A 46605-nucleotide genomic window follows, 5' to 3' on the forward strand; every position below is an offset into this window, starting at 1 on the left:
AGTGATGCAGCCAGTCGTAGTGCCGCCCTCGCCCGTGCCTATGATGAGGTTGGGTACGATCAGGCGGTGCTTTTAGAGGGCTGGAAAGCACTCCGGCAGGATCCGGCCAGCCCTGACGGCCACCGCCTGTTGGCAGATCGCTATGCAACTCTACCCAACCATGAAGCGGCACGTGCTTCCGAACTTCTCCAGGCACAATTATGGCAACCGCTGTCGGTCTATCCATTTCAACCCCAACTCAGCGAAACCGGGTTGTCCGTCATTGAAGGATTGGGTCCATCCCTTCCGGGACACAATGAATATCACTCTCTGTTTTCCCAAAACGGACTATACGCTTGGGTAAACGGCATTGCCGGAAGCGACGACACCTGGGGTAACGATGCTGTAATTTCAGCACTGGAAGGCCCGCTGGCCATCAGCTTAGGTCAATACCACTATCAGACAGACGGGTTCAGGGGCCAGGACACAGAACAGGAGCAGGACATCTACAATGGGCTGCTGCAATGGCAGGTTTTGCCTTCGACCAGCATTCAGCTGGAAGCAAGAAAGCTCGATTCCGAGGACCAGATTTACACGCTGAAATCCATTGCGCCGGATGCCGATATCAAGCCCAGGGAAATCAACGAGGAAACTTACCGGCTTGGATTCAGAAGCCGACTCAATCAACAACATAGCATCATATTTTCCGCAATTAGCCAGAACCGGGATGATAACCAGTCTGCCAGCAGTACGGTAACCAACCGGACCCAAAAAACCATTGAAGTGCAACACCTATACAATCAAGAAGATTTTTACCTGCAAACCGGATTGGGTAATTCTGAAATCGAGGGCGATGCCAAAATTGGAAATCCGGGAGATTATTTCCAGCTCGAAGAGACGGAGGATCTCACACACAAACACTTCTATACCTACCTGGGTTATCGGTTTTCTGAACAATTATTTCTGTTATTGGGAGCGGCCTACGACAACCAGGAAACCACACCACAACAGACGATAAAGTTTTACGATATCCCCTTACCCACCGAGAATGCCCCAGATAAACTATCTGAATGGTCGCCCAAATTTGGCTTGGAGTATTCCCCGGTAAATGAGATCACCATGCGTCTGGCAGCCTTTAAAACGATCAAAAGGGATATTGCTGCTGACCAAACGATCGAGCCGGTGCAAGTGGTCGGGTTCAATCAGGTTTACGATGACATTAACAGTGCAGAAGTAAAAGTGTATGCGGTGGGATTGGATTATGTCCCCGACTCCGGAAATCACCTGGGGCTGGAATCCATCTTCCGAAAAGTCAACACCCCTATAGAAGCCTTCCAGGAAGAGCCGGATCAGAACCAAAGGGAATTCAACTACCACCGAATATACTTTTATCACAGTTTTTCTGATCGGATGACCATGGATCTGGGCCACGAGTTCGAAGATATCGATCTGGTCGACAAACAGTTCACTGCCAATGGAAATATTTACCGGACCAAGACATTCATCACCCCGGTAGGAGTCAACTACTACCTACATCAAACCCTGTACGGCCGAATTGAATCCATCTATGCCGACCAGACGGTCGACGCATCATTTTTCTCTGATGATCAACGAGAGTTCAGGGAGCATCTGTGGAATCTGAATTTACAGATCGGATTCAGATTTCCAAAGCGGCTTGGAGAATTGCAGCTGGGCATCAACAATTTGACTGATGAGGATAATGAAATCATCAACAGTGAATTGGACTACCCACGCTTCTACCCCAAAAGGTTCCTCTACAGCCGTATTCAGTTGTCGTTCTAATACCACACACAGCCCTAGCAGGAGGCACCATGAAATCAATAAAAATATTATGCTGTACGGCTCTGATATCAGTATCGCTGAGCGGATGTATGAACTATCACAACAAATACGGTCCGGGAGATCCCAACGACGAATACTTCGGCCCTAACCATCCTGATACCGGTGAAACCCATTACAAACAATCCAAGGACCGGGTAGCACCATACCGGATCACCATGACCAGTGACGGGGACATCGTGGTGCTGGATGCACAAGGCAGAGAGATTCCGGCGAACGCCGATTATCCGGTTAAAGTGCGCGCCCACTATATTGAAGCTATCGAGACCGTGACCATCGTCAGATACCGCGGATCACCTGAATACGACGTCGTGGAAGCCAACGGAAAGACCTACCATATTCCCGTTGCACATACTCACTAGTTCAGGCGAGATAGCTGTTCAGACGAATAGAAGGTCAGACGAAACGGTGATTTAATCCAGATGATACAGCGACAATTGCGACCCGGGCCGGGAGTAGTTGTCGCCTCCTTCTGGATCTGACAGAAGTTACCTGATAACCCCACGCAATATTGCCAGCCAACGCCACAGCTGGAGAACATTGACTAATGCCCCGGCAAAATAAGTCAGTGCAGCGGCAGTCAGAATCTGTTTCACAATCGGTTGGTGTTGAGGTGGCAGGTATTCACCCTGGAACAGAATCGGCATGGCCTTATTAAAGCTTGCATCCCACTCCATGGGCAGGATGATCAGTTGCATTAGAGCAGATGCCAGCATAGCCAGCACTCCGGCCAGGGCCGTCAGCAGAGCAAGTTGCGGTATGTGAACAATGGCCAGCACCAAAGGCGACGCCATCAATATCACCGTGCCCAGTCTCTGCACCATGGAAGCCATCGGGGTGTAGTGTTCACGCAAATGGGTAATGGTTTCCTTACGTCCATACTGAATTGCATGACCTACCTCATGAGCCGCCACCGCAACAGCGGTGAGCGAACGGCCGTCATAGACTTCCGGACTTAACCGGACACATTTCTCACCCGGCGAAAAATGATCATTGCCTGACTCGGTTCGCTCTACTTTGGTTTCCTCCAGCCCAAATCGCTTCAGTAAGTGGTCAGCCAGCTCGGCCCCCGTTCCGGGAATCGAGTCCAGATTGGCACTGTGCTTATTCAAAACATGCCTGACCCAGAGGCTGGGTCCTGCAATAATCAATAGCAATAAGATCAAAGCGATAAAATAGATCAAACCAATTTCCTGATGTCAGTTCACAATTCTGCCGAGTATACCTTAACGGGTTTGCGCGACACATAGAGCTGACAGCTCTTCAAACATCAGCACTACCGCCCGGATAAGCCAAACGACCTAGCCAGATCAGACCGACTCCCTACCTTTCCTACCGATATCCCGCAACAGCGGTTTCCATTACTCTGCGGACCATTATCACAAAAACAGCTAACTCTATAATTTTAAAGACTTTTAGTAACACACTATCACCAATTCATCAGGAAAACTTGGAATGAAAATGAACGCGACAACGACTATCGTGGCTGTCGTCGGAGCCTGCGCACTGGTTGGCTACCAGTTATGGCAGTCTCCCAAACCTGTGAAATCAGATGTTGAAATGGTCAGCCAGAGTAGTACGCCAACCGGAACTTCCGGAGGGCATTCAACCGCCAGCCCTACATCATCTTCGCAAGCGCCCCATGCAGCTGCCGGACAATTCCGCTCAGCTCCGGGTGCTTCAGCCGCCTCGATTTCACGCCGGCCACACGATGAAATGCCTATTCCCGACCCGATTCCCCGCCAACTGGGATCAAACACATCTGCTCCCGTACAGCTATGGGAACTGGATCCGGTGAACAACAACAGAATTGAGGTCGACGGTATCTCCGCCACCCCATTGCATGTTGAAACCACCAAGCTGGACGGCATCACCGTCGGGCAGACCCTGGAGCTTCCGATTCCCGCCCTCAACAAGGTGCTCTCTGCCGAAATAGAAAGTACTCACAACCAGCTGGGACAGGTGAAAGTCTGGAAAGGACCTATCAGTGGTGGAGACATCACCGACAACCTGATCATCACTCAGGGGGAAATCAATACGGTCGTCGTGGTGTCGACCATTCAGGGGACCTACACGGTCACCATCGATAACACCACAGGTCAGGCAACCCTGGTAGACGAAGCTGACGTCAATGCCGGAATCATACCGCACGATGACTCGCGCACGGTTCCGCCTATTGAGCTTACTCCGCCAAATGCAACCGCAAGCTGATTGGGCTTGCACTTAACAACCCAATTGAAGGGATACCTATAATGAAGAAAAAACTTTCTTGTGCACTAGGCGCCTTCATCATGAGTGCCGGCATCGCCCATGCAGAAAATGTTGTCGATGTCCTGGTACTTTACACCGATGAAGCCCTGCAGACCCAGAATGGTCGGGATATCGCCGCTCGTGCCGCCGCCTATATTGAATTCAGTAATCAAGCCTATGCCAACAGCAACGTTGACATGAAGCTGCGGTTAGTCGGACTGGAAAACCTGGATGCGGGTTACACTCGTGTCAACGGTTCCAATCTGGACGCCTTCCGCAATAACCGCGAAGTTGCCAGCCTGCGTCAGCGTTATGGCGCCGACCTGGTGACTTTGCTGAACCTGCGCCAACCCATGTCCGGCGGATACGTTTGCGGTATCGGCTACGTGCCTCCCGGAAACAGCTCCAGCGGTACCCTGTACAGCAATGCCCCTTCCCTCGCCTTCAGCCTGGTAGGAGTGGATTGTGGTCTTAACACCTTCTCCCACGAACTTGGGCACAACATGAGCCTTGGTCATTCCTACGCCCAGAACACTGAGGGCGGTACTTGGTCATGGGCCCGTGGCCATGGGGTATACGGCACGTTCAGCACCATCATGGCTTATCCGCAAAGCTATGGAACCTATAATCAGTTGCAACAGTTCTCCAACCCTCGCCAGGTAAAATGTGAAGGACAGGCCTGTGGCGTTGACATGAACCGTTCTGACGGCGCCGATGCTGCCACCAACCTGGTACGCCTGGGCAGCCAGATCGCCAGCTTTGTGCCGACTGTCGTGGATAACGGCGACGATGGTGATGATGGAGACAACGGCGGTGATGACGGTGGTGATGGTAATCTGCCGGTGTGCAATAAGCCGAATCTGGAGAATAACCTGGTAGAGGACGGTGACTTTAACGATCTCAGCAGTTGGGAAAACTTCTCCCAGGCCGGTCAGTTGAGTCAGGACACCAAAACCAAAGAGTGTAAAGACAACATTCTGAAGGTGACCAATCGCTCTGCATTCTACTCAGGCCCATTCCAGTCCCTGACCGGAAAACTGCAAGCCGGCAAACAGTACCGGGTCACCGCGAAGATCGGACTGGGCAGCAACGGCAGCCGTGATAATGCCCGCATGGCTCTGCAGGTTAAGGATGGTGCCGGTTTCCGTTACCAGTATCTGCCGAAGGTCTCTGTTACCTCTTCTGAAATGACAGACTATGACCAGACATTTACGGTTGAGGCGGATGACTCGCTAAGCTCCATCGGTCTGCTCGTTTACGGCCCACAAGCAGGTCTGGACCTGTTGGTCGATGAGGTCAAAATTGAAGAAGTCGGAAGCGGCACAACGGCCCCTGGCTCCAAAGAAATATACCGCAATGGCTTTGAACAAAGCACTCAGGGTTGGGGCCGCTACTTCGGTGGATCTCTGGCACTGTCCCGCACGGCCAAAGACGGCAACTACAGTCTGGCCAGCTACAACCGCTACTACTGGTACACCGGCCCGGCTCTGGACGTTAACGGCCTGATGGACAGCGGCAATACCTATAAGGTCAATGCTGATGTTTACCTGAAGAGCAACAACCTGAGCAGCGATGATGTTGAGTTCTGGCTCTACATGGTGGATGACAATGGTCCACGCTGGAAGAAACTGAGCAGCGATTCCATTCCGGTATCCAGCTGGCAGAATCTGCAGACCGAGATCAATGTAGAAGCGAATGGAGCTATTACACAGATGCGTCTGCATGTTATCGGCCCGGATCCTTACACAAGAATCTACATCGATAATCTGGTAATCACCAAATAAGGCCTGCCTTATTCGGATGCATACACATCAAGCGCCTCGGCTAATGCCCGGGCGCTTTTTTGTTTTAAATTGAGCCCCCGGATGAGTAAGCGTATATTGATGGCTATCCACCAAGCGCTTTGTATACATGTGAAGTGTAGACATACGAAGACAGGCAGTTATTTACAGACCTGACCAGGAGGATAGACATCATGTTATTGAAAGAAAGCAATGGCGGACACATCGTCGAGATCGAGCGATATCATGATCTGTGTGACCCGATCAAATCCCATGTGGAAGGTTGCCTGGAATACGGTGAAGAATTGCAGGATGCTGAGCTGTTTGAAAAGTCCGGATTAACATTCCTTTCCGGTGAGCCCCTGCCAAGATGCTGGACCGATCCTCACTATCGGGATCACGAAATCAGATCAAGAGCGAGATCATAAAATCAATAAGGTCAGCAAACCGGTTGAGTGGTAACTGCAGTACAAAACTCAATCACCCCTTGGGAAAAGTGTTACAAAATGTAGCACAGAGTATTCCCACAGGAAACATTTGCACCCTGATGACGCGCACATGTAAATGACTAATTATCACTTACATGTAACAAACCCGATGAAACCGCCATTCTCTCACATCGGGAATAAATATTGCAGAATCAACGGCCTGTCTGACATTTAGAGTTGCTCCCATCGAGGTCAGGCGCCGGCAGCCAGTGGGCCACAAGCCGATGCGGCTTGCCAACTGCCAGACCCGCAACTCAGAGAGGACAGAAATCGCAATTCACTGGAGTGAATTTCAGGCTAAATCATTGACGTCTTTGAATTCATTGCTGTCAGCCGGCATTGGACAGATATAACGTGATAACTTAACACTGTTCAATTTCGGTGGGTGGATGCTGTTGTGAGAAGGACGCTTCTCTATAGGAAGCAAAAAATATACAACGATAAGGAAATACCATTCATGAAACGTAACATTTCAACCAGCCTGGCAATGGCGGGGGCACTCTTCTGCTCCACGCTGTCTTGGGGGCATAGCGCGATGTTCCCTGATTCGTTCAAGTTTGACTCCTCCAACGAGAACGAAATCCCTGCCGCCATGTCGATGATGCTGGACAGTGCCATGAGCACCTCCACCACCTGCACAAACGGGAGTGCAAGCGGTTATCCATGTAAAAACGTGGATCTCCGGGCCTTTATACCCAAGGCAGATCTGGGCGGTGGATCATCAGACCTTAGTGATATCTGGGGCTATACGGATCCACAGACGGGCAAGGAAATTGCGCTGGTAGGTAAAACCAACGGTACCTCATTCGTCGATGTCACCGATCCGGACAACCCGGTAGTACTGGGCTTTCTGCCTTCGCACAATAACGGTGACGACAGCTGGCGTGACCTGAAAGTCTATGGCGATTATGTGTTTATCGTCGGTGACGGTTCAGGCAACAGCACTCACGGTTTGCAGGTATTCGATCTGACTGAACTGCGCAACGTACCCAATCCTCCAGCCACATTTTCCGAAACGGCTCACCTGGATGGCTTTGGTAACGCTCACAACATCGTGATCAACGAAGATACCGGCTTTGCCTATTCTGTCGGTAGTAACCGCTGCAGCGGCGGGCTTTATATGGTGGATATCTCCAATCCATTACAGCCCTCCTATGAAGGATGTTTCTCTGCTGACGGTTATACCCATGATGCCCAATGTGTCGTTTACAACGGACCTGACAGCCGTTATTTCGGCAAGGAAATCTGCGTAGGTTACAACGAAGACACCATCACTATTGTGGATGTCTCCAACAAAGCTAACCCACAGCAAATTTCCCGCACCCCCTATCAGGGCGCGCAGTACACCCACCAGGGTTGGTTCCTTGACGACAACCACAGCATTCTGATTATGAATGATGAGCTGGATGAACAGCGTAACGGGATCAACACCACCTCCTACATCTGGGATGTGAGCAACCTGGAGTCGCCCGTTGAGCTTGGACGTTACGTCGGCCCCACCCAGGCGATCGACCATAACCTGTACACCCGTGAAGGTTATATCTTTGAAACCAACTACCGTGCAGGTCTGCGCATTCTGGATTCCGAGAATATCGCTCAGGGCCAACTTTCAGAAGTGGCTTATTTCGATACCATTCCCGGCTCCAACTCTGCTCAGTTCTCCGGTACCTGGAGTAACTATCCTTACTTCGCAAGTGGCAATATCGTGATGAGCGACATTGGTAACGGTCTGTTCGTCGTCACACCTGACTGGGATGCGATTAACAACCCAGGTCCTGGTGGTGATGAAGTAACCGAAACCTACAGCGATAGCGTCAGCCGCAACCAGGAAAAAGCGTATGGCCCATTCAAAGTGCTACCTGGCTCGACCTTCAAGGCGAGCATGACAGGCACCAATGATGCGGATCTTTACGTGAAAGTGGGCACTCCTCCTACGACCAATTCCTACGATTGCCGCCCATATAAAAACGGCTCGAATGAGGAATGTACTGTCAGCGTCGCCAGCGACCAGACTGAAGTTTATGTCATGGTTCGTGGCTACAGCAGCTCGGCTTCAGACTTCACGCTGACCGTCACCTACACCAAAGGTGATGATGACGGCAATCCTCCTGGAGGCGGTGAAGAAACCTTCGAAGGCAGCGTCAGCCGTAATGCTGAAGACAACTATGGTCCGTTCAAGGTAACTGCAGGCCAAGCCTTCAAAGCCGTGATGACCGGTGATAACGACGCAGATCTGTACGTGCGTTTTGGTGCCGCTCCCACTACCTCAAGCTGGGATTGCCGTCCTTATCGTAACGGCAGTGCCGAAAGCTGCGAGCTGACCGTACCAACCGGACAATCAGAAGCTTACGTTATGGTAAGAGGCTATAGCTCCACTGCCTCCAACTACTCGGTCACTGTGACTTATAAATAAGCATCGCTAAAACCTTCCGAACCATCGGGCACCCAGACAGGCCACCCGATGGTTCGGCGTTTTATCGAATTGCCGTGATTGGAAATGATAACGAATTAAGGATAACCATCGTGAGTACCGGTCTTCCCACGCACTTTTTTTCTGAAAGCGGACAGCATCTGCGTTGTCTGATCAATCGTATACTTTTTGGAACACTGATGGTGTCGGGACTGGCAGTGATGTCACCCGTCGCCTCTGCCGATCATACGTCTTCTGGTGATCATGCATCCTCGGGCGAAGGACATCACCATCACTCAGATATGCCGGACACTACACCACCGAAAGGCAGCCTGCTGATGCAGCATGCGAAAGCTATCTGGGAACAGGCCGTCGCCCTGGAAGAGCAGTCAGGCGAGGCAATCAAGTACGCCACCACGCTTCGTAAGGAAGTGGCCAACCTGAGAACCCAGGCCCGCAAAACGAAAACACCCGCAGGCGGTGAAAAAACCGATGCACTGCTTCAATCCACTCTGACCCAGCTGGCCTCCCAGGTCACACCATGGCAAACACTGGCCGGCAGTCTCAGGGCCGAAGCGGAAAAACTGAAAGGGCAAAGCCAGGCGATCATGCAACAGGGCTTCGTCGCATTATGGGCTCCCTGGATAAAACATGAAGGTAAACTGACACTGACCTCCATGTCCGGCGCCGGCATGGCCATGGCACACAATGTCCAGGTACGGAGCATCAGCCCGAGTGTTCCCAATCCGACGATGGAAAAAATGAAGCAGGAAGATGGCTCTACCATGAGCCTCAACCGCATGGCCATGTCGAGCCAGAGTATTCCCCCCGGACTGGAAACCGACACATTCAAGGTATCCCGAAACCAGGACCTGTTCGGACATATCGAGGCAATAGCCGACGATAAAACACATCCCGGAGAATTGCCGCTGAATGAAATTCACCAATGGTATTTAATCCTGAGCAATACCGAGGGGAATCCTATTCATAAGGCACAGATCAGAGTTGAAGGACACATGCCCGGGCATGTGCACGGCCTGCCCACCCAACCGGAAATTGTGGAAGAAGTTTCACCAGGAGTTTACCGGGTGGACGGAGTCAAGTTCCAAATGGCCGGATGGTGGGTCATGAAATTCGTGATCGAGCACGAAAATGAAGAAGACTCCATAACCTTCAACCTGGTTCTTTAATCTTCATGCTGATTCGATACCAATAAATATAACCCGCAAGGAGAAGTATGTTGCGCCGCGCTGTTCTTCTATACATAGGGGTACTGTCGTTACTGTGTCAGAGCGCTTTTGCTCTGACCGACGATGAGTTGTACCAGTTCACACCTGCAGACAAAGAGTTCCTGTCGCAATTTAACATCACGGACCTCGGTGCGCTTCCGGAAGCACCGGATAACAAATGGGCTGATAACGAAGATGCCGCCAATCTGGGAAAAGCGCTGTTCTTTGACAACCGCCTGAGCAAGAACCAGCAGGTGTCCTGTAGTCACTGTCACCAGCCCGACAAGTACTTTACTGATGGTTTGGCCCACTCGAACGGTATCGGCCAAACCCGTCGCAGTGCTCCTTCCATCCTTGGCATCGCCTACAGCCCCTGGATGTTCTGGGATGGCCGCAGAGACAGCCTGTGGGCTCAGGCATTGGGCCCCATGGAACACCCGGATGAACAAGGGCTGTCCCGGGGCGAGCTGGCCAGGAATGTGCTTGAGTACTACCCTGCGGAGTATGAGGCAATCTTCGGCAAACCAAAGCAGCCATCGCTGGATTTAAACGATATATCCCTGCCGGCTTCTCCCGCCGGTTCTGCTGAAGCCCAGTCAAACTGGAACAAACTGGACAGTGACGAACAGGATGCCGTTAACCGCATATTTACCAATGTGGGTAAGGCCCTCATGGCTTATCAGAGAAAACTGAAACTGCCACCGGCTCCCTTCGATCAATTTATCGATGCTCTGAACGATAATAATATCGAACAGGCTAAAAGCCTCCTGACCCCATCTCAAGTTCGGGGACTACGCCTGTTCATGGGACAAGCCAACTGCTCCAGCTGCCACAACGGGCCACTGTTTACCAACCACGAGTTCCACAATATCGGCGCTCCCGAAGCCAATGTCGAACATGTAGACCTGGGACGTTTTGAAGGTGTCAGCCTGCTCCGGGAAGACGAATTTACCTGCCTGTCGAGCTATAGCGACGCCAGCAGTGATCAATGCAAGGAAATGCGTTTCCTGAAAGTACAGGGGCCAGAGCTGGTAGGGGCAATCAAAACCCCGACTCTGCGCAATGTTGCGGCAACCGCCCCATACATGCAGGCAGGCCAGTTTGAAACGCTGCAACAGGTGTTGGCGCACTATAATAAACCGACGCCTCCCTATTATGACCGTAAGCAGCATCCAAGCCGCCCTCACTTTGACGTACTTCCCCTTAACCTGCAGGAGACCGATCTGCAGGACATCGAAGATTTTCTGCACTCGTTGACCTCACCGCTACCAGCAGGCGATCACTGGTGGCCGGTGGGGGAAACGGGTAGTCAGGAAATAACCCCCTAACTCCTTAAGTTAGCCGGTTTGGTAGTCGGACTGAAAAGTCCGGCTACCGTTTTTTAAATTTCTCCCAGCACCATTTTGGCGGCAACAAACAGACCGATTCCCAGCCCCACAACCACGATGGTTTTTCGGGTTACCAGGGATAGTGCGATGGTGCCGATTCCGGCCAGCAGGAAAGGGTCATCAAGTCCAGAAGTCAGCTGCCCTTCATCAGACATGAATACGATGGGTACCCACATGGCCGTCAGCACAGAAGGCGCTGCGAACTGGAGCATTCTCTTTATCGGGCCACCTAGCTTAAATGTCAGGGCGTTGGCCAGAAACAAATAGCGGCAGTAAAAGGTAATACCTGCCATCAGGACAATGGTCAGCCATATTATGTCCATGTGTCTTCTCCCTTCAAGGATACCAGGAATCCACTGACCATCCCCACCGCCGTGGCGATTACCAACCCGTTATTAATATTGAAATACTGACAGGCCAGCGCCGTTACTGCGCTGGCAATCACTGCGCCCAGTACAGGAAAGGAACGAATTTGGGGTACGACGATAGCAATAAATGTGGCGGCTATAGCAAACTCAAGACCCAGTTGCTGCAGGTCGGGCAAGAGTTTCCCTGCCATGATTCCTGCAAAGGTCGCCAAATTCCATACCAGGTAGAACAGGAAGCCGGTTAGCAGTGAATACAGGGGGCTGAATACCTTGTATCTAGCTTTGAACGCCATGGTGACAGCAAACATTTCGTCCGTCAGAAAAAAGGCCAGGGCAACACGCCAAGCCAATGAAAGCGGCCGTATATCATCTCGCAGCACGGCGGAATATAACAAATGTCTGGCACTGATAACTCCCGTGGACATCAAAATCGACGACAGGGAACCGGCGGCTCCGATGATGGAAATTCCAGCCAACTGTGCTGCACCGGCAAATACCAGCAACGACATAAACTGAGCCTGTAGTGGTGTTAATCCTGCTTCAACGGCCAAAGAGCCACACAAAACTCCCCAGGGTACGACCGCCAGCGCTAGCGGAAGTATGTCCATGGCAGCCTGGATAACCAGCCGATGGTTATCAAAGGAGTGGGATGTTTCAAATACACCCGTCTCATTGGAAGTACTGGGATCAGACACGATATCTACCTTAGCAATGGCGAACTCTTTGGCTTTAAGACCAGATAGCTTATCGTTGCTCAGGTTGAGCTTATAGTAAGATCTTGCTCTGTTGCTGATAGCGCCCGGGAGTGGTCCCCAAAGCACGCTTGAAATGCAGGCTGAAATGGCTTTGGTCGTGGAAACCACATTCCACTGCCACTTGAGCGGGCTTATGCCCCAATTTCAACATATTTTTTGCCAGCTTCAATCTGGCCTGTATCTGGTAACCATGAGGGGCCAGGCCAAACTGCTTCTTGAATTGACGAACCAGGTGATAGGGGCTCAAACCTGCCAGGCCGGACAACTCCCGCAGTGAAATATCCATCGCTGGCTGACTATCGATAAAGTCTTTGACCAAATATAAGGCTCTCTGTGCCGGAGGAACCTCTTTGGGAGTCTGTCGTGTCCGGGAGTGCCGGAGCACCAGCCCCGTCATGACCGCATAAAGAATCGTTTCAGTCAGTAGTTTGCTGCCGCCGCTATCCATGTGAGAAAAGAGAAGACGCAGCTGACCTGCCATAAACGGATCATTAACTACTGCTTCTGGAAAGTACGGAACACCGTTGCTATCCCTGAACAGGTCCTTACATACTTCCGCAAACTGTTCCGGTCGCGGATAAAAAGCCCGATACGCCCAGCCACCAGATGAGGCAGACTCGCCGGTGTGAACATCATCTGCATTCACCAGAATTAGGCTGTCCTCTCCTGCCACATGATTATCGCCGGTGCGAAAAAAACGCTGCGCTCCGCGATCAATGACACCAATGGTGTAACCTTCATGCACATGTCTGGCAAAGTTCTGCTTTAGGTATTGGGCGCGCACGAACTCCAGACCATCCAGTACGTCCAAGGTACCAAAGTCTGCTTTCTCTGAAGTACGGTCATTAGCCATGGTTTACGTCCGGCATGTTACAGATTGCCTCAGGATGCTCTCTTGATTCTGAAATTTCTTGTATAAAATTGCGCCCTGGAAGCTGATCAAGTTTCATTTCCCATTAACAGAAACGTTTTAACAGATATATGAAATCACATCCATGCTCACATCCTATACTTGAGTTTTAAAAAGCAAACCACGAAGATCAACCAACTTTTGACAGCACAATAAGGACACTCATGAGAACGCGTTTTTTTAAAACCACCCTCATTACCGGAGGCATCATACTAATCCTGGGGCTGATCTGGTCCGGGTTCTGGTGGTTACTCCTACCTATTGCCGCCGTGCTGGGCATAGGCTTGTATGATGCCAGCCAAACTAAACATACCTTACGCCGTAACTTTCCCTTTATCGGCCGTGGACGTTGGATGATGGAGTTGGCACGGCCTTTCATACAACAATACTTCATTGAATCTGAGGTGAACGGACGCCCGGTCAGCCGTATGTTCCGTTCGATCGTCTACCAACGTGCCAAGGGGGATATTTCCAGCAACCCCTATGGTACTAAAATTCACACCTATGATTCTGGCTATGAGTGGATCACCCACTCAATCTGTGCATTGAACATCGAGGATATCAATACCGATCCACGGGTTCTTATCGGCGGCCCGGATTGCCGCCACCCTTACAATGCCAGCCTCCTGAATATTTCAGCCATGAGCTTCGGGGCATTAAGCAAGAACGCCATCATGGCACTGAACAAAGGTGCCGGGCTAGGCGGCTTTGCCCACAACACCGGCGAAGGCGGCTTGTCCGATTACCATCTGAAACACGGTGGAGACATTATCTGGCAGATCGGAACCGGATACTTCGGTTGCCGTACCCCTGAGGGCGGATTTTCTGAGGACGCGTTCCAGAAAAAGGCCGCCCACGATGCCGTCAAAATGATAGAGATCAAGCTGTCCCAAGGCGCTAAGCCTGGCCATGGTGGAATATTGCCCGCGGACAAAAACTCGCCGGAAATCGCCGGCATCCGATTGGTCTCCCCTCACACAGATGTTATTTCCCCGTCGTCGCACAGCGCATTTTCCACGCCTGTCGGTCTGCTTCATTTTGTCCAAAAGCTAAGGGAGCTGTCCGGCGGTAAGCCTGTAGGTTTCAAACTGTGTATAGGACGTCAGAGTGAATTCATCGCCATCTGCAAGGCCATGATCGAGACCAATATCAAACCGGACTTTATTACCGTTGATGGTGGCGAAGGGGGAACCGGTGCAGCTCCGCTGGAATACAGCAACTCCGTGGGAATGCCTCTGCGGGACGCCATCGCTTTTGTGGCCGACACCTTGACCGGTTTTGGGCTGAAGCAGGACATAAAAATCATCGCCTCGGGCAAAGTGTTTACGGCCTTCCATCTTATTCGCTGTCTGGCTCTGGGTGCCGATCTTTGTAACAGTGCCCGTGGAATGATGTTGGCTCTGGGTTGTGTCCAGTCTCTGGTATGCAACACCAACCGTTGCCCAACCGGTATTGCCACTCAGGATCCTGAGTTGAGTGACGGCCTTCATGTGGAAGACAAAGCCGAACGGGTGGCTCGTTTTCACAAGGAAACTGTCCATGCAGCGGTAGATATCGCCTCATCAGCGGGCCTTAAAAGTCCGTCAGAAGTCACCCGCACCCATCTGTTCCGCAGGATTAACCAGCAGCAGATCAGACGATTGGATGAAATTTTTCCTTATCAGAAACAAGGTTCCTTTCTGGAAGAGCCATACCCGGATACCTATCGGCATTATATTTTGGAGGCTTCTCCCGAGTCCTTTACTCCCTCTGGATACATTGCTCTGGTCAATTGATTTCTGTGACGCGGGATCAATCCGTCATCCAGCGCAGTGCAATGTTATCAAGCCGACCATCTGCTCGCAGATGGTCGAGCGCTGACTGCCACGCCAAAACAGTTTCATCAGGTGTTGCCAGCGAGAAAGCGATATATTTAGGCTGTTTTTTCAACTCATACACTATTTTCAGCTGACTGGGCTTAATACCTTCCTGACGGGCGAGGTAGAACCCCACCACATCAACCGATACCCACAGGTCCAGATATCCCTTGATCAACTTTGTGGGATTGGTTTTATCACTTCCGGCATTGCTGACAAGGTTTTTAAACCCCTCTCCCAGCAGATACTTTTCCGCCGAATAGCCCTGAACCGTGCCGATATGGTCAACCTGTCGGGCATCTGCCAGTGTTTTGATATCAATTCCTGAATCCCGGCGTGAGAAAAAAACCAGATTTGAAATGGTTATTGGGCCTACCCACTTGAATAAAGGCTCGCGCTCCGCTGTCCGGGTAATTGTAAATAACGCTGACGCCCCATCACCCGAGATATTTTTTAATCCGCGCTTCCAAGGAACGGATTGAATAGGGAAATCGACTTGCAGCTCCCCCATAATCTCTCGCACAACGTCCACCGCCAGCCCCTTGGCCTGGCCATCCTCGGTAAAGCAAAAGGGGGGATATTCAGAAATGTACAATTGAAGGCCGGACACAGGGGACGTCGGTGAGTCAGCCATCGAGTCACTGGAGGACAGAGCATAAATAGCCATGCTTATGACAAAGAGCACCGGCACTCGAATACTTAACATCAATCCGGACACCTATCGTTCTAGCGGTTTTTAAATGAAGGCCTCCCTATCCAACACTTCTAGAATTATAGTTACCGCTCACATGTCTGGCTATTTTTTAACCACACCTATCATCCTGAGATCTTTCAGCCGACCCCGGGACAGCTTTCTCCGGGGCCTGTTTTTCTACTTTAAACTCATGGTTTTTGTCCCAAAGTCGTGGATTTCTGTCTTCAGACCATTGCTTCAATCCCACGACTACTGGCCCGATCTCCAGACTACTGACTCAACCTCCAGACTACTGACTCAACCTCCAGACAATGGATTCAGCCTCCAGAGCCCGGCTTTTATCTCCGGACCCTAGAATGACTATTTCCCCCAAATGAGTCCGGCAAATTCGGGATAGTCCACAAATGGGTTTCTATTCCCCTGGAAACCGTATGCAGCTTCGTTTCGGTCCTTCTCCTTCTGACTGACAGGATCCTGCTGATGCCAGGCCAGCAACAAATTCAGAAACCAGGGTTCAAACACCTGATTACTGCTGCCGTTCAGAACCGCATCACTGTAGGTCGTATTGTTTTCCCAACCGGCAATGACATTTTGATATCGGGTGGCCATGTAAAAATATGCCCGGGCAACATCGCCTTTAAACTCATCAATGGGTTCAAATACTGTTCCGGTGTATCCAAGTCCCGAAGCCGCCGCCCCAAGCTTTGATCCGTTAGAGGATATATAGGTGGTCACTCCAACTTCGCCGTAGGGGTAACTCCCACGCTTGGCATTGACGTATCCGTCTGTGGCAAAGATGTGGTGAATGTCAGAGTTCATAGGCTCTCGGGCTCCACCGAACCAGCTCCGTGGGAAAGAGTGCTCCCGGTTATAGCAATCTCCTTCGCTATTGTAGCTACCACACTGATCAGTTGACCTGGCAAAAACATAAGGGTCGCTGCCCTCAGGGTTTTCAGAATAGATATCTAAAATAGAGCCATCATTTTCAAAATAGCTATCCAATTCCTGCTCCCGATAAAAACTCCATAAAGCGCTATATCCCTGTGAAGAATGGTCTTTGATAATGTTATAGAGCGCTGTCTTTAACGCATAACCTGTGGTGCCCTCAGCATCCTTGTAGTATTCACTAAGGTCAGGCAATCCGTCTGAATCTTCAATCGTAAATCCGGCAGTTTCACTGTTTCCGAAACTTCCCCCGCTGACCAGAGCCTTACCATCCACAGAAATAGCATAGGAACCCTGCCCATATTGGCAGCAAATACCATCTCCATAGGTATCAAAAATAGTAAAACTGTAGGAGCCATTGGCCAGACAAAAGTCTTCCGTGTAGACCGTGTTGTCACTGTAATTGGCGCCGCTGTAGAGTGTCTGGAAGTTGCTGTCCGTCAGTTGCCAGCTGGTCTCACTGCCATAATCATCCGTCACGAGGGTTAATCTGGCGACAGTATCCGGGCAGGCACCGGCCGAGGATTCCGCCATTTGTCCCTGCAGACTCACGTCAGCCGCCCACACGACCGCGCTCCCCCACAATCCCACTATCATTCCTGTGACTGCTAATAGCTTATTCATCATCCCACCTTCTCATCATTTATTTGAACAATCCTGTCCGTACGGTCAGATATAAACAGCCAATCTATCTCGGGCAGATGACACCTTATGTGCTTTTGTATTACACCCTGAGAAGCTGAGAAAAAGTATGGAGAACAGCACAAATTATCAAAAAGTCACTCTGTCACGTCGTTAGAGCAACGCGGATTCATATCAATATGAGAACACAGGACTTAAGCAGGACCTGCCCCGGGTCCAGGGAGACTTAGAGAGGGAAGCACGAGAATATCCGGACCGACCAGAGGGGGAAGATCCCGGTTCTATAGCCGGGAAAATTTGTTTCGATAAGGAAGATTTTTAACCGGAACTTCAGGATGGAAGCATCAGGTTATATCGACAGAATCCGTAACTACACGCCATTCGATATCCAGCTCACGCATGGCATTAAGATATTCATCCAGGGTGATTAGTCCAATGCACGGCATTGCTCCTCTTTTTTCGACTTTCCCTCGGGCCAGCTTTATCGCCATGAGTATGGAAGGAATACTGGGGATGTAGAGGCCGTCCCCGTGCCGGGCGACAATTTCAAACAAAAGACGTTTGGCATGACCGCGATCATCCTCGCCCTTCAGATCCATAAAAAACCCCGTGTTGTCCTTCCCGAAAGGATCAAACAGTCGGGCAATTTTCAGCAGATATGGCGTCATGGGCTGCAGAGGAGGAAATAGCTTTATTCTGGCCAGTCCAGACAGGGCAAAGAGCACCAGATGAAGGAATTTCAGTTCCAGACCTGCCTGAAACCTGATGTTCTTCAAGGTTGGGTAGTACTTTGGGAACAAAGCCAGGTCCGGTATGTCACAGTTTCCCAGCATTCGTTTATTCAGCCCCCAGAATCGCCTGTTTCTCAGGCCAAGCCAACCGTAGACCGAGGTTTCTTTGCCATCACGGAGAGTTTTAAAAGGCTTACCGGCATAGCTGAGAACTGCCGCAGTGGTTGCCAGTCCGCGATTGGTCAGCTGGGCCGTGGCGATCCCATAATCAACGGATTCAAGACGCTCAAACTGGGAGATATACGCATCGATAATTGCACTGGTCAATGTCGGAACAGAACTAGCTCCGCTACATACAAGCACATTGCGGGCTTTGGCCGCGTCGTCCAGTTGATTGATGCCGGCCACAAACGCCCTGGCATCAGCCAGATCAATATAATGACATCCCTGTCCGATACACGCCCGGGCGACGTCATAGCCCTGGGATTGGTATGGACCAGACGTGTGAATAACGATATCCGGAACAACCTCCGCTAAGGCCTCTGTCAGGTTTCCATGGATGTCGATACAGACGCTTTCAGCAGGGTGAACCGTATCCAGAGCAGCGGCGTGACTTCTGGCTTTATGAATATCCCGACCGGCAATGATCAGTTGCAGATCCTGTTCACGCGCGAGCATACCTGAAATAAAGCGGCCAAAATTTCCGTAACCACCGATAATCAAAATTCTCTTTGGCATTTCAAGTCATTCATCAGATTAAACAGAGAAGCACCAGGGTCTGTTGAGGTTTCGCCATCATCACTGCTGGAGACCATTTTTGCGATCCGGCTAGCGGTTCGCCGCCCGGGCGGAAGGAGCATAGTGTAGTTACTCTACATAAGCGACTGACAACGACGCTGGGCACAAAAATGGTTCCAGCCCGAAGGGTTGCGCCTGAAAAAGCGCCATTCGTCGTCACTCGTCGCTCATTTGGAATAACCAAACCACACTCCTCGTTCCTAGCCTGACGCTTTTTCAGGCGCAACAGTGGCGATAGCGAAACCTCAACAGACCCTAGAATACTCCTGTGAAGCCACTCTTTTCAAAATCAAATTGAATAACGTCACCAAAAAGAGGCCGGCAAGAAACGCCGGCCTTCTATCCAAGATGGATACTAATCTATTTCCATTCACAGAGCTTAAACCGGGTAATCCGGATAGAGTCTGAAACGTCTCCGTCACTCAAGGTAATATCGAGACTACGCAGAGCCGGGCTGTCATATTGGGAAATATTTTTTGCCAGGAAGGTCCCTATATTAGGCACGACATAGCTCTTGGTCTGTTGATAATCCTCAAAGTAGGTAAAGGTGAAATCAAGATTCAAATACTTGCTCCCATCCAGGTTTGACTTCCAATTGATGCCTAAAGGTTTTTGCAGATCGACACCACAGATAGGATTAATCTCAATCCGTGGACGCTCCAGGATACTGAAGGTTCTGTCGCTGTAACTGACCGTGTTGTCCCTGCCGGTAATCTTAATGCGGTAATCATTGCCCGGCTTAAAGTCATCGGGAATCTGCCAGGACATTCCAAGACCATAAATACCTGAGGCAATACGATAAGGAGATGTTTTGCCATCATCTTTGAGCAGATCGATGGTAATCACGTTATCGGGAAAGTTGAACTCATCCCAATTGATGTCGATCCAGTCTCCCTGATGATAAGTCTCCAAACCATTGGGTGAAGTCAGATGAACGGTCCAGGCTTCAAGTGCTTGAGTCACCGCTTCATCAGCACGTGCCCGTCCATAACCCCGTATAGCGGACAAACCGGGAGAACCGGGAATGGCGTAGTAGTTTATGTCTCCCTGGGCATCAACGTCGTAGCCGTCTTTGATGGCGGTGTCCCGCAGGATATCGGTTATCTGATCTCTGGTGAGACCAGGATTGACCGCCAGCATCAGCGCCACTATCCCGCTGACATGAGGGGCAGCGGCAGAGGTGCCGCTAAAGGATGAAGAATACCTGTTGCCCGGTTCCGTTGTGGGTACATAGGCCGGTGCGGTCAGATCCATCTCCGGACCAGTGGCAATACTGCTGGAATACGTTTTGTTGGTACACCCGGTTTGGGTAACTGCCAATGCCCCCGGAAGCCTTGCAGGAACCCCCACCGGACCGCTGCTGTTGCCGGCCGCACCAACCAATACAGTGTTATAGTTCCGATTTATATATTCCGCGACATCAAGCGTCCACTGGTAAGGCTGATCCGTTTGCCACGCCATACTGACGTTAACCACCTGCGCCCCACTCTGCACCGCGTAACAAATGGACTTGAACATCTGAATCAGGTTGGCACCGGTTCTGACGGGAATCAGAGTACTGCCACTGTATCTTCCCATGCCCCCGGCAACTCCGGCGATACCCTTGCCATTGCTGGTTCGGGCGGCTGCGATGCCGGATACCTGGGTGCCATGCTTATAGGCCGACCAGGTTTCGGGATAAGGGTTATTATCATTCCCGTTGAAATCCCATCCGTATACATCATCGATGAATCCGTTACCGTCATCATCAATGCCGTTTTTCTCCTTGCCATCACCGGATTCCCCTGGATTTCTCCATATCGCTTCGCGCAGATCCTCATGGTTGTAATCCACACCACTGTCCACCACGGCAATAGAAACGTCAGATCCGTAAGAGTACCACCAGGCCTGGGGAGCATTTATATCGGTATCTGCCGCACAATAGGGTCCGGGATCCGACATATCGAGATTCCACTGACTCGGGAACAACGGATCATTCGCCGAAGCAAAATCAACAACGGCATCGAAGTAGACTTTATATCCCAGTTTCTCAAGTTGTCGGGCAACATCCAGCCCCGCTTTGGCAGTCTTGGCAGTCCCCTCTATCAAGCCAAAGCAGAAACTCTCACCCAACTCGATTCCCGCATTCTCCATATCACTTCTGGCTCTCTCGGTATCCTTTGCCTGAATAACAAAATGCTCCGGGAACACCTGTGAGCCCTTAACACCGTTTTCATACCTGAAATGCTTATCGCCAATCTGAATATACTGATTGTCTGATAATGTGTACGGTACCGGTTTTGCCTCTTCCATCACTTCCGTGAATGCCTGTCCGAACGACGCTTGGGCCGAAAGCAACAATGCCAGTGAAGTTAAATAAGGTCGTAATTGCATGGTTCATCCTTGTTTATACTTGGTTCAGTTTATGGAAAGAACTCTGTCCCATACTGCCTTCCTGCGCAGAGCTCCGTTTCAATGCCCCGCCCCATAGGCATACAGACAGGAATACCAAAGGGCCTGGACAACGAAGCTTTTTCATCAAATTGGCGGTTGGAAATCTGAGACTTGGAAGAGAGTGCTCTCAGAGGAACTGACGATCCTTATCATTTTTTTCATGCTGGTCGGTACCGGGGCGAAGATCCCTTCTCCCATGGCAACCGGATGGTGTATTAGGGGGGAACAGAAATAGTCACTGGAGTTTACAGGTGCTATTTCCCCATTAATGTCATGTCCCGATCAGGTAAGCGACGATTTTTATGAAAATCCGTCATCTTTTCTTCACTGATTTGCGGGAAAAATGTTGTCAGAGGGAAGGACTTGGAGGGGGGCTATATCTCATACACAGACACTTCACTGCTAATAGGCCATACCAGCATACCCAACATGGATTAGGCATCCCGAGCATATACAGGTCAGTCAAAGCGACTTTGGCGTCGCTACAGTCGCTAAAGAGGCTTTGCCACCATCAGATAAAAAATCACGGTCAAACCGAAAAAAGCAGGCCACCCCAGCATAAACCAGATACGAAACAGCCGATGGTAACGTTCAGGTAACGGGTCCCCGGTTCTGATACTTTCTTCGATCAGTTTTCTGAGTTGAATCTGGATCCACACCACCGGTAACCAACACAAAGCGGCCAGCAAATACAATATATAAGTAACGGCCAGCCAAGTATCCGTCCAGTTAAAACCTGCATACCAAACCAGCCAAACTCCACTAAGCGACTGAAAAACAGCTGCGGGAAAGGTAAACAAATAGTCTGCCAGAACAGTGCTTCGTGCGGCGTAGTATTTCTGCTGCAGATCATCGGTAAACATCGACCGAAACATAAAGAATGCGATCCCTAAACCGGTTCCGAACAGGACCGTAGCACTGAGGATATGCAGAGTTTTTACGATCAGGTAAAGATTCATTAAAAGTGACGCGCTCTTACATTGGGCTGATAGACTTTTGGGTATCAGACCACTTACCAAAGGCATAGTCCAGCCCTAGGATCTGATGATTTTTATCTAGCCTCTTAGCCATTTTGTTATACCCATCACAGACTATTTTTTTCAAATGTGAATTCCGATTAAATACCGCAGCACGACAAGTTGACGGCATAACATCTAAAACGGCGGTATCCGGCTAGCTGTGTAACAGCGATGAACAGACAACTTTGTAACAGTCATAAACAGACAACTGTGAAACAGCCATAGACAGAAAGTTGCATTACCGCCATGAACAGATAGCTCTATAACCGTGTCCGCCGGACCAGAGTACGGCCGACCGGCATCATGTCAGGCCGCATCTTGCGTATTCGAGCTGTACAAACGACTTCAATCAACATCTCTGTCTTCTAGCGAAAGGATCGTACGCAGTAACACGGTTCATTCCCTGATTAGGGCCTGATATCAGGCCCTAGCGTTTAGATGGACATAACGCTTAATGGGCCAACAATCAGATGAGCAACTACCGAACGGAACCGCACCGGTTGACGTCCGTCCGCAGGTTCGCATGCCTGCTCTTAGGATCTATTCCCCTTCACCTCAGCCAGCCGCTGATGGCGGTTCCCACGATCGATCAACCTGGAGCCGTTGGTCGACAGGAGAACACTGACCAACAGGAGAACGCTGATCAACAGAAGAGCATTGATCGACAGCGGGACATTGACGAACGACGGGAACAACTGGTTGAGACGGCACGACATGGCAATCTGTCCGAAGCCGTTAAAGATATGGGGAAGCTCTATCAGAAGACCGGTAATTCGAGAGTATTGAACGACCTTATCGCTCTTCACAGCTGGAACGGCACTTTAGGGAGTGTTCTCGACCTATGCTACCCATGCGACATGAAGAGCCTGAACGAGAACAGTCTGGAAGCACTCGCCAAGGCTCATCGAAACCGGCAGGACTTCAAGACCGCGGCGGCCTTCTATTCTCAGCTCAGCCAGAGGAATCCCAACAATATTGACGGCTGGCTGGGCTTGGCCCTGACCAGCGCCGAAATGGGTGAAGATATCCATGCGCAAAAAGCGATTGCCCACTACAGAGACCTGGGCAAGCCCGGTATCGAACGATTCGAAAACGAACTGTATGTGATGACCGTACTCCAGGATCGCGTCGGCGAATTGGGCGTTTTGCAAGCCTACTACGATTATGCTCCCAACAGGGACATCGGCTTGCGTTTCTACAAAACCGCCATTGAGCTTGGTGCCAGCTCTGCCGCACAGACGATCGTGAATGAGCATCCGGAATGGTTCACCGGTATCGATCGATACTGGCTTGACTATTACCAGGCCACATTGAATATCCGCAGCGGAATCAGCTCCTATCGTCAAAACGTTCTTGATGAGGGAATCCAGCAGCTACAACAGTTGGCCAAGGTCGTTCCTGCAGATCACTCCCTATATCAGCGAATCCAATTGGATATTTTCTATGGTCTGGTGTCCGCTAAGAGGTACCCGGAAGCCACAGCCAACCTTGCAGTGATCGACACAATAGAAAATGTGCCGCCCTACATTCTGGAAGCTAAAGCTGACTTGTTGATCGCCACCAGAAAGCCTTTTGGGGCCGTGGAAATATATTCCGATCTCTATGCAAAGAACCATGATCCGGAAATCGGTCGCAAGCTTTACTACGCCTACATGGATGCCGAGCAATATGAGGCCGGTACTGATTTGCTAAACCAACTATTGGAAAGCCAACCCCCTACCCGGTGGGATTTCACCGGAAGCTTCCGCCTCAATAATGAGAAGTACCAGCAACTACTGGAGCAAAGCATTCTGCACACGGCCTGGTGTGGAGACCTCGAAACCGCGGGCGTGTCTCTCCGAGCTGCGGTCACAGAGGCACCGGGAAATCCCTGGTTGTGGCTGGACCTGGGCAATGTGGAGCGCTGGCAGGGACGGTTTGCGGATGCAGAGAAGAGCTACCTTCGTGCCGATGCCCTGATGTCAGAGTCTTCACGTGGACCAGCGCAGAGAAGCCTTTGGGTGAATCAACTGGAAAAAGGTGACTGGAGGGATCTCAACGGACAAAGACAGAAACTGAACTCGACTTATCCGGATGATGAGCAAAAGGATATTAATCGCCGCTGGGCGGAAGCCACAGCACCATTTCTGACGATAGACCTGGGTCGCGTTCGGACAGAGAACGAAAAAGCCGGTCAGGCACAGAATTCAGAAGACTGGCAATACGATGTCCAACTCTTTTCCCAGCGCTGGGAAGGGCAGCGCTTTTACGCCCATGATCAGAAACTCTATGGGAAATGGGAAGAGCGGGATCTCTATGCAAGATACAGCGGCATAGGCGCCGACCTGACCTGGTATCCCCTGACCCTGGATCTGGAGGCCGGTTCCGGCAGTCAGCTCAATGATAAAAAATATCTGTGGAGTTCAGTTAACTGGAGTCTGGACGACCAATGGAGCGTGCAGGCTGCTTATCGATACAATCCTTCCAACACCCCACTCAGAGCGCTTCATGATGGACATTATATGCGCCAGTGGAGTCTGGGCTTTGTACACAAGCCGGCGCCGGATCTTTCCTGGGGAGGACAGGCACAACTCTATAAATTTACGGACGGCAATGACCGCCAAATCCTCAACGGGTGGTTAGACGCACGGATATGGCAAACCGCCCGTTACAAGCTGTCCGCTGTCGCGGGCATTACTGACAGTGACAACGACGTTGTTCCGGTCAATTACTTCAATCCTATCTCGGATCGTAATTTCAACCTGGAATTGCGCCACAGCTATCACCTGAAACTGTCCGACAACTGGGATCTGGACCAATTTCTGGAAACCGGTGCCAACCGTTACCACCAGTCCGGATTTTCCACTGAGACAGGATGGAAGCTCGGCTACAGCCAGCAATGGCTCTGGCGGGACAGAGTCTCCCTCAAGCTGGGCATCAACCACAACAAAGCTATCTATGATGGGGAGCCCGAATACGGTTTATCGGTTTTCGCTAACATCGATGTGAGGTTCGTGCCGTGAAAACTGTCATCTGCCTAGCGATTCTGATTCAAATACTGTTCTCGTCAGCGGCTCTGGCCCGCCCTGAAAACAGTTATGTGGTTCTGGCGTATCACGATTTGTATGACGTCAAACTTCAACCAACCAAGCGGATTTTTGCCAATACCGTCAGTCGCGACCGCTTCATTGAGCATCTCAACTGGATAAAACAGAACAATTATCATCCGGTCAGTTTCCAACAAATTCTTGAGGCTAAAGCGGGTAAATCCACATTACCCCAGAACGCTGTACTGCTTACTTTCGATGATGGCTATGAGTCTTTCTATACAACGGCATTCCCACTATTGAAACTATACGGCTACCCTGCCGTGATTGGTCTGGTCGGTAAATGGCTGGAAAGCGAACCCGGCCAGGAAGTGCAATACGGAAAGACCAACCTGGATCGTAAACACTTCCTGAACTGGGCACAGATTCGGGAAATGGAAGCGTCCGGATTGATTGAATTCGCCTCCCACACTTTCAATCTGCATTACGGTATTTTTGCCAATCCCTTTGGCAATGAGCAGCCGGCAGCGGTCAGCCCACAGTTTGATAAATCAAGCGGTCAATACGAAACCCCGGTCCAGTACGAACAGCGTCTTCGCAATGACTTTCAAACCACTCGCCAGCAAATGAAGTCAGAAGGAATAAGAGAACCTCGAATCCTGATTTGGCCCTACGGAGCCTATAGTGAGCAGTCGATCAATTTTGCCCGGGAGGAAGGCTATCCTTTTACGTTTTCCCTGGATGAAGGATATAACCTCGCCAGCGACACCGGCGATCATGTCTACCGTTATTTGATGGATCAGGAGATCGGTCTTGAGCATTTTGATCGAATTCTGCAGGGGGAACCCAAGACTCCTGTCGCCAAAAGAATTCTGCATGTGGACCTGGACTATGTGTACGATTCTGATCCCAAGGCGATGCAGAAAAATATTGATCTGCTCATCGAACGGGTCAGCCGGTTCCGAGTCAATACGGTATATCTTCAGGCGTTTGCCGACCCGGACGGAAATGGCGTGGCGGATAAGCTGTATTTTCCCAATCGGCACCTTCCTGTTCGTGCAGATATTTTCAATCGCGTCGCCTGGCAGCTCCGCTCGAGAGCCGGTGTCAGAATCTATGCCTGGATGCCGGTACTGGCCTTTGACCTTGGTAAAGACTACCAATACGTGACCGACGTCCGCACCGGAAAACCGGCCCCGGAACACTATCTCAGACTATCGCCGTTCTCAGAGAAAAACCTCCAGGCCATCGATGATATTTACGAAGATCTCGGCTTCTACGGAAAGTTCCACGGCATACTCTTTCACGACGATGCCTTCCTGGGGGACTTTGAAGATGCCTCCCCGGAAGCACAACAGCAATACAGCGCCTGGGGGTTGGATGCTTCCGTCAAAAATATTCGGGATGACATTGCCCAGTTCAAACGCTGGAGCAAGCTTAAAACCGATTATCTGATCAAAATCACTCATCGATTTGCCCAACGTAGCAACCGATATTTTGCCAGTGACGGTCAACGCCTGCAGCTCGCCCGGAACATGTATGCCCAACCGGTACTGAATCCCAACAGTGAAACCTGGTACGCGCAGAATCTGGAAGCTTTTGCGGAGGCCTATGATGACGTGGCGGTCATGGCCATGCCTTTTATGGAGCAGCAAAAGCACCCCGAGAAATGGCTTCGCCGTATATCGAGAGTAGCGCTGGATAGAATCGGTCCGGATAAACTGGTGTTCGAACTACAGGCTCTGGATTGGCGTAACAATACGCCTGTACCGGATGCTGTTCTTAAACGCCAGATGCAGATTATTACTGAAGAGGGCCTTAAGAGCTTTGGTTACTATCCGGACGACTTCATTTCCGGTGTTCCTGACCTGAATACGGTTCGTCCGGATCTGTCGCTCAATTCCACCTTGGGGAGCGGCAAATGAGCCTGGATGTGTTGTTGCTATGCGTTTATTTGTACCCCAGTGTGATGGCGTTGGTCTGGATTACCGGCGGAATCTATTACTTCTTTCATTGGGAATACCATTATCTGAAGAAATACCCGGACCACAAGCTCACGCTGCGGCACTATCCAAGAATTTCCATCATGGTGCCCTGTTACAACGAAGGTCCCAATATCGAAGAGACCATTCACAGTCTTCTGCTGCAGGACTATCCCAACTACGAAATCATCGCCATCAACGATGGCAGCAAGGACGATACCGGTGCGCGGCTGGACAAGCTGTCAGAAGCCAATCCTTTGCTGAAAGTCATACATCAGCCCAATCAAGGCAAAGCTGCGGCACTGAATAATGCACTCCAGTATGCGGAGGGCGAATGTCTGGTCTGTATCGATGGTGACGCCCTGCTTGATCGCAATGCACTGGTCTGGATGGTCCGGCACCTGTTAAGTACCAATGGAGTCGGTGCGGTGACAGGTAACCCAAGGGTAAGAACCCGCACGACCATGGTGGGACGCATTCAGACCGGTGAGTTTTCCTCCATCATCGGCCTGATCAAAAGGGCACAACGTATCTACGGAACCTTGTTCACCATTTCAGGAGTCGTCTGCGCCTTCCGCAAATCCGCCATTCAGGAAATTGGCGGTTGGAGCACTGACATGGTCACCGAAGACATCGACGTGAGCTGGCGTCTGCAAATGGCCGGTTGGAACATCCGTTACGAACCCATGGCCCGATGCTGGGTATTGATGCCGGAAACCATTCGAGGATTATACAAACAGAGATTGCGATGGGCACAGGGCGGCGCGGAGGTTTGTCTGAAATACGGCTGGCGCTGCCTTTATCAGGGAAAGCTCAGGTTCTGGCCTCTCCTGCTCGACTATCTTGCCAGTGTCTATTGGAGCTACAGCGTCATTGCCCTACTTGCCTGGCGCCTGGTGACATTCTCAGAAGCCCCCACAGCAACACAAGTGCTGACTTTTGAAGTCTGTGGGGTCCTCATGATTTTCCTGTGCCTGGCGCAGTTTCTGGTCAGTATTCTCATTGACCGCCATTACGATCAGGGACTGTTGAAAAACTTTCTGTGGTGCATCTGGTATCCACTGTTTTACTGGATACTCAACATCGCCACCATCACCATCGCAGTGCCCAAAGCGCTTTTCAGAAAACCGAATCAACCTGCCGTTTGGGAAAGCCCGGATAGAGGAGAAATTTTTCGTGGCTGAATCATCTAAAATCCAATTGATCTATACACAGCCCTCTAAACGGGACTTTAGTCTGCTATTGAGAGACGGAACAATCTCAATACTTACCTGGCTGCTTTGGGGTTATCTGCTGGCCCACCCGTTGTACTATTTCACCTATGCTCAGGGAGAGCCCATCTCGCCCCTACTTCAATTATCACTTCAGGACCTACTGAAATGGACCGGCGTCTCTCTTGCCACCATCTTAATCCTCTACTACTTCTGGTCTCGCACCAGATTGCTGAAGTGGTGGTGGAAACGGCGCTCTCTTTGGAAGCAAGTTGCTGTGGAGTTGCTTAGAGGCGCATGAGCGACCTTTTCTAATCGTCATAAAAAAGGTCGGCATTGCCGACCTTTAAGATTGAACCATCTGAATCTCAACAGAGACATTTACTCAAAAGTAATGCTCCACTGGTTCAGCGTTCCCACATCCTGGTTTGCCAGATCTCTGACGCGAAGTCCCCATTCGCCTGCAGAATCTTGATTTCCTACAGATACTGAATAGGTTTGCACGATATTGTCAGAGGAACCGCCAGAACGATTGTGCAGGTTATAGCTGCCTCCAGCCGGGTCCAACAGGTCCACAATCAGATCACCTTTGTAGGTATGAGTGATGTCCACTGACACACTCACAGTGCCTGAGGCACCAGTACGAGTGACGTTAATTGGACTGGTAATGCCCGTGGAGTTGTTGTCCGGAATAGAAAATGGAGTGTTATTTTCAAAGGTTCCAGGATTACCGCCACCATCGCCGTCACCGATTTCCACAGTGTAGTCTTCCACTTCACCGTAGTTGAAGGTACCGCAAGGTGTAGGCGCAGCGTTGTAACGCATAGCAACCCGCATGGTGGTTTTGCCCAGGGCCGCTCCAGTTGGAATACTAAGCGTACCTGTCACCTGGCTGGATGATGCACCACCGGAGGAGAAAACTTCTTCGCCAGTGTCTTCAAAATCGCCGTCGCCGTTCAGATCCACCCACATTTTCCAGTATTCTTTATAGCTGCTACCGGCAAATTGAGGGGTCAGGGTGACGGAGTTTCCACCCCGAACCAGTGGCACAACCTCACCAGTCTTGGCTTCAGTAAAATCGCTGTATTTACTGGAACCTGATGCGTGGCTATAGCTACCTACACCAACCTCCCCGATCCATTCATCCGAAGCGTTATTACCGGCGGCTGAACAGTAGTTGGTGGGTGGCTGAGGATCATTATCAATCACCAGGAAGATGGCTGATACAGCCCCCCAGACACCTGACGCATCACGACTGCGAACATAAACCATATGTTTGCCTTCAGACCATCCCGTCGTGTCAATCACACCTTGGATACCTTCTGATTTACTGTTGAAGCTGCCATCAGCCGCTGCAAGCGGAATCGCAGTCGCACCGTCATCCCAGGGAGACTCGTCCACATAGTACTCCGCAGCCGCAATATTCTGGGTGCTTTCAGTACCATTACTGTTATTGAAACGGGTATCCGTAGCTGTAGCGCTCAACGTCACCGGCGTACCAGGTTCAACACCAGAGTCCGACGCCCCATCGCTCAACGACAGGTTAGTGATATCCGGACCTCCAGGGGTAATGTAAGGAGACCGTACCACTTTGGCAGCATAGATCAATGCCGGTAAATTGTTCGGTTTGATCGTATTCTCAAACGTGTTACAGCTCTGGAAGAACTGGGTGCCCAGCTCAAAAGTAAAGGCCGGAACACCAAGCTCCCCGTAGCTTATGCCGTCACTGGTTCCATCGGTGGGATACAAACCGATGGATTGCTGGGGGGTATAACCATTGTAGTAGGCGAATTTGCGTCCCAGGGTCTGCATGGCAGTGCCGTTGGGCGCCGCCTGACTGGTATCACCCCAGGGCCAGAGCACCAGTTCACTGTAGCTGTGGATATCCAAATGAATGCCGCTGGTATCTTCTGGTGCGGCATCGTTACGTCCCGGCCCCCTGCGGTCAGGGAAGATACTGCGGACATAAGATTCCAGCGCCTGAATTTCAGGTTCCGAACCTGCGCTGGGTCCACGATAGGTCGCATCGCACTGATCGCCACTGGAACCATTACCGTTGGTGGAGTTCCAGCCGAAAGAAAAGTTACGATTCAAATCCGCCCCGCGACTATTGCTGGTGGCACCACAATAGTTCTGGTTAGTGTTCTTCCGCCAGGACAAACCGGTTTCTGCGCGCTTGCGGCCATCCGGGTTGGTCTGCAGCATCAGGTGCACTTCGTGGTGATCCATAATCCAGGTGGCGTCAGCATCGGTGCCGTATCCGTTAACCAGCCAGCGGGCAAATTCCAGGGTCAATGGCGCCGTGGTGTATTCACGCGCATGGATCGCACTGTTAATAAACAGTACAGGCTTATCGCCGGTCTGGTTCTTATTGGTCAGCTTGAGCACGAACATGTCGTAGCCGCCGTTGCCCTGGGTTTTGTCCCAGGAATTCCCCACGTCGATCCACTCCGCCAGGTCAGGATGATCCTGCGCCATGCCGGCAGCCACAGCAAAGGTCTCTTCCACAGTTTCATAACAGGAATAGCCCGGAATACCACTAATAGTGATTTCCGAGCTCAATGCCTGTGGGGCATCAAGACTCTGCTGCAACCGATTCTGCATCTGTTCGAGAATCTGATTTCTTTGCTCGATGAATTCATAGGCCACTTCAAACTTGAAACCGAACGTTTCCAGTTTTTCCATGTCTTCTGACGTCAGCTCCATGATCAAGTAGCCGTCGTCATAATGCGACTCCAGCATCTGGCCATGAAAGCTGATAGCCGCTTTACGGGCTATTTCAAGGGAAGGGAAAAAGGCTTTGTATACGTCACTGCTGTTTTTTTCCTGCTCCAGCAACTGGATGGTGTCCTGCTTGGATACAGGATCTGCGTAGGTCAGGGCCGGGATAAGGCTGGACAAGACCACCGCAGAGAGCGGGAGGTATTTGGATATCTTCATGATGTCTCCTTGTTATATAAGTTCACCAAGGTCCTCGGATAAGAGGACCCATGTGACTGGAGCCTTGATATGGCTCCCGGGAACCGACAATGCGGAGCCCCGTTTCCTTTAGCCATGCACATTATGGTGAGGGTTATCCTCACTGGGCCTGAGCACCCTTAGATGCTGATAGAGATATCGACTACCATCTGTACAAAATGTGCAAGAGAGTAAAATTAGCTCTTCCGCCGCCAACAATCAAAGTTAATTTATAGACGTTAAAAAAATTGTGATGAGGTTATAAAACATTCAATCATCTGTCATGGCCATCTAAATTCGTTGGCACAGTTATCAGAGGGGATCTATAGTTATTGTGACTGTACATTTTTTACACAGAAACACTCAGGTATCATAGATACGGAAGCAAGGAGTTAAACGACATTCAATGCCGGGCGCTGCTGGAATACTTAGAAATATTTGAGCACCGGCACCAATAGATCTGAGGGGGAAATCCATCGGTGGGAAGAGTCTGTTCCCCGCCCTGGTTTAATTGACAAGGAGCAAAGTTATGTCTGCAAAAGCCAATATCGTCACATCCGATCTCCCCGAACCGAATACAGATTTGTCGGCAATCAAAGAACTGGCAACACAGTCATTCAGTATTACCAGTGCCCCACCCCCTAACGGGTACAAAGAGTTACTGCAAATCGTGGCGGCAGCCCTGAAATTTTTTCCTCCACTCTATGTGCAGTCCATTTTCGGACCAGTATTGAGTTGGCTTCCTCCACATGAGATAGATTCAGAATTCAATATCATAGATATCTGGCGTCCGCTGAGAACTGTGGACTATCTGGTGGATGTTACCGTCCCCGCCCGCTCTCATGCACCCAACCGTTGGCTCAGGACGATATTACCCCCTGTGGTACAACACTTTTTCTGGCGTCCAAGCAACTATTTCCAGCAGCCCGACCCCTTTGCCAGTGATAATTCATTTGCCAATGAACAATGGTTTTTTATTAATGGGGTTGCCACTAATGAGGCTGTAGCTCATATCAATTCCACATTGCTGAGTAAGCTGTTCTACCGCCCTTTCACCGTCATCCACAACGCCACGGATTCCCTTGTCGTCGACCTGCTTGAATGTGCTGTCGGTAAAACATTCAAAACCGATCCCAATTTGTCCAAACCCCAAACCATGACGGAGCCCACCATCAAAGCGACGATAGCTATTCTGGAGGCCCTGAAAGATCCACAAAAAGACAAAGTGGTTGTCATCTGTCATTCCCAGGGCACCATCATTACTGCGAACGTGCTCCGAGCCTTGAGACGCGCCCTTCTACACATTGATCTGTTACGTCAGGATCCTGATAGTTTACCGGCGCTGGACCTTCAACTGATTGATGAGCTGGCTCTTGAGATCCTGCTACGGGGGGATCTGCTGCAGAAAACCAAGAAGGAACTTGATGAATATCTCACGCAGATAATGAGCCGAATGGAGGTCTACACCTTTGCGAATTGCGCCGACAGAATGACCTACGTCGCAGAGGTAAAGAACAATAAAGGGGAAAAAGTAGGCCTGCCCTATATCGAGAACTTTGCCAATCAGTTCGACCTCGTGGCCCGCCTGGGAGTGCTGTCACCTTTGAAGGAGTCCGACCCTTCCTTAATTAAGATTGATGGACCTCTTTTTGAGAAAACCGGCATGAGCGCCTGGGGACATCTGCTGAATCAACATTATCTGTTCGGCATACAGGATTTCCTGGATGGAGCACCCGGCCAGGTGTCCAATCCCTATCAAGCAGTACATAGTTCAGGCTCTCCAGCGAAAAACAGCCCCCCCAAATTGCCTCGTCTGTACGGTTATTACAACGGAGGCCGCCCCCGCCCCTATTACGAATAGCCGGCCCCGGAAATGGAACATGCCTGATCTGTTATCAATCCAGTACACAGATCAGGCTCCGGGTTTTCTCAACTTGAATGATGCAGCAGGGAGTGAATGTCATGATTCGATACTATCATCTCACTGAGCAAGGCCTGGGATCACCGATAGATCTTTCCACAATTCACGACACTGATACTAAGTTCGTATTTTTTCTGGGAGGCATATTACACCTTAACGGTCAGTATATAGGGCCAGGACTTGGCAACCTGCTATATGCCATGTGCGCAGATGCCAGACGAGAGTTTCAAATCTGCACCGTTACGCTATCAGATACCCCAGTGAGCAATGAGTTGGTCAACGATATGCACGAGTTGGCGAGGCATAACCACATACTGCCTTATATGGAAACTCTCACTCGGGAACTTCTCTTTCCCGCACATAGAATGGCCATCTGGAATACCCTTCCACATCTGGCCTTGCAGCAAGAGTTAACTCGCCATTTTCAGCGCTTCATTTTTTTGGGTTATTCCTTCGGCACAAGCCTTATTCAGCAGCTGGAACTCATTAGCCGCCAAATCTTCTGCGCCAACCAGTTCCCGCTTACCCCTTTGGCATCTGCTCATGGGCTGAACATCGGTCCCTGCCTTTGTCCCAGATTATGGATGGCTGATAGCAATGAAACCGTTAACGTCGGACGAAGCGGCAGCTTTTCCAGCCCTGCTCGTGAGTATGATAGTGACGTTTTCACCCAAGCGTTTTTTATCCGTGCAAACGATAAATTTATGCAGGACGTCATAGGAAAAGAACTTATCCCAACTCAGTCAATGGGAGACTTCCCATCAAGATATCAAATCAACCGAAAAACATTTGTCATAGAAAACGCCTGCAACGCCATGGCGGTAAAGTTGCAGCTTTTTCCCCTTCCCAGTGGCCAGACGATTGGACAAATAGACTATCGGAATGACCCAAGTGGCCACGAACTAACCACTTATTGCAGCACTAAGGAGTTAATCATTTCCGCTGAACGGCAAATTGCCACTTATCCTTCTTCAAGTTTGGCAGGCCCCATCCGGGAAACGCTGTGCAGCATGATTGATGGGACCTATCATGATCAGACCCTGAGTACGAAAGCTATTTCAAGTTCCCACCAGGTATTCACTGCCTATCAAACCGAATTTACCACCCTGTATGCGAATTATTGCGATGCTGACTTACAGCAAGCGACAAAGCTTACCCTGGACGAGATGGAACGGCTGCACCCTATTGGCTTGTCAAACCAATATCTTAATGAGCACGTCATATCAGAAGCCGTGTCTGGCCTATTTAACTGCCGGAAAAAATCGGAAGATTGCGAAGTGTCTGAAATTACCACTAAGCAAGGACTGCAACGATTAATGTCGCAGATCTCACTGGAAGATCTAAAGACCGATATATGCACAGAAGTCTTCGATCAGCATATAGTTCCGGAAAGAGTCGGAATATGGAAACAAACACTGCTGACTTTGAACGAATTTCAGAGATTTGCGCCTGAAGATATTTTCCCCTGGAGTCTACAGAATTCATTTTCTCTTCGAGATATCTACGACCTTCTCGATCTTGAGATTAATCAAATCGTCGTCAAGCACCTAATGAAATCCCTTCAGACAATATATTCAGAAAAGATGATCCACATTGACGATGCCAAACTAATGTGTGACTACGTTTTGGGTAATTTCAGTACACGAATAGATCAGAAAACCCTCCAATCATTACTGGAAATGGCGGCAGGCTTTTCTGCCAGTCCTGAACCTTTGATCTACTTTTCGTTAGGCTGTGGCAACGGCCAAGCCGACGTTAAATACGTTCATAAGCTTTCCGAAGCCCTTCCACATAAACAGATTCTGGTTGCGGGTATGGATACATATCGCGGAAAGATGGGCCATGTTTTTGAATATGCTTTTGATGGCATCATCATCCCTCCCCCATCCGGTACAGAATCAGTTTCATATCCCGCGTTAGTGCGTGCTGCGTTTGATTGTTCCACAGCTGACGTTCTCCTGGTGGAACGATTTGCATTTCATCACTTCGGTATGACCTGTCGTCAGCTCAAGCACCTATTGGACAACTGCCCACTGCTGTCAGTAGAAGAGCCGGTAACCGCCCCCGAGAGAGCCCAACTTTTACCGCGAGTTGCACGTATCGCATACGACCTTCTAATAAATTGGGCGCTCGACATGATGGGTGACCAGAACTGGATTATTCCCGCTATCACCTCACCTGCTCCTCAAACCAGCCAATTTCAGGTTCTTTATCGATGGGCCGAACACCTTCCTGGTGAAGGTACTCAAGTGGAAGGTGTTTATCCTCGTACGGATGTTATTAAGTATCATCCATTTCAATACTGAATCAGGCGACCATAGGAGGACGGTTCTTCAACCAGTCGGCGAACAGGCTTGCCGGGACCGATGATTTTCGGTACTGAAACATAACCGACACATCAGGCAATGTAGGTAAGCCTTCATTCTCTCCCAAAATCCTGGTTTTCCCCCGGGCAGCGTGGCTGGTACGAGCGGTTATACCGAGTCCTCCCTCAACAGCGCTAATAAGAGCCGACAAGCTACTGGTCCGATACACTTCTCTCCAGGGAATATCCGACTGCCTGAGGGCTTCGACACAGAGTACCCGGAAAACGCATCTGGAACTGAAACTGAGGATCGGCAACAGCTGCCCCTGAGTCCATTGAAACTCTGGATGGGCATGCCAGCAGACCTGATAAGTCCTGAGCATCTCCCCTGCTCCGACACTCACCCTGCTAAGGTAGATAACGTAGTCGAACTCTCCCCGATCAAACGCAGTCTCCAGTTCGGAACTTTCTCCGCTATCCACCGATAACAGAATCTGGGGATACTGCCTGGCAAATACCGCTAGCTCCTGAGTGAGGTTACTTTCTGCCAGGGAATGAGACACCCCGATTCTCAGCTCTCCCTCCATGGCACTTCCCTGGAGAGCATTCAACGCCTCACTCTGCAGATCCAGCATCCGACGCGCGTATACCAACATGGTTTCACCTGCGGGCGTCAACTGCTTTCGCCGCCCGCTCTGCTGGAACAGCTTGTGCCCGACGCGCTCTTCCAGTCGCTGCATCTGCATACTCACGGCGGACTGAGTCTTGTGAAGCCGTTCAGCGGCACGGTTGATCCCCCCGTTTTCAACCACGTTGACAAAAGTAGACAACAGTTCAGTGGACAGGTCGGCCGAATAGTTCATTTTATTTGAACCTTTGCATAAAAATAATTCGATTTTTATTATTTTTCCACAGGATTATCTTAGCTGCAATACAACAACTCGTGATTTCAGCTATTCAGAGGACCTTGCCATGTGTGTATCGCAAGTTTACTTACCCAGCCGGGAGCATCATAAAGAGCAAGAAATAAAGCGTGACCAGAATGGAGCCATTGATGTTGACTTTTACGCCCAAAAGGCCAGGAAATTAAGGGCTGATGCCTTCATGCAGCTGTTAGAGAAAACACTGCTTCAGAAGACGGAGCTTCGTAAGACGAAAGAGCAGAAAAAGGATCAGGCTGACTGTGCCTAGCACCGGTAGCCATCGGGCAGCCCGCTAGAAGGTTTGGGAATGGCTCCCAAACCTTCCACCTTCCACCTTCCACCTTCCACCTTCCACCTTCCAAAAGCATATTACATGGCAAACTCCCCCAGGTTTGGTCGTTGTAACCAATTCTCCGGGGCGTAATGGCAGGCCGCATCGACGACATGGAAGGTCAGAGCAATACGTGACTTGTTTGATTGGTTTGGTGCGCTGTAATGAGGTAGATGACCATGAAATACCAACAGACTCCCGGCTTTAACCGGTATTGGGTTGCCGCTGTCCCTGGTCCAGGGTAAATCACTCAGGGGTTCCATTCTCAGCTCCCCTTGCTCGCAGAAATAGCGCTCCCGCAAAGGACCATGGTGACCGCCAGGTTCCAGCCAGAGACAGCCATTTTCCAAAGTCGCATCTTCCAGGGCAAACCAATAAGTGATAACGCTGGTGGGATCAGTAAAGAAGAATGTTGCATCCTGGTGCCAAGTCACTTCCCCGCCAATACGAGGTTGTTTAAAAATCACCATTGTCTGGTACAGCGATGGATGTGAGAGTCCGAGATCCTTTGCGATGGTACCGAAATCACGACGTTGCGCAAATTGCCGGAACACGGGATCCAGATCATGCAATGCATGGCCAATCTTGTTAATGGATTGTGAACGGGGCTGCAGTAGTTCGCCGTTATCGCCAAATGCCTTTTCCTCAAAGAAGCAACGAATCGTTTCCGCAGAACCTAAAAAGTAGCTATTGTCGATTTGAGACCGATCAGTCGTGGAAAAAAGTCCCGCCTGCTCCAGATGGTCTTCTTCGATGATGTCATAAGCCCGCTCAATTAATGCCTTTCGTTCCTCATCGGAAACCATATCAGGCAGAAGCAGATAACCGGCGTTTGTAAACTGGGATATTTGAGTATCGGTCAGCATATCAATGGTCTATATCGCTCAGAGTAAAAGAGTAAAAGAGTAAAAGAGTAAAAGAGTAAAAGAGACAGGTAAATTACATCCTTGCAGGAAGCCTTGGCAATACCATTTGGAACGCCCAAGGACTTAATCGGGACGAGCCGGATTTTAAGATCAGCATCGCCGCCCCTATTTTTCACCAGCCTGCAAATACTGAAGTTTCCTGCGTCGGGACAAAAAGAACCGCTCCCACTTCATTCCAAACCCCATTAATCCAACCAATACCATAACCAGTCCCGCCAACTGCATATAGGTAGGGATTCTCGGATCAACAAACATCAGCTCAAAGAACAGGGCAAATAACACTTCTGTGGCCTGGGTCGTATCAACAGCGACCACCTTTACGGGGTCTGAAGTCAGGTTTCGGGCATAGAAAAATACCGATGTTGCCAATACTCCGGCAACCAATGCCACGATAAAGGTCTGTAAATATTGGTCTTCTGCCGGCATACCGGGCCAACATACAATCACCAGGAGCAACCAGAATGGAATTGACCCCAGCGAAAGAAGCAACACCACAGAGAAAGCGTTATTTAGAAGTGGAGATTGTATTCTTGGCACGTAGGCCAAGCCTCCATTTTTGGCAGAGTTAACCAGTTGATTGCCAAAAGGATAGGCAACCGCGGACACAATGATCGGCAGCACTCCCATGATGAACAGATCAGTATTGGTTTCGTCCACATCACCGGCCCAGTTAACCAGCGTCGCTCCGATTAATACCAGAAAGGAAAATGGCAGAACTCTCAGTGGAAACCGGTACCCCATAAACATCAATACGATGGGAGAGAATATGATCGTCAACTGAAAAGTTGCTGCAACGGCCCAACCTCGTAAATGTTCTGACGAGAATGCGATACCGGTATAAAACAGACCGCAGGAGAAACTCCCTGCAATGATCCAGAATGCCAGGTTCTGACGGAACAGGCGAAATAACTCCGGCAGATAGCCCCTTCCTTTCGTCAGGCGAAGCAAAACCAGCAATATAAGAATGGTAAACATATACCTTAAAACGGCTGTCCAAACCCAACTTCCGCCACCGAACGAAATTTCGTAATTGATCACGAAAGTCAAACTAAACAGCGCGGCTGACACCAGACCTATCCCGATCAATACGGGCAGGCTGGTTAATGATCGTTCATTCCGTGTAGTCATTCATCTTTATCCTTTATCGCAGGTGCCGTTTTATTCACCTCTGGTGCCGTTATATTCACCTCGGGTGACATCATCCTTCACACGAACTAAGTTGAGTTTCCCTGGTGCCTGCATCAGGGTCGTGGGAGATAGATGACCCGGTGTCTGCCTCGATCATGTTAATGAGATCAGGGCCGAGGACTTTATGGAGTATTCTCTGGTCCAGCATTTGAACCACTCGTTCCTGCTCGGTGTAGAGCCCTGTCACCTTATTGTTGAGCCCTTTTTGCTGGTATTCCGTAATCCAGTCATCCTCTTCCACCACTTGGTCCCATCGTTCCCTATAAAGGCTTGCCACAAGATCAAAGTCCTCCCGCTGCAGAGTTTCTTCTGGAAAGCAGTAGCCGACATTCACTGCGACGAGGTTCTCTGAAACTGGTGTTTTCTGAATCCACCACATACAGTCCTGGGCTGTCACGATGAAAAAACCGGGGAGGATGACACAGAAATGGGTGCCGTTTTTTCCCTCACCGTAGATTCCTTGTGTATGGGGGAATCCACGGGTTCTCAGCCCTGGTTTAAGCGCGGGTGTATGAGGACTCCGATTGAATACCCCAACCCACTCACCAATACCTTCCAGAATTTCGACCGGCTGCTTGCCGATAGAATGTGAGTGTATGCAGGGCGTGTGCAACGTTTCCATATCCACTTCGACATAGAGCTTCCAATTGGACTCAAGTGTATAACTCCGGCTATGAATACATCGCATCCGGTCGATTCTATGCGGCATCGCCACTGCGTTGATGTAGTCTCCCAAAAACTCTCGCAGGCTTAGAGGATGGTCAGAAAAATTCACAAACACCAGATTGCAGACCACGTCCACGGTCATTTCCAGTAAATCAAGATGGCAGGCATTTTTCATCCTGGATTCAGAGGACAAGCCATTGGCTTTGATGAGCTTTCCATTCAGGGCATAAACCCATTTGTGATAAGGGCAAACCAATGCTTTCACCCGACCGGTATCCTGATCTGTTAACGGTGCCCCCCGATGCCGACATGAGTTGTAGAATGCCCTCACCTCTCCATCATGGTCCCTGACCACCAGAATGTTATTGCCAAGCAGGTCCCGTCTAACAAACTGACCATTGTGAAGCGAGCTTTCCAGGCACACAAAGTGCCATGCACCATCAAACACTCTTTCCTTTTCCCTGTTAAACCAATATTGAGAGCTGTAACACCACGCAGGTAATGTGGTCGCTTCACCAATATCTTTAAACACACCTGTATAGAGTTCAGGGTCAAACATACTTGTACTGTCCATTGCTCGCTCCTTTGAACCGGAAAGTCAAAATCAAAAATTTGTGGCGTTTGCTTTAGACGAGTCCCTTCGTGTTGTTTAGATGGTTTGTTTAAGCTCCCGAAGCAGATTCCAAATACTGCCTTTCGGAAGATTTATAGACGGGATTCAATCCCGATAAGCTGAGCGCATCGAGCGCCCTGAAAGAATACTGGATATTCGATTGCGACAGACAAATTGGTAACAAGCTGTTTGGTAAGTAGATAGGAAGGTAGAGAGGAATAAGCAGCTTGTATGTAGAAAGATTGATAAGTAAAAAATTGGCAGTTGGGAGGTTGAAGCGTTTTCATGACAGTTCCTTCTTTTAACAAATCCATTCATCCAGCAGTTACAGGACTATATATCATACGTGCTGAGTATTAAATGCGATAGCTTCAGGTAAACACACTGTCATTAAACACGACTATGCTTCTATGACTGGTATATACCAGAATAAAAACATAGGAGAAATTATGCTTAACTGGAAGAGTTTAACTGTGGGCCTCGGCCTGCTAACAATGACGTCTTTAGCTGTGGCGGATAATAAGGTTCTCTTGGTAGGAATTGACGGCCTGCAGTTAGAACAGTTTCAAAGGCTGGACACACCCAACTTCGACCGTCTCAACATAACGAAGGCATATACTGGCGGAATTCAGGGGGCAACTTCAGAGCAGCCCACGGTTAGCGGCCCTGGCTGGGCGACTATTCTGACCGGCGTATGGATGTCCAAGCATCGGATTGAATCCAACGATGCCGGGCTGGCCAACCCCGAATTTCCGAGCTTGTTTAAACGAATTAAAGATGCACATCCCGACGCCTACGTTGCAAGTATTGCCAACTGGTCTCCTATCAATACCAGTTTCTTCGCGAATGAAGTAGCAGGGATCGACGAAGTCGTCAGCGGCATCAACGATCAGGAAGTCGTCGACCACGCGCTGACCACCCTATCCGCTACCTCACCGGAATTTGTGTTTCTGCACCTGGACGATCCTGATCACGCAGGGCACGCGAGTTGCTTCGGTAGTGCTTACGATCAGGCCGTACATGACTCGGACCGCCGCCTGGGCCAACTCCTGGACAAAGTAGAAAGCCTTCAACGCCAGACCGCGGACAACTGGTTGGTGCTTGTAACCACGGACCATGGAAGAACACCGGTGATTGGCTGTCACCATGGCAACCAGACTGAGCCTGAGAAGACCATTTTCATAGGCTCCAACCAATCGATGAATGCCGAATTCTGGCAGCAGATTTCAGATATTCCCAATACGCAGTTCAATAGCCTCTATGGTTACCCATCCCAAGCCTCAATTGCACCAACTGTACTGAGACATCTCGGCATTCCCGTCGATGTATCCTGGCGGTTGGATGGGCTACCGTTGATTGGCGACCTGGGTGTTCGGAAACTGATGGAAGACGGCTCATCCCCGGAAAGCTTCACCTGGTATACCGCTGAGCAGACTCCCGCCAACATCTACCGCAACGGCATACTGGTGGATCAGGTATATTCAATGGATCGAGGCTGGACTGATTCCAATATGAGCCCGCCGGGAGTCACGGACTATGTCGTGGAAATCAATAACACTCCGCTGGCACTAAGGGTCAATAATTTTCAGATTGACGCAGCTTTGAGCAAAGACGCTTTCAAAGCCTACTTCTTCCGCAATGATCTGCAATACGTTCGCTACAACAAAGTCCTCGATAAATCTGACGGCGGATACCCCCGAGAAACCAACGACCAGACCTGGCCAGGATTGGAAGCCTATCGCGACCAGATCACTGCCAGTTTCCAAAAAGACCTGGGAACCAGCTATTACTTTCTCAAAAACGGGCAGTATATCAACTACGACAATATCGGAGACAAGGTCAGAAGTGGCTATCCAAAACCTATCAACAACTCTACCTGGCCGGGCCTGGAACCCTATAAGAACCAGATTGAGGCCGCCCTTCGCTGGCATAACCAGAAAGTCTATTTCTTCTTAAGCGACGGTGACTATATTCGCTATGACATCGATAAAGATGCCGTAGACAGTGGCTACCCCAAACCAATCAACGACAGCACTTGGCCAGGGCTCGGTGACTATGCCCAGGAAATTACGGCTGCCGTAAAATGGAATGATGGCCGGGGCTATATCTTCCTGACCGGCCAGCGGTACCTGCGATACAACATCAGTGAAGATAAAGTGGATGAAGGCTATCCCATGCACGTGGACAACGCGACCTGGCCCGGTTTGTTAAACCCATAGCCGCTCAGCTAGTTTTATGCAGGACACCCATTAACCCCTTTTCAACTAGTTTTATGCAGGACACCCATTAAGCGCTTTTGCTGAATAATCACTTGTCACACGCTTAAGTAGGCAAGTGATTAAGTGGGTGTCCTATTATCTTTCTTGTTTTTGTTACCGTCTATTTTTTATCCCGTTTCCAGATCGTTTTTCTGGATCATTTCAAATCAGGGATTATTGGCCGCGTTCCAGGTGCCGCTGGTTCCAATCATGCGGGACCGGCAGAATACACAGTGAATGTTGGTGTATCTGTAACCCGTACTGGCCAGCATATCCAACACATGTTTGAGGTTGACGCCACTCATCAGCTTACGATTTCGAACAGTGAGCACATCGAACTTCGGAAATGGATTGGGACACAGACGCTGCACGTGCGCTATCATGCCCTCATCGCCACTGTCCATGGCTTCCTGGCGCAAATTGATGTACGTTCTGTTGTTATCAATATCGCGACTGATGCTCTCATATGTTTCCCCGGTATCGTCTCCCTGATATTTGCCGAGGCTGTAGTTCCTGATTTTTTCGTTGCGCTGTAAACGCTGCAAATAATTAGTTTTGCCACTGATGACAGAGTTCAATCCAGGATCCAACAAAGTTTTGGTATGGGGTCCGTAAAGATAAAGCTGTGTCCATTCAGGAACACCGATCCAGCCTCCCAGTCCAGGAAACTTCCTGGCGCGCCCCGTCTGCTTCCCAAAATCCGGGCGGGGAATATATCCTCCATGGGAAGTGATCAACAGATTCTCCGCCATCATGCCGGTATCGTCGGTAAACAGATAAAGTTTGTCTCCCAAAGGTGTTTTCTTAGCCATACATCTTCCTATTACTACTACATCCAAAGCACTATAGAACTGATCTCTTCTGAAAAGTTCACAGTACGGTCCATTAAAAGGCGTTTAATTTTGAGGACTTACAATAAAGGCAAATCGTGGGATGGGATAATAAGAAAATTATATCGAGTTGATTTACAGAGTTTCACTCCACAATTCCCTGTATTAATTCCACTGCCAGATTATTGTGTGCGGCATTCTAGATTAGCGCCGAACATATTCAATTAGACGAACAAATAATACCGCACTATGACTGTTCCATTATGAATTCGCATAGCATTAAATTCAGTGCCAGCGCTAGGTCGCAAATAGTCGCCAAGCATGACGCCGACCGTGACACCATTTTTGCCCGAGCTGTGAGATTGCCAACTCCATTTTCTCTAATCTACCAGCTAACCTGGGAAAACGATGCTCAAAAAATCGGACGCCATCACGCCACTCATTCTGGTCGATATTTAGTCGCCGCAGAATTGGAGGAAAATAGTCTGGAACAGCTCCACGTTTATCCTCTCGAATAGCCCTACCCGTCCAGTCCACTAATACCAAATAGTCTTGAATATGAAAGTGAACACCTTCCTGATGAGAATCTTGTCGTTCATGACCAATCATCTCCACTAACCTGGAGATTCGGTTGGGCGAGCTTAGATGATCAATCCTTTCCTGGATAGAAGTGTAATCTGATGTTTCCGGCAATTTAGCAATGCCTGCCCGAATGGGGTTTAGATCCACATAGACCATGCAAGTGAGTAACGCGGCGTCATCCAAAAGCGCCTGGGATTTAAAGCGCCCCTCCCAGAATCGCCCTTTGCATTCGTCTTCTTCATTGGCCTTGCGGGCAATGTGCTCATTGAGACAACGCATAAACCAGCTAATGGATTTCAAACGTTCACGCCACTCGCTGGCATATTCAGCCACTCTAAGCTGAGAACCCACATCCAGCTTTTCTCCCTGCCGATATCTCGCCACCAAGGGGTTGCCACCAAACAACCGGCACCATCGCTCTATCACTTCATCCATAGACCATTGATTCACACGATCAGGATTCACTTTCAAAACGACATGGTAATGATTACTCATCACTGCATAGGCTACGACATCTATGGCAAAGATCTCAGAGAGGAGAAATAGGCGATCTACTATCCATTGGCGCCGATGTTCAAAGCTCCTGCCGGAGAATTCATCATGGCCACACAAAAACGCCCGTCGAACACAACGGGCAATACAGTGATAATAGCGGGTATCGGTGAGTGATATGAGTTCCTTTCTCGCTAGGGTCATCCTTAACCTCAATACTGGATATTTAAACAGTCACAAGATTACGAAGTGAGAAAGGCTCCGTCAACTGGTTTGTGGGTGTCCTCTTTTTCAAGAGAGGCTTAGTCGATTGGTTTATGGGTGTCCTTTAAGTTATTTTACTACTCACATTATCCACGGCGAACGTAAAACTCCTGACCCGTTTTTTCGTCAACAAGAACATCTACCCCATTTTCATTTCTAACAAACTTCAAGCTTTCTGGAACCTGTTTTCCATCAACATATTTACAGTTTGCGCTCAAAGATCCTTCATATTCCCAGCCTTCCGGCACGACAATGCGATCAACTTTTGTCGGCCTAGCACAACATACAGCTATCGTATGATTCGGATTACTATTCCAATCAGATTCTCCGATCTCAGCCCAATCACAATCAGTAGTCATACCACGCATCTGATCGACAACAACTATATCTATCGCCTTGTCAGACTGCTTAAAAGTCAATCCGTTACTAATCAAATTTTCAACATAAGCTTGAACATCTTTAGGAACCATAAAGTTGACGCAAGCTAACTCGCCATCTGAGCAAAGAGTTTCATTTGGAAGAGCAGCCATAAAAGCGTTCACACCTCCAGAATATTTTTTAACAATCGCCTCACACCGAATAACGACCGACAATGCCTCAATTAAAACAGCCACTTAGACCTCTATACTTATCCTAATCCTGATGCCCTACAAATTTTCTCTGCCATTCTACAAATGCCACTTCATTGGGAACATTTCCCTGCCCCTGATAATAATGCACCCTATCTGCCATACTTTTAGCTCCAATATGTGAGAAAAAATCAGCATTTTGCACAGGTATGCCATGCTCACTGCAATAACGTGCATCAGTAAAATTTGCATAATACCCATTAACCAAACGAACAGCATCATCGTGTGAATATCCATGTGACGATTGTAAATGGCGTACCACACACTCAAACAAATAGACTTGGGTCTCATCTAAAGAAACTTTTAAATCCATAGCTATTTTCCTACTGAACTAAATATCGATTAAATAAATCAACAGCGGTATCTGTATGGATGCTCGTCTGATCAGCCCTACCAACCCAATTTTTTATCCTTCCATCTGGCAACAAATCTCTATATAGAGGCCCTGTAACAGTATCAAACTTTGGTAGCGCCCATTCTTTAGGAGGTAAATATGGAACATCCAATTCCTTATTAAAACTAACAAAATCAGCCCACTCCTGATTTGGTGAGTCGAATTTTAAATTATTAAGATTATCGAACTCAGACTTTGGAACCCTAAACTCAAGAACATCTTGTTCTAGGTTTACCATCTTCGCAGATTGAATTGCGTCGTCTCTTGAAGTGGTCATGTAAAATCCATCACCAAAATCATTTCGAGGTTTAGATTTTGAAAGATCTATCCCATTAAGCCGTATGTCACTTGCCTTTTCAGGTGACGTACCATGATAGAAAGTTACAAAATCATCTGCATTGTTTGGAACAACAGAAACCTGCCTAGCCCCCCCATATGATACATCCACCCGAGGCCCAGGCATCACCATCGTCAAAGGATCTCCTACCCCAAGAACCGCTGCTGAACCAAAGGCTATTGATTCAAGGTAGGCCAGGTTGCTTTCATAGGGATCTGCTGACAGATTGCCTT

The 46605-nt window shown here is 49.7% G+C and carries 36 protein-coding genes (1 of these 36 only partly in view); 17 read left to right on the plus strand and 19 right to left on the minus strand.

The window, feature by feature from the left end; translation table 11 throughout:
- Together BTA51_RS13660 and BTA51_RS13665 are read left to right on the plus strand one after the other, a co-directional pair.
- Positions 1-1782, plus strand: the 3' portion of a protein-coding gene (locus BTA51_RS13660; protein WP_094708047.1) for a FecR domain-containing protein. The gene continues 1623 nt to the left of window position 1, outside the view; only the last 1782 of its 3405 coding nucleotides appear in the window; its start codon lies off the left edge, out of view; it ends in the stop codon at positions 1780-1782.
- Positions 1783-1811: 29 nt separating this feature from the next.
- The gene (locus BTA51_RS13665; protein ID WP_094708049.1) at positions 1812-2201 is read left to right on the plus strand and encodes a hypothetical protein; all 390 of its coding nucleotides are present in this window, start codon (positions 1812-1814) and stop codon (positions 2199-2201) included.
- Positions 2202-2327: 126 nt separating this feature from the next.
- Here the strand turns inward: BTA51_RS13665 and BTA51_RS13670 are convergent, their stop codons facing one another.
- A complete protein-coding gene (locus tag BTA51_RS13670) occupies positions 2328-3023 on the minus strand; it encodes a zinc metallopeptidase (protein WP_094708051.1) in 696 nt (231 codons plus the stop codon).
- Between the two features lie 271 nt (positions 3024-3294).
- Here BTA51_RS13670 and BTA51_RS13675 point away from each other — a divergent pair, with 271 nt between their 5' ends.
- The 6 genes from BTA51_RS13675 (at position 3295) to BTA51_RS13700 (ending at position 11325) form a co-directional block, all read left to right on the plus strand.
- Positions 3295-4050, plus strand: coding sequence for a hypothetical protein (locus BTA51_RS13675; RefSeq protein WP_094708053.1), 756 nt, complete (start codon positions 3295-3297; stop codon positions 4048-4050).
- Between the two features lie 41 nt (positions 4051-4091).
- Positions 4092-5873, plus strand: a complete 1782-nt coding sequence (locus BTA51_RS13680) for a carbohydrate binding domain-containing protein (protein WP_094708055.1) — start codon at positions 4092-4094, stop codon at positions 5871-5873.
- 191 nt (positions 5874-6064) lie between these two features.
- Positions 6065-6298 (plus strand): acetyltransferase, encoded by a 234-nt coding sequence (locus BTA51_RS13685; RefSeq protein ID WP_094708057.1) that lies wholly within the window; start codon positions 6065-6067, stop codon positions 6296-6298.
- Positions 6299-6815: 517 nt separating this feature from the next.
- Complete coding sequence (locus tag BTA51_RS13690; RefSeq protein WP_094708059.1) at positions 6816-8771, plus strand: choice-of-anchor B family protein; 1956 nt, start codon at positions 6816-6818, stop codon at positions 8769-8771.
- 110 nt (positions 8772-8881) lie between these two features.
- Entirely contained in the window at positions 8882-9958 is a 1077-nt protein-coding gene (locus tag BTA51_RS13695; RefSeq protein ID WP_094708061.1) for a FixH family protein, read from the plus strand.
- A gap of 47 nt (positions 9959-10005) precedes the next feature.
- Positions 10006-11325, plus strand: a complete 1320-nt coding sequence (locus tag BTA51_RS13700) for a cytochrome-c peroxidase (protein ID WP_094708063.1) — start codon at positions 10006-10008, stop codon at positions 11323-11325.
- A gap of 53 nt (positions 11326-11378) precedes the next feature.
- Here BTA51_RS13700 and BTA51_RS13705 read toward each other — a convergent pair whose 3' ends face one another.
- The 3 genes from BTA51_RS13705 to BTA51_RS13715 form a co-directional block, all read right to left on the minus strand.
- A complete protein-coding gene (locus BTA51_RS13705) occupies positions 11379-11708 on the minus strand; it encodes an AzlD domain-containing protein (RefSeq protein WP_094708065.1) in 330 nt (109 codons plus the stop codon).
- Positions 11699-12448: an AzlC family ABC transporter permease gene (locus BTA51_RS13710; RefSeq protein WP_210404831.1), complete on the minus strand. Its 750-nt coding sequence runs from the start codon at positions 12446-12448 to the stop codon at positions 11699-11701. The genes BTA51_RS13705 and BTA51_RS13710 overlap by 10 nt, the downstream gene beginning before the upstream one ends.
- A gap of 70 nt (positions 12449-12518) precedes the next feature.
- Positions 12519-13361: an AraC family transcriptional regulator gene (locus BTA51_RS13715; RefSeq protein WP_094708067.1), complete on the minus strand. Its 843-nt coding sequence runs from the start codon at positions 13359-13361 to the stop codon at positions 12519-12521.
- Positions 13362-13582: 221 nt separating this feature from the next.
- On the opposite strand from BTA51_RS13715, the gene BTA51_RS13720 reads away from it, so the two are divergent.
- Entirely contained in the window at positions 13583-15193 is a 1611-nt protein-coding gene (locus tag BTA51_RS13720; RefSeq protein WP_094708069.1) for an FMN-binding glutamate synthase family protein, read from the plus strand.
- A 16-nt stretch (positions 15194-15209) separates the two neighbouring features.
- On the opposite strand, the gene BTA51_RS13725 is transcribed toward BTA51_RS13720, so the two are convergent.
- From BTA51_RS13725 to BTA51_RS13745, 5 genes are all read right to left on the minus strand, one after another.
- The gene (locus BTA51_RS13725) at positions 15210-15980 is read right to left on the minus strand and encodes an ABC transporter substrate-binding protein (protein ID WP_246841035.1); all 771 of its coding nucleotides are present in this window, start codon (positions 15978-15980) and stop codon (positions 15210-15212) included.
- A 348-nt stretch (positions 15981-16328) separates the two neighbouring features.
- Positions 16329-17540 (minus strand): endonuclease, encoded by a 1212-nt coding sequence (locus BTA51_RS13730; protein ID WP_094708071.1) that lies wholly within the window; start codon positions 17538-17540, stop codon positions 16329-16331.
- A 359-nt stretch (positions 17541-17899) separates the two neighbouring features.
- The gene (locus BTA51_RS13735) at positions 17900-19024 is read right to left on the minus strand and encodes a saccharopine dehydrogenase family protein (protein WP_094708073.1); all 1125 of its coding nucleotides are present in this window, start codon (positions 19022-19024) and stop codon (positions 17900-17902) included.
- A 420-nt stretch (positions 19025-19444) separates the two neighbouring features.
- Complete coding sequence (locus BTA51_RS13740) at positions 19445-21457, minus strand: S8 family serine peptidase (protein WP_094708075.1); 2013 nt, start codon at positions 21455-21457, stop codon at positions 19445-19447.
- Between the two features lie 551 nt (positions 21458-22008).
- Positions 22009-22476: a DUF2269 domain-containing protein gene (locus tag BTA51_RS13745; protein WP_094708077.1), complete on the minus strand. Its 468-nt coding sequence runs from the start codon at positions 22474-22476 to the stop codon at positions 22009-22011.
- A 530-nt stretch (positions 22477-23006) separates the two neighbouring features.
- On the opposite strand from BTA51_RS13745, the gene pgaA reads away from it, so the two are divergent.
- Genes pgaA through BTA51_RS13765 form a run of 4 tightly spaced genes read left to right on the plus strand, consistent with a single transcriptional unit; the run spans position 23007 to position 29056 of the window.
- On the plus strand, positions 23007-25538 hold the full coding sequence (gene pgaA, locus BTA51_RS13750; RefSeq protein WP_094708079.1) for a poly-beta-1,6 N-acetyl-D-glucosamine export porin PgaA: 2532 nt from the start codon (positions 23007-23009) through the stop codon (positions 25536-25538).
- Positions 25535-27487: a poly-beta-1,6-N-acetyl-D-glucosamine N-deacetylase PgaB gene (gene pgaB / locus BTA51_RS13755; RefSeq protein WP_094708081.1), complete on the plus strand. Its 1953-nt coding sequence runs from the start codon at positions 25535-25537 to the stop codon at positions 27485-27487. Before pgaA ends, pgaB begins: the two co-directional genes overlap by 4 nt.
- Positions 27484-28728 carry a poly-beta-1,6-N-acetyl-D-glucosamine synthase gene (gene pgaC, locus BTA51_RS13760; protein WP_094708083.1) on the plus strand — a complete coding sequence of 415 codons (1245 nt, stop codon included), beginning with the start codon at positions 27484-27486 and terminating at the stop codon, positions 28726-28728. The genes pgaB and pgaC overlap by 4 nt, the downstream gene beginning before the upstream one ends.
- Complete coding sequence (locus BTA51_RS13765) at positions 28721-29056, plus strand: hypothetical protein (RefSeq protein WP_094708085.1); 336 nt, start codon at positions 28721-28723, stop codon at positions 29054-29056. Before pgaC ends, BTA51_RS13765 begins: the two co-directional genes overlap by 8 nt.
- An 80-nt stretch (positions 29057-29136) precedes the next feature.
- Here BTA51_RS13765 and BTA51_RS13770 read toward each other — a convergent pair whose 3' ends face one another.
- Positions 29137-31695 (minus strand): M14 family zinc carboxypeptidase, encoded by a 2559-nt coding sequence (locus BTA51_RS13770; protein ID WP_094708087.1) that lies wholly within the window; start codon positions 31693-31695, stop codon positions 29137-29139.
- A 547-nt stretch (positions 31696-32242) separates the two neighbouring features.
- Between BTA51_RS13770 and BTA51_RS13775 the strand changes: the two genes are divergently transcribed.
- Together BTA51_RS13775 and BTA51_RS13780 are read left to right on the plus strand one after the other, a co-directional pair.
- Positions 32243-33574, plus strand: coding sequence for a hypothetical protein (locus BTA51_RS13775; RefSeq protein ID WP_094708089.1), 1332 nt, complete (start codon positions 32243-32245; stop codon positions 33572-33574).
- Positions 33575-33675: 101 nt separating this feature from the next.
- Positions 33676-35940: a hypothetical protein gene (locus tag BTA51_RS13780; protein WP_141215594.1), complete on the plus strand. Its 2265-nt coding sequence runs from the start codon at positions 33676-33678 to the stop codon at positions 35938-35940.
- Position 35941: 1 nt separating this feature from the next.
- Here the strand turns inward: BTA51_RS13780 and BTA51_RS13785 are convergent, their stop codons facing one another.
- Positions 35942-36802 carry a LysR substrate-binding domain-containing protein gene (locus tag BTA51_RS13785; RefSeq protein ID WP_094708093.1) on the minus strand — a complete coding sequence of 287 codons (861 nt, stop codon included), beginning with the start codon at positions 36800-36802 and terminating at the stop codon, positions 35942-35944.
- 109 nt (positions 36803-36911) lie between these two features.
- On the opposite strand from BTA51_RS13785, the gene BTA51_RS13790 reads away from it, so the two are divergent.
- The gene (locus tag BTA51_RS13790) at positions 36912-37130 is read left to right on the plus strand and encodes a hypothetical protein (RefSeq protein WP_094708095.1); all 219 of its coding nucleotides are present in this window, start codon (positions 36912-36914) and stop codon (positions 37128-37130) included.
- Positions 37131-37231: 101 nt separating this feature from the next.
- Here BTA51_RS13790 and BTA51_RS13795 read toward each other — a convergent pair whose 3' ends face one another.
- The 3 genes from BTA51_RS13795 to BTA51_RS13805 form a co-directional block, all read right to left on the minus strand.
- A complete protein-coding gene (locus tag BTA51_RS13795) occupies positions 37232-38059 on the minus strand; it encodes a phytanoyl-CoA dioxygenase family protein (protein ID WP_094708097.1) in 828 nt (275 codons plus the stop codon).
- Positions 38060-38224: 165 nt separating this feature from the next.
- The gene (locus BTA51_RS13800; protein ID WP_094708099.1) at positions 38225-39247 is read right to left on the minus strand and encodes a multidrug resistance efflux transporter family protein; all 1023 of its coding nucleotides are present in this window, start codon (positions 39245-39247) and stop codon (positions 38225-38227) included.
- A 70-nt stretch (positions 39248-39317) separates the two neighbouring features.
- Entirely contained in the window at positions 39318-40547 is a 1230-nt protein-coding gene (locus tag BTA51_RS13805) for an aromatic ring-hydroxylating dioxygenase subunit alpha (RefSeq protein WP_094708101.1), read from the minus strand.
- Between the two features lie 488 nt (positions 40548-41035).
- Here BTA51_RS13805 and BTA51_RS13810 point away from each other — a divergent pair, with 488 nt between their 5' ends.
- Positions 41036-42805, plus strand: coding sequence for a hemopexin repeat-containing protein (locus tag BTA51_RS13810; RefSeq protein WP_094708103.1), 1770 nt, complete (start codon positions 41036-41038; stop codon positions 42803-42805).
- Positions 42806-43011: 206 nt separating this feature from the next.
- Here BTA51_RS13810 and BTA51_RS13815 read toward each other — a convergent pair whose 3' ends face one another.
- From BTA51_RS13815 to BTA51_RS13835, 5 genes are all read right to left on the minus strand, one after another.
- Positions 43012-43656, minus strand: coding sequence for a putative adhesin (locus tag BTA51_RS13815; RefSeq protein ID WP_094708105.1), 645 nt, complete (start codon positions 43654-43656; stop codon positions 43012-43014).
- 315 nt (positions 43657-43971) lie between these two features.
- Positions 43972-44952 (minus strand): transposase, encoded by a 981-nt coding sequence (locus BTA51_RS13820; RefSeq protein WP_094708107.1) that lies wholly within the window; start codon positions 44950-44952, stop codon positions 43972-43974.
- Positions 44953-45098: 146 nt separating this feature from the next.
- Complete coding sequence (locus tag BTA51_RS13825) at positions 45099-45626, minus strand: hypothetical protein (RefSeq protein WP_094708109.1); 528 nt, start codon at positions 45624-45626, stop codon at positions 45099-45101.
- A 19-nt stretch (positions 45627-45645) separates the two neighbouring features.
- Positions 45646-45954, minus strand: a complete 309-nt coding sequence (locus BTA51_RS29930) for a hypothetical protein (protein ID WP_141215595.1) — start codon at positions 45952-45954, stop codon at positions 45646-45648.
- Between the two features lie 10 nt (positions 45955-45964).
- Positions 45965-46605, minus strand: a 641-nt coding sequence (locus BTA51_RS13835) for a DUF3990 domain-containing protein (protein ID WP_141215596.1), incomplete at its 5' end; no start/stop codon positions are given.

The organism is Hahella sp. CCB-MM4, assembly GCF_002260525.1.
Taxonomy (GTDB): domain Bacteria; phylum Pseudomonadota; class Gammaproteobacteria; order Pseudomonadales; family Oleiphilaceae; genus Hahella.

Excerpts from the sequence above, each read along its gene's own strand:
- BTA51_RS13700 (WP_094708063.1), top strand. The coding sequence starts at position 10,006 with ATGTTGCGCCGCGCTGTTCTTCTATACATAGGGGTACTGTCGTTACTG.
- BTA51_RS13735 (WP_094708073.1), bottom strand. The coding sequence starts at position 19,024 with ATGCCAAAGAGAATTTTGATTATCGGTGGTTACGGAAATTTTGGCCGC.
- BTA51_RS13795 (WP_094708097.1), bottom strand. The coding sequence starts at position 38,059 with ATGCTGACCGATACTCAAATATCCCAGTTTACAAACGCCGGTTATCTG.
- BTA51_RS13800 (WP_094708099.1), bottom strand. The coding sequence starts at position 39,247 with ATGACTACACGGAATGAACGATCATTAACCAGCCTGCCCGTATTGATC.
- BTA51_RS13805 (WP_094708101.1), bottom strand. The coding sequence starts at position 40,547 with ATGGACAGTACAAGTATGTTTGACCCTGAACTCTATACAGGTGTGTTT.
- BTA51_RS13665 (WP_094708049.1), top strand. The coding sequence starts at position 1,812 with ATGAAATCAATAAAAATATTATGCTGTACGGCTCTGATATCAGTATCG.
- BTA51_RS13715 (WP_094708067.1), bottom strand. The coding sequence starts at position 13,361 with ATGGCTAATGACCGTACTTCAGAGAAAGCAGACTTTGGTACCTTGGAC.
- BTA51_RS13740 (WP_094708075.1), bottom strand. The coding sequence starts at position 21,457 with ATGCAATTACGACCTTATTTAACTTCACTGGCATTGTTGCTTTCGGCC.
- BTA51_RS13775 (WP_094708089.1), top strand. The coding sequence starts at position 32,243 with ATGTCTGCAAAAGCCAATATCGTCACATCCGATCTCCCCGAACCGAAT.
- BTA51_RS13820 (WP_094708107.1), bottom strand. The coding sequence starts at position 44,952 with ATGACCCTAGCGAGAAAGGAACTCATATCACTCACCGATACCCGCTAT.
- BTA51_RS13785 (WP_094708093.1), bottom strand. The coding sequence starts at position 36,802 with ATGAACTATTCGGCCGACCTGTCCACTGAACTGTTGTCTACTTTTGTC.
- pgaA (WP_094708079.1), top strand. The coding sequence starts at position 23,007 with ATGAGCAACTACCGAACGGAACCGCACCGGTTGACGTCCGTCCGCAGG.
- BTA51_RS13745 (WP_094708077.1), bottom strand. The coding sequence starts at position 22,476 with ATGAATCTTTACCTGATCGTAAAAACTCTGCATATCCTCAGTGCTACG.
- BTA51_RS13680 (WP_094708055.1), top strand. The coding sequence starts at position 4,092 with ATGAAGAAAAAACTTTCTTGTGCACTAGGCGCCTTCATCATGAGTGCC.
- BTA51_RS13770 (WP_094708087.1), bottom strand. The coding sequence starts at position 31,695 with ATGAAGATATCCAAATACCTCCCGCTCTCTGCGGTGGTCTTGTCCAGC.
- BTA51_RS13720 (WP_094708069.1), top strand. The coding sequence starts at position 13,583 with ATGAGAACGCGTTTTTTTAAAACCACCCTCATTACCGGAGGCATCATA.
- BTA51_RS13725 (WP_246841035.1), bottom strand. The coding sequence starts at position 15,980 with ATGTTAAGTATTCGAGTGCCGGTGCTCTTTGTCATAAGCATGGCTATT.
- pgaC (WP_094708083.1), top strand. The coding sequence starts at position 27,484 with ATGAGCCTGGATGTGTTGTTGCTATGCGTTTATTTGTACCCCAGTGTG.
- BTA51_RS13675 (WP_094708053.1), top strand. The coding sequence starts at position 3,295 with ATGAAAATGAACGCGACAACGACTATCGTGGCTGTCGTCGGAGCCTGC.
- BTA51_RS13790 (WP_094708095.1), top strand. The coding sequence starts at position 36,912 with ATGTGTGTATCGCAAGTTTACTTACCCAGCCGGGAGCATCATAAAGAG.
- BTA51_RS29930 (WP_141215595.1), bottom strand. The coding sequence starts at position 45,954 with ATGGATTTAAAAGTTTCTTTAGATGAGACCCAAGTCTATTTGTTTGAG.
- BTA51_RS13690 (WP_094708059.1), top strand. The coding sequence starts at position 6,816 with ATGAAACGTAACATTTCAACCAGCCTGGCAATGGCGGGGGCACTCTTC.
- BTA51_RS13730 (WP_094708071.1), bottom strand. The coding sequence starts at position 17,540 with ATGATGAATAAGCTATTAGCAGTCACAGGAATGATAGTGGGATTGTGG.
- BTA51_RS13810 (WP_094708103.1), top strand. The coding sequence starts at position 41,036 with ATGCTTAACTGGAAGAGTTTAACTGTGGGCCTCGGCCTGCTAACAATG.
- BTA51_RS13780 (WP_141215594.1), top strand. The coding sequence starts at position 33,676 with ATGATTCGATACTATCATCTCACTGAGCAAGGCCTGGGATCACCGATA.
- BTA51_RS13705 (WP_094708065.1), bottom strand. The coding sequence starts at position 11,708 with ATGGACATAATATGGCTGACCATTGTCCTGATGGCAGGTATTACCTTT.
- BTA51_RS13685 (WP_094708057.1), top strand. The coding sequence starts at position 6,065 with ATGTTATTGAAAGAAAGCAATGGCGGACACATCGTCGAGATCGAGCGA.
- BTA51_RS13815 (WP_094708105.1), bottom strand. The coding sequence starts at position 43,656 with ATGGCTAAGAAAACACCTTTGGGAGACAAACTTTATCTGTTTACCGAC.